Source organism: Pseudomonas reactans (assembly GCF_013385825.1).
GTDB lineage: Bacteria > Pseudomonadota > Gammaproteobacteria > Pseudomonadales > Pseudomonadaceae > Aquipseudomonas > Aquipseudomonas reactans.
The window spans coordinates 114,438-170,186 of the sequence record NZ_JACAPG010000010.1 but is presented as its reverse complement, the minus strand read 5'-3'; the positions used below and the strand labels follow the sequence as shown (position 1 = coordinate 170,186).

Sequence of the window (55,749 nt, the reverse complement as noted above, 5' to 3'; positions counted from 1 at the left end):
AACGCGGTGGGTTTATCCACCCCGGCGGCGACCAGCGTGCGCATGGGCAACACGTTCGGGACGTCGGTGAAACCGCAGCGGCCCTGACTACAGCAATGACAGCGGGTAACTGATGATCAAGCGGTTTTCATCGAACTCATTGGTGCTGAAGTCCCGACGCAAGGTCGAATTGCGCCAGCGCACATTGAGGTTTTTGGCCGGTCCGCTCTGCACCACATAGGCCAACTCTGATTCGCGCCCCCATTCTTCACCGTCGGTACGTGCGCCGACGTGGGCATTGCTGCCGCGGATATAGCGTGTCATCAGCGTCAGGCCAGGCAAGCCTTGGGCGGCGAAGTCATAGTCGTAGCGCAGTTGCCAGGAGCGCTCTTTGGCGGCGTCGTAGCTGGAGTTGTAGCTGTCATTGGCCAGGCTGGTGCCGGCGGTACCATTGACGCGCATCCAGCCGTTGTCGCCGGACATCCGTTGCAGCCCGACATAGACCGTATGAGCGCCGGTTTTGGCCGAAAGCATGGCCGATAAAGCGCGGTTCTCCAGGTTGCCGGCCAATGCCTTGCCGTTCTCTTCACCGGAGAAGAACCCCAGGTTGGCGCCCAACACCCAGCCGCCCACGGGTTGGCTGTGGGTCAAGTTGAAATAGCGTTGCTGGTAGATGTCGGCCAGTTCTGAATACCAGGCGCCGACCTGGGTTTTTTTGTCGTTGAACAGGTACTCGGCACCGCCGAAGTTGAAGCGGTCGGAGGTGACATCCGGGCGACCGGCCATGAACATGTCTTCCATGCTGGCATCGTTACGTGGGCTGTTGGCGCGGAATTGGCCGCCGTAAAGGGTCACGCCGCTGAATTCTTTCGAGGTCAACTGCGCGCCGCGAAAGGTCTGGGTCAGCGAGCGGCCATCGTCAGAACGCAGCACCGGCAAAGTCGGCGCCCATTCACCGGCCTTGAGTTCGGTGTTCGACAGCTTGGCCTTGAACGCCACGCCGAGCCGGCCGAAATCGTCCGCCGGGCGCCCATCGTCATGCACCGGCAGCAATTGGGTATTGGCGGTGCCTTTGCCGCCATCGAGCTTCAGCGAATATAGCCCCAGCACGTCCACACCAAAGCCGACCACGCCTGCTGTGTAGCCGGAGCGCGCGTCAAGGATAAAGCTCTGGGTCCACTCCTCAGCCTTGGCCTGGGGGTAGTTGCCATCGACAAAGTTGCGGTTCAGGTAAAAATTACGCAGGTTCAGCGAGGCTTTGCCGTCTTCCAGGAAGCCATCGGCGTAACTGCTGGCGGCGCTGAAGACAAGGCAAGTGAACACAACAGGGTTGGAGCGCAAAAGGATCTTCATTTTTATTATTCCTTTCTGGGAGGCAAACGCCTCCCGTCGCAGATAACCGGTATCTGCTGGCTAGAGTGTTGAGGCGAGGTGTTGCGGGTTTAGTGGCCGGTCAGCGCGATGATTGCAGGCACCGTCAGGACCGCGGTGTAGTAGCCCATGAATTGCACGCCGATGTTGAACCCCAGGAAGCGCGCCAGGAACCCGCCGAGCAAGCCCACGGTGATGATCACCATTAGCCCGAGCAGCCCGCCTTCCCAGATACCGATCACCAGCACCAGGCCGATAAAGGTCGCAATCACCGCCTCATGACTGATCTTGCGCACCACATAAGCCGCCGCGCCGTGGGCGAAGTTCATGGTGAAGGGGTAAGCCACCAGGATCGCCACGATCACCGCAAGCATGCCGTAGCCGAGGAACTCCCAGGTGTTGAGCAGGTTATGCAGGTTGTTGATTTCACCGGTGGCGTTGTCGACGAAAAACCGTGGTGGCGCGTTGAACAACGGCGCAGCCGGGCCCGCTGCCACCGGGCTCAGGGGCAAACCGAATGCCATCAGCGGGATCAGAGTTTCAGCGATGTAGGTCGACTCGGTCACCCCGTTGCGCGCGGTGATCACCGTGGTCAGGCGGTCATAGGCATGCTTGATCCGCGAACCAATCACTTCGCCCATGATCACCGTCATCGCCACAGGGCTGAACACGAAGGTAGCGCTGGACACGCTGGCGGCCATGGCCGTCACACGCACCTGGCGCGGGTTGATGACCTTGAACGGGTTGGGGAAATAGCCACTCCAGCCCTTCACGTCCGGTGCCAGGGAAAACACCCGGTACTGATCGCGCCGCATGCGCTGGCGCTCGCTGGGAGCCAATAGCGAAAACAGCGAGGCAATCAGCGGCGCCACGGCAATACCCAGGAAGTAGCTCACCGACAGCTTGACCCCGTATTGCCCCGTCAGCGATTGCAGCGCCACGATCACCACCACGAACGGCACCAGAGCCAGCACTGCGGCCCAACGGCCCGCCGAGAAGTAGGCGATGGTAAATGCAGCGCACAGAAACACCCAAGGCGCGAACTGCTTGATCACCCCGCCAAACGGCGCCAGCAACACGGCGAACAGCACCGACAACGGCACCGCAATCAAGGCCGCCACCGCTCCGCCGGAGATCATCTTGCGCAGGGCTATATGCGGCACACCGAGCTTGCGCAGGTAGTTCGCATCGGCAAGCAACGCCGTGGCCGAAGTGTCGCCGGGAATCCCCAGCAACGCGGTGGGCACGGCATGGGTCATGTGCTTGGCGACGGCTCCAGCGAGAAAGAACGTCAGCACCCCGGCTGGAGGCGCACCGAGGAGCACCACCAGCATGGTCAGGGGCGCCAGGGTGGTGGTTTCGTCAGTACCGGAGACCAGGCCGATGGCGGCAAACACTACCGCGCCGAGCAGCCCGAGGGCGAAGGCCATCATGATTTCATGCAACAAGATGTCCATCACCCACGCCCTCCGCTGAGGCTGGCCGTAAGTACGGGCGCCGCCGCGACGGGCACATTTTCTTCGCGAGCCTGGGCTTCGCGGAACAACTCATACAGCTCCAATTCACGCAGTTCCGCGATCACCTCGGCGGACAGGTCTTCCAGGCGTCCCAGGCTGCCGTACTCCTTGAGCAGATCGGCCACCACTTGCTCGCGAAAGCTCTGGTCGGCGACGTTTTCCTGTACATCGCGCTTGGGCGCAAACAGCCTGGCACTGATCGCGCCGCCGGCGAGACAGCCGAGAATGCCGATCAACATGGCGTAGGCACGCGCCATCTGCGCCGACTCCACCACGTAGTGCAACAGGTGTTGCGCCGCAAAATACGCGCCGAGGCTGACCACTGCGCCAATGCCAATGGACAGCGCCAGGTGACGCGCGTCAATGGTGTCGCCCCAGACTTCATACAGGTGTTGCTTGTCCGGCGGTAAAAGGGGTTGCTGCATGGTGCCCTCCGGCCCTTTCGGGCTTGTTGTTTTTATAAGGGGGGTGAAGCTTCAGGTCTTGCGAACCGTGGCGCGACCCACCGTGGTCGCCTGGCCCTGTTGATTGACTAGCTGCAACAGCAACGTGATGCAGTTGCCCTCCACCGCCTGGATTTCACCCTTGGCGGTAAACACATCGCCCACATAGGCGGCGCGACGGTTGCTGTACTCGAACGCCACCAGTTCGTCCGCGTCCTCCATCCAGTCGTAGAGCAACTGCGTCAACCAGTCACCCTGCAACGGGCCGTCCACCAACAGCGCCGGGTGGCCCTCGCTTTCCCGGGCGTAGGCCAGGTCGTAGTGAATGCGGTGTGCGTTCCAGATCGCCGCGTTGTACAGGAACAACTGGACCGTACCCGGTGAGTATTGGCGTTCGGGCAACGCCTGGCCGATTTCGATCGGGGGCATGGTTACCTCGCTATCCGGGTCAGGTGTTCGATCACCAGCGGCTCGCCCGCCTCGCTTTCGAAGCGGTTTTCGAACACCAGGAAAATCAACGGTCCGTCACTGCCTTGTTTTTCATGGATATCCACCACTGTCTGGCGGCAAACCAGCACATCACCCGGATAAATACGCCGGTGCACCTGATAGCGGCTGCCCCCGGCCAGAATACGTTTGAGTGGCAGTTCCGGCAGCAGCGCGTTATCCGGAAAGTGGCCGTCTTCACGCAGTTGATCCAGTGGCAATACCGGCATCAGCACGCTGAACAGAAACATCAGCGGCGCCTCATCTCCTGCCAGGAATCGCGCCTGGCGCTGGCCGGTGGCAGCCGCGTATTTGCGGATGTCCTGGCGACTGACTTCAAAGCGTACCGGCGGCAATGCCAGGCCGATACACGCCTTGATCTCGGCGGTAAGCAGGCTCAAATCACACCTCGCGCGACCAAGTCGTCGTATTGCGCCTGATCCAGGCCCAGCCATTCACGGTAAATCTGTTGGTTGTGCTGGCCGACGCCAGGGGCGCTGGCGCCTTTCTCCAAGGTGCCACCGGAAAGCTTCACCGGGTTGCCGAACACCTCGAAATGCGCGCCCTGGCATTCGACGCTGACGACCATGTCGCGCTCACGCACATGGGGATCGGCCACCACTTCATCCATGCTCTTGATCGGTGACAACGGGAAGCGGTCGCCGGTCAGGGCCTCCAGCTCGGCCTTGGTGTAGGCGGCGCACCAACCTTCGACGATGGGCTTGACCCGCCGCAGGTAGGTGGCGTGGTCAAAACGCTTGGCCATGGTGTCGATTTCCGGGTCACTGGCCAGGGCCGCATCACCAAACGCATGGCAGGCCTCGCGCCAGAATTTGTCGGTGTAGGCACCGAAGAAGACGAAGCCGTCCTTGCACGCATAACGACCGTAAGGCTTGACGAAGGGATGGCCGTTGCCAGTAGGCCCGACCACTTCGCCGGTTTCGGTGTAGGTGACCAGGGCGTTTTCGGTCAGGGAGATGATCGAATCCTGCTGGGACACGTCCACCAATTGGCCCTGACCGCTGCGCTCGGCCTCACGCAGGGCCCCAAGGGTTCCGATAGCGGCATACAGCGCCGCCGACAAATCCCCCAGCACCGTGCCGACACGCATAGGTTCTTCGACAGTGCCATTCATCGACCACAACCCACCAGAGGCCTGGGCGCTGCTGTCAAACGCCGGGCGTGATGAGTTGGGCCCATGCTGGCCGAAGCCACTGATGGCGGTAAACACCAGCGCCGGGTTGACCGCCTTGAGAACCGCGTAGCCCAGGCCCAGCTTGTCCATGGTACCGGGGCGGAAGTTCTCGATAACGATATCGGCCTTGCGCACCATGTCCAGGAAGGTTGCCTTGCCGTGCGGATGCTTGAGGTCCAGGCACACCGCCTGTTTGTTGCGATTGAACTGCGCGAAAAAGCCGCTGACCGGCGCGCTGACGCTGCGGCTCATGGGCGGGAATTCGCGGGTCAGGTCGGGATCGGTGGGGTGCTCGATCTTGATCACGCTGGCGCCCATGTCCGCCAGCAGCATGGCGCAATAAGGCCCTGCCACCACGCGGGTGAGGTCGAGTATGGTCACGCCCTTGAGCGGCCCGAAGCCGGCCAAGGTGGTTGCGAGAGGGTTCATGGGTGCTCCACGTATTGTTATTGGATGCGTGCGCGCAGTGCCTTGGCAACCCGCGACGCGCCGCTGCGGTGCAGCTGGCTATCAATAAAGACGCCTACCTCGATCAATTGTGCAAGGTCGACGCCCGTGGCGATGCCTTGGCCTTCAAACAGGTACACCAGCTCTTCAGTCGCTACGTTGCCAGTGGCGCCCGGTGAGTAAGGGCAACCCCCCAGGCCGGAGACAGAGCTGTCGAACACGCGAACGCCGGCCTGCCAAGCGGCCTGCACATTGGCCACGGCCATGCCATAGGTGTCATGGAAGTGCCCGGCCAATGCGCTGAGCGGCACTGCGTCGGCGCAGGCCTCGATCAATCGCGCGGTTGCCCCTGGCGTGCCGGTGCCAATCGTGTCGCCCAGGCTGATTTCATAGCAGCCCATGGTGTACAGGGCCTTGCTGACGGCGACCACTTGTTCGACGGGGACCGCGCCGGTAAACGGGCAGCCCAGCACACAGGACACGTAGCCGCGCACGGCAACGCCCGCCTCCAGGGCTTTGGCGAGCACCGGCTCGAAGCGCTCCAGGCTCTGGGCGATCGAACAGTTGATGTTCTTCTGCGAAAACGCCTCGGACGCGGCGGCGAACACCGCCACCTCACGGCAACCGGCGGCCAGGGCCATGTCCAGGCCTTGCAGGTTGGGCACCAACGCGGTGTAGGTCACGCCGGTGCGCTGGCCGAGGCCGCGCAGCACGGCATCGGAATTGGCCATTTGCGGCACCCACCGCGGCGACACAAAGGCGCCCGCCTCGAGGGTGCGCAAACCGGCATCGGCCAAGCGCTCCACCAGGGCGATTCGAGTGTCTACCGACAGGCTACGCGCTTCATTCTGCAAGCCGTCGCGCGCGCCCACCTCGACCAGCCGAACGCTGTCCATGCTCACTGCCCGCGCTTGTCGAGCAGCAGTGCACGGGCACTGTCAGCACGCACGTCGTGGGTCGCGACCATGCGCTCGACCAGCCACTGCACTTCGTCGCCCTTGGCTCCGGCGGACAGCGCCACGTTGCGTGCATGCAGCGCCATATGCCCACGCTGGATACCTTCGGTGGCCAGGGCCCGCAAGGCGCCCAAGTTCTGTGCCAGGCCAACGGCGACGGCGATTTCACCGAGTTCCTGGGCAGTTTTCACCCCTAGAATACGCAGCGACACTTGCGCCAGCGGATGAGTCTTGGTGGCGCCGCCGACCAGGCCCAGGGGCATGGGCATTTCCAGGGTACCGACCAGGTGGCCCTGGCTGTCTTTCTCCCAGGTGGTCAGCGAACCGTAGTGACCGCTGCGGCAGGCGTAGGCATGCGCACCGGCTTCCACCGCGCGCCAGTCATTGCCGGTGGCAACCACCAAAGGGTCGATGCCATTCATGATGCCCTTGTTGTGGGTGGCGGCGCGATACGGGTCGATGGCAGCGAAGGTGTAGGCATCGATCACGCCTTCGATCACCTCTTCACCGCTGTACTCGGCGGTGGCCAAGTGTTCCGGGGCGATGCGCAACTGCGCGCGGCACAGGCGCAGGTCAGCCAGGTTGGACAGGATGCGCAGGCGCACTTTGCCGCCGGTGAGGCGCTCCATCAGCGGCGCCACGGCCTCGGCCATGGTGTTGACGGTATTGGCGCCCATGGCGTCGCGCACGTCGACGATCAGGTGCGCCACCAGCATCGGCCCGCGCGGACTGTCGGCGAAGGTGTGCACTTCGATGTCCCGGCAACCCCCTCCCAGCGTGTTCAGTAACTGATCCTTGCTGTTGGCCAGGGCGATGATTTCGTCTTTGTTGCGCAGCAGGCTCAAGCGCGCATTAAACGGGTCGCGTAGGCCGATGATCTGCACCTGCGCGCGCATCAACGGCGCACTGCTGGAGGTCTGGAAACCACCGGCCGGGCGGGTCAACTTGGCCATGAACGATGCGGCGGCGACCACCGACGGCTCCTCTACCACCAGCGGGATCACCACGTCGCGACCGTTGATACGGAAGTTGCTGGCGACGGCGTACGGCAACTCGAATTTGCCGATGACGTTCTCGATCATACCGTCGGCGATTTCCAGCGGCAGCGCACCGGCATCGCGCAGCAACGCCAGGTCTTCGTTGCTCAGGCCGAGCAAGGGTTGCAGGTGCTCAAGGCGCTGACTGGGGGTGAGGCTGCGGAAATTGGGCAAGCGGGAATCGATCGACATGCAGGGCTCCTCAAGGAGTCATTTGTTATTGGATGCCGTCAAATTGCCCCATCTGTAGCCTTGAAAGAAGGTACAGTTTTGCCGGACAGTTCAGACACTGTACCCATAAGAAGCATCCACAAGGAATTGCAGCATGTCGCGCACGACCCTCGCGCAACAGGTGGCCAGCGCCATCGCCCAGCAAATTACCGACGGCGCCCTCAAGGCCGGCGAGAAGCTGCCGTCTCTGCGCGAATACATGCGCCTGCATGGGCATTCGAAGAACACGGTGATCACCGCCTATGAACACCTGGCCGCCGAGGGGCTGGTGGAGGCGCGCCACGGCCAGGGCTTTTTCGTGATCAAGCGCGTGGCCCACACCAGCGAAGAGGAAGACAGCCAACCCTACAACCGGGCCCTGGACACCATCTGGATGATGCGCCAGCAGTTCGTGCGCGACCCTGGCCACTCGCATCTGGGTGAAGGCTTTCCGCCAGTGGAATGGCTGATGGACATGCGCCTGGACAAGTTCCACCGCCAGGTCGTGCGGGCCGGCGTGACCACGCTGTTTCGCTATGGCACACGCCTGGGTAATGCCGGACTGCGCACACGGCTGGTGCAAAAACTGGCGGACTACGCGCTGCCCGTCTCACCGCGCCAACTGGTGACCACCCTGGGCGCCAACCACGCGATGGACCTGATCATCCGTCGTTACCTCAACCCCGGCGACCCGGTCCTGGTGGAAGACCCCGGTTACTACCCGCTGTTCGGCAAGCTGCAATTGCAAGGCGCGCGCATGTTCGGTGTGCCTCGCGAGCCCGACGGGCCGAACCTGCAGGTGCTGGAGCAGTTGATCAAGGCTCATCGCCCGCGCCTGTTCTTCCTGCAGTCCATCGGCCACAACCCCACCGGCTCGGACCTGTCCCCGGCCAAGGCGCACCAACTGCTGCGGATCGCCGAGACCTACGACCTGCTACTGGTGGAAAACGATGCAATGGCCGACTTCAAGCCCAGCTCCGCGATCAAGTTGTCCGCCCTCGACCAGCTCAACCGCACGCTGTACGTCGGCAGTTTTTCCAAATCGGTGTCGGCAGCGTTGCGTGTGGGGTTTATCGCCGGCAGCAAACAACGCGTGGAAGAACTGGCGGACATCAAGATGATCCTGCACAACAGCGGCGCCGAATACAGCGAGCGCACTATCGACGTGATCCTCGGCGAAGGGCAGTTTTTACGGCACCTGTCGCGCCTGCAAGACCGCCTGCGCCACGCCACCGCTCGCGGCCTCGACCTGCTCGACGACCTCGGCGCCGAGGTGTTTTGCCGCCCGGAGCAGAGCCTGTACCTGTGGGCACGCTTCCCGAATATCGAGGATGCGAACGTGCTCACCCGGCACTGCCTGGCACAGGGCGTGATGCTCGCGCCCGGCTCGATCTTCTCGACCCAGCCCAAAGATACCTCGCCCTGGACCCGCCTGAACGTGGCGTACCTGGATGACCCGGTCTTTTGCCGGATCATCCGTGAGCTGCGATAAGCCCTTTTGACAGAAGGGTGCTGGGCACGGTGATGGGCAAGCGTGCGGAGATGGTTGGGGGCGTGGTGTTGATGCTGGTGGGCGCGACAATTCTGTACGAACACCTCTAGGCCTGAAGCCTGACCCACCTGTAGGAGCGAGCTTGCTCGCGAAAAACTCAAGGGCACCGCCTTTATCCTGGATAGCCGCGTTATCGTTGACGTTCTTCGCGAGCAAGCTCGCTCCTACAGACAAGCATGGGCCTGGCGTTTGTCGATGTGAATATCCTGGTCGCGGCGGCGGCGATTGGCCTGGTGACCCTCGGCATGATGCTTGGCCGGTGGTGGGCAAGCGTGCTGAAATGGTTGGGGGCGTGGTGTTGATGCTGGTGGGTGCGACAATTCTGTACGAACACCTTTCGGCCTGAACCCTGCCCCACCTGTAGGAGCGAGCTTGCTCGCGAAAAACTCAAGGGCACCGCGTTTATCCAGGATAGCCGCGTTATCGTTGACGCTCTTCGCGAGCAAGCTCGCTCCTACAGACAAGCAAACGTCACGCCGCGGCGTGGCTTTCCTTTTTCAGGCTGTCCATATCGATCACAAACCGATACTTCACATCGCCCTTGAGCATCCGCTCATACGCCTCGTTAATGCCCTGGATATCGATCATTTCGATGTCCGAGACAATCCCGTGCTTGGCGCAGAAGTCGAGCATGTCCTGGGTTTCCTGGATCCCGCCAATCAGCGAGCCGGCCAGGCTGCGGCGCTTGAAGATCAGGTTGAACACCGTCGGCGACGGGTGCGGGCTGTCGGGCGCGCCGACCAGGGTCATGGTGCCGTCACGCTTGAGCAGGTTGAGGAACGCATCGAGGTTGTGCGGTGCAGCAACGGTGTTGAGGATGAAGTCCAGGCTGTTGGCGACCTTGGCCATCTCATCAGCATTCTTTGATACCACCACTTGATCGGCGCCCAGGCGCAAACCGTCTTCACGCTTGTTGGGTGAGGTGGTAAACAGCGTTACATGGGCGCCCATGGCATGGGCGATCTTCACCGCCATATGGCCCAGGCCGCCCAGGCCCACCACGCCGACCTTCTTGCCAGGGCCGACCTTCCAGTGATGCAACGGCGAATAGGTGGTGATACCCGCGCACAGCAACGGCGCCACGGCGGCCAGGTTGGACGCGTCGTGGGAAATGCGCAGCACGAACTTCTCCTTGACCACGATGCTGTCGGAGTAGCCGCCGAAGGTGTTCTCACCGCCGAATACCGGGCCATTGTAGGTGCCGGTAAAGCCGTTCTCGCAGTATTGTTCCTCGCCCTCGGCGCAGGACGCGCAGTGCTGGCAACTGTCGACCATGCAGCCGACACCGGCCAGGTCACCGACCTTGAACATCTTGACGTTGCCCCCCACTGCAGTCACGCGACCGACAATTTCATGGCCGGGCACGGAAGGATAAAGGGTGTTGTTCCATTCGTTGCGCACGGTGTGCAAGTCGGAGTGGCAGACCCCGCAGTAGAGAATGTCGATCTGCACATCATCCGCCCCCGGCGCACGGCGCTCGAAGGTGTAGGGCTTGAGGGAATCCTTGGCGTTCTGGGCGGCGTAACTGTAAGTCTTGGCCATTTCGTTCACCTGTGTGATCTGACGTTGGAAGTCAATCGACCAGCATAGACGCTCAAGCGTTCAACCGAGCACAGGCGTACAAGCCCTTCGTCCGGTTTAGCGCAATAGTGAGCCAGCGTTCTCTTCCCACCCTCCCAGGAGTTTTCCATGAGCACATTCGTTGCCAAAGACGGTACCCAGATCTACTTCAAGGACTGGGGCAGCGGCAAGCCCGTGTTGTTCAGCCATGGCTGGCCGCTGGATGCCGATATGTGGGAATACCAGATGGAATACCTGAGCAGCCGCGGCTTTCGTACCATCGCATTCGACCGCCGTGGCTTCGGCCGGTCGGACCAGCCGTGGACCGGCAACGACTACGACACCTTCGCCGACGATATCGCCCAGTTGATCGAGCACCTGGACCTCAAGGACGTGACCCTGGTGGGCTTTTCCATGGGTGGCGGCGACGTGGCGCGCTATATCGCACGCCATGGCAGCGCGCGCGTGGCCGGCCTGGTGTTGCTGGGCGCGGTGACGCCGCTGTTTGGTCAGAAGCCAGACTACCCGCAAGGCGTGCCGGCTGAAGTGTTCGACGGCATCAAGGCCGGGCTGCTGAAGGACCGTGCGCAATTCATCAGTGATTTCAACGCGCCGTTCTATGGCACCAACAAAGGCCAGGTGGTCTCCGAAGGTGTGCTGACCCAAACCTTGCAAGTGGCGTTGCTGGCCTCCCTTAAGTCGACCGTCGACTGCGTCACCGTGTTCTCCCAAACCGACTTCCGCCCCGACATGACCAAGATCGACGTGCCGACCCTGGTGATCCATGGCGACGGTGACCAGATCGTGCCGTTCGAAACCACCGGCAAAGTGGCCGCGGCCTCAATCAAGGGCGCTGAATTGAAAGTCTACAAGGATGCGCCCCACGGGTTTGCCGTGACGCATGCCCAGGCCCTGAATGAAGACCTGCTGGCCTTCTTGAACCGCTGATAGACCCGCATCATCCTCTCCTTGTTTTGGCCGGGCTTGCCCGGCCTTTTTTATTCAGGAGAAACGCTGAGTCAGGACCAGGCGACCCGCACCACTGATCAGCAACGTGGTGAAAATGATCAGCAGCAGCCAGCCGAACTGCGCCTCGAACAGCGTCCAGTCCGGATGCACCACCAGCAAGGCGATCAGCAGCACACACAGGATCGGCAAGCACGCCAGGCGCACCAGCACCCCGGCAATGATCAACAGCGGGCACAGCACTTCGGCGAAAATCGCCAGCACCAACGTGACCGTGGCCCCCAGATGAAACGGATCCTCGATCAGCTTCAATTGTTCGCTGTAGTTGAGCAGCTTGGGCACGCCATGCACCCACATCAGGAACAGCGCCCCACTCACCCGCAGAAACAACAGCCCCAGGTCCTGACATTTTGATGCGTTCATAGGTGCTCTCTTTCAGTGGACACAAAACTCGATTGTGTCGACAGAGGCACACGCAAGATTGCAAGCCTGTGCTGACCTCACTCCCCCGTGCCGGCAAACGCCGTGACGATCTCATCCATCACTACCCGCACCCTTGCGGTGTGACGCAGATCGGCGTGGGTCACCAGCCACACGTCGTACGGCAAAGGCCGCGTGCGCTCGGGCCATAAGCGCACCAGCCCATCGCGCTCGCCGGTGTACACCGGAATTTCACCGATGCCGATGCCGGCAGCAATGGAGCGGCGTACCAACAAGCTTGAACTCAAGGCCGCGACAATGCGCCCGCGCCCCAGTGGCTCGGAAACCAGGGCCAGGTCTTTCTGGCTTTGCAGGTAGGGCTGGTACACCACCAGGTCATGGCCCTCGAACAGGCTCCCCGGTTCGGGCACGCCGTGACGGTCGATGTATACCTGGGAGGCAAACAATCCTACCGGCCAACGAGCGATGCGCCGGGCGATCAGGTCGGGGTTGTCCGGGCGGGTGTTGCGCACGGCAATGTCAGCCTCGCGCTTGGCCAAGCTGAGAATCTGGGTGGAGGCGTCCAAATGCACTCGCACGTCAGGGTGCTTGTCGTGCAGGCAAGCGATGGCCGGGATCAGGAAATCGATGGCGAGGGAGTCAGTGGTGCTGACGCGCACGGTACCGGTCAGACGGTCATCCAGGCCTTGGATCTGCCGTTCCAGATCGAGCGCCGAGCGCTCCATTTTCTCCACCGAGTGCAAGGCAGCCTCGCCGACAGCCGTCAGCGCGTAGCCCTCGGAAGTGCGCAGAAACAAGGTGGCGCCCAACGACTTTTCCAGGGCATTGATGCGCCGGCCTACAGTGGCTTGATCCACGCCCAATACCCTGGCGGCGCCGCGTAATGTGGACTCCCGGCACACCGCCAGGAACATCCGCGCATCGTCCCAATTCATAGCGTTCTCCAGTGCTGCAAATATGCATCGCAGCCATGCCAAATCGCAGCATTATTGCATCACCAATCCTGGCTATGCTGGCCCCCGGAGAAAAAAACTTCAGGACAGCCATTATGCTCGACACCCACGCATCACCTCGCGGCTCAGTCTGGCTGCCGATCTTCGCCGGCCTGTGCGCCAGCCTGGTCAGCATCGGCCTGGCGCGGTTCGCCTATACACCGTTGATTCCAACCCTGATCCAGTCCCAGTGGTTTTCGGCGAATGACGTGGTCTACCTCGGCGCCGCCAACCTCGTGGGTTACCTGATCGGTGCGCTGATCGGCCGCCCCATCGCTCAACACACCTCCAATAAAACCGCGCTGCGCATCATGATGGTGGCGGTGACACTGGCATTCTTTGCCTGTGGCTTCCCGCTGTCGGTGGTGTGGTTCTTCGCCTGGCGCCTGCTGTCAGGGATTGCCGGTGGCGCAATCATGGTGCTGGTGGCCGCCACCGTACTGCCCCATGTCCCGGCCGCCCGTCGCGGCCTGGCCAGTGGCGCAATCTTCCTGGGGATCGGTCTGGGCATTGCCGGCTCTGGCACGCTGGTGCCGCCACTGTTGAGCCTGGGCTTGCAGCAGACCTGGTTTGGCCTGGGCCTGTTGGCACTGGTGTTGACGGCTGCCAGTTGGTTCGCCTGGCCCGCCGGCTCGCAACATGAAACATCAGCAGCACCGGACACCCCGGCACACACGCCCTCCGGCGTTTACCTGTTGTTCGCCCAATACGCATTTATGGCGGCGGGCCTGGTGCCGGCAATGGTATTCCTGGTGGATTACGTGGCCCGTGGCCTGGGTGCCGGTGCGCATACCGGCGCGATGATCTGGGTGATGTACGGCCTGGGCGCGATTGTGGGCCCGGTCACCTATGGGTTCCTCGCCGACAAACTCGGCGCGCGCTGGAGTATTCGCGTGGTGCTGGTGGTGCAGGCGATTGCCGTCGGTTTGTTGCCGATTGCGGGTTCGTTTATCGCCCTGGCGGTGCTGGCCGTCATCCTCGGTTCCTTCCCGCCGGGCATTGTGCCCCTGGCATTGGCGCGGGTGCATGAACTGCTGCCCAACCATCACCAGCAACAAGTGGCGTGGAGCCGCGCCACCGTGTCCTTTGCGACGTTCCAGGCACTGTCCGGGTTTGCCTACTCGGCGCTGTTCAACAGCAGCGGCGGCCAGCACGCGCTGCTATTCATGATTGCCACCGGCGCCATCGTGGTCGCACTCGCCCTGGAACTGGGCATGATTATGCTGAACCGTCGACCGCTCACTACGGTCCCAACCCATACGCTCATCGCTGCAGGTACTCTGAAATGACGCTTCCTCAAGAAATGACCCTGATTGAAATCACTACCCCTGGCGGGCCTGAGGTGCTGCAACCACGCCGGGCCGATGTGCCGGTGGCCGGTCCCGGCGAGATTCTGATCCGCGTGCACGCGGCCGGCGTCAACCGCCCGGACGCCTTGCAACGCGCCGGCAAGTACCCGATGAAACCCGGCATGAGCCCGATCCCCGGCCTGGAAGTGGCCGGTGAAGTGGTGGCCATGGGCGATGGCGTGACCGAGTACGCCGTCGGTGACAAAGTTTGCGCCCTCACCAATGGCGGCGGCTACGCCCAATACTGCGCAGTGCCCGCCAGCCAGGCGTTGCCGGTTCCCGAAGGCATGGACTGGATTCAAGCGGCGGCCATCCCGGAAACCTTCTTTACCGTGTGGGCCAACCTGTTCGGTATCGGCGGCGCCCACAACGGCCAGCGGGTGCTGATCCATGGCGGCACCAGTGGTATCGGCACGACCGCGCTGATGCTGTGCCGCGAGTTTGGCATCCAGGCGTTTGCCACCGCCGGCAGCGAAGGAAAATGTGCGGCCATTCGTGCCCTGGGCGCAGAAGCGATCAACTATCGCGAACAGGATTTCGCCCAGGTGATCGGTGATCAAGGCGTGAATGTGATCCTCGACATCATGGGAGCCTCCTACCTCAACAACAACCTCAAAGCGCTGGCGATGGACGGTCGCCTGGTGATGCTGGGGTTCCTCGGCGGTGCCAAGGCCAATGAGGTGGACTTGCTGACCATCCTCGGCAAACGCGCAATCGTCACCGGTTCGCTGCTGCGCGCACGGACCAAGGACGAAAAAGCCGCAATCGCCGACCAACTGCGCCAGCACGTATGGCCAGTGCTGTCAGCCGGACGCTGCCTGCCGATGATCGACCAGGTGTTCGATTACACCCAGGCCGATCAGGCGCATGCGCGGATGGAAGGTGGGGATCATATTGGCAAGATTGTGTTGCGGGTTGCCTGATTATTCGGCGTAAACCGGGTAATCGATATAGCCCTCTGCACCACCGCCGTACATGCCCTCCACCCGCAGCGGATTCAACGGCCACTCGTTGAACAGCCGCTGCGGCAGATCCGGGTTGGCGATGAACGGCCGCCCGAACGCGATCAAGTCCGCCAGCCCCGCCTCTACCCACCGCGCACCGCGTTCAGCGGTGTAGCGGCCGGCGTAGATGATCCGTCCGCTGAACGTCTCGCGCACGGCACGGCGGAAGGTTTCAGGCAGGTCGGGGGCGTTGTCCCAGTCGGCTTCAGCGATGGAGACGTAGGCGATGCCCGACGCTTCCAGCACCTTGATGGCTTCGATGTAGGTGTGGTGAGGGTCGTCTTCCACCAGGCCGATGTACACGCGGTCCTGATCGGTGCCACTGAACAACGGCGAGAAGCGCACGCCCAGGCGTTCCGGCCCGACCACGGCGCTCACCGCTTCAACGATCTCGCGCAGAAAACGCAGGCGGTTTTCCAACGAACCACCGTACTCATCGTCACGTTGATTGGCATGAGCCGAGATGAACTGGTTTACCAAGTAGCCATTGGCCGAATGGATTTCCACCCCATCAAACCCCGCATCCAGCGCATTGCGTGCAGCCTGGGCGTAGTGCCCGACCAGTTCTTTAACCTCCTGTGTTGCCAATGCACGTGGCACAGGCGGCTGTTTCAACTCACCCTCGCCCGGCGCCGTTTCGATAAAGGCTTTGGCTTGCAGGGCCTGAAGGGCAGACGGTGCGACTGGCGCCGCCCCTTCTGGCTGCAAGGCGTTGTGCGACACCCGACCGACATGCCACAACTGGGCAAAGATCACCCCGCCCTCGGCATGCACTGCGTCGGTGACCTTGCGCCAACCGTCAATCTGCGCCGGGGTGTAGATGCCCGGTGTCCAGGCGTAGCCTTGGCCACGCGGCTCGATCTGCGTGCCTTCGCTGACCATGAAACCGGCACTGGCCCGCTGGCCGTAATACTCGGCCATCAAGTCAGTGGCGATATCACCCGGTTGGGCGCTGCGCTGGCGCGTTAATGGCGGCAAGACAACACGGTTGTTCAGCGTATGGTGACCCAGCTTTATCGGGGTACTTAGTACATTGTCAGTCATCTAATCATTTCCAAATTCTGGACGCGCTAAAGCATTGGCGACTTATAAAAGTCGCCAATGAACCAAGCGGTCTAATTAATTAAGCGGTGAGATTCAGCAGGGCTTTAGCGACATCACTGGAACTGCCAGGATTTTGCCCAGTAACCAACAAGCCATCGGTAATGACAAAGGACTGCCAGTCAGCGCCTTTCTCATAAAGGCCGCCCAGCTTCTTGAATTCATCTTCCACCAGAAACGGCACCACATCGGTCAGCTCCACCGCCGCCTCTTCCGAGTTGGAGAACCCAGTGACGCGACGCCCCTTGACCAACGGTTCACCATTCACCGCCTTGACGTGACGCAGCGCGCCCGGTGCGTGGCAGACAAAGCCGATGGGTTTACCAGCACGCTCGAATGACTCGATCAGCGCGATCGACACCGGCGATTCGGCCAGGTCCCACAGCGGGCCGTGGCCGCCTGGGTAGAACACAGTGTCGAAATCGTCGGCGTTGACCGAGTCCAGTTTCACCGTGGTCGCCAGGGCTTGCTGGGCGGCAGGATCGGCGGCAAAGCGCCGAGTCTGTTCGGTCTGGAAGTCCGGTTGGTCACTCACTGGGTCCAGCGGCGGCTGGCCGCCGGCCGGTGAAGCCAGCACGATCTCGGCGCCGGCGTCCTTAAACGCGTAGTAGGGTGCGGCAAACTCTTCGAGCCAGAAGCCGGTCTTGCGCCCGGTATCGCCAAGCTGGTCGTGAGAGGTCAGTACCATTAATACTTTCATTTTCCAGTGCCTCGATAGGTGTGAATGTCAATTTCTTCCGGCTGACCCAACAACTGTCGGGTCAACCCCAACGCCTCATCAAAAGGCGCCGTAGTACGGGTGATCTTGCTCATGACGCTGGTCCCCAACCACAACGCATACAGGCGCCGGGCCAGGCTGTCCGGGTGTTGCGTAATCGCTACCGAGCCGTCTTCGACGCCGCCCTGCAAGGCCTCGGTCAGCAACCCGATGGTGCGTGCGGTGCCGCGTTGCAGGGCCAGGCGCATCGGCTCTGAAAGGTCTGACACTTCGGCGCCGAGTTTGACGGCAAGGCATTTGCCCGCGTCAGTGCAGCCGGTCTGGTTTTCGATCCAGCACTGCCAATAACGCATCAACTTGGCGTACTGGGTTAAGCCCGGCTGATCAAACAGTTGCTGCATGCCGTGCACGTAGTTGTCGAAGTAGTGGTCGAGCAATACAACGCCGAACGCATCTTTGGAGGTGAAGTAGTGATAAAACGAACCTTTGGGTACTTCGGCGGCTTGCAGTATTTCGTTCAGGCCCACCGCAGAAAATCCTTTGCGGCCAACAATCAATTGGGCCGTATCAAGAATGCTCTGGCGTACATTTTTAGTTTCGCTGCTCATGCTTCACCCCGTCCGATTAGACCAGTCGTCTAGTTCGTTGAGGGAATGTTAGGAGCCTGGGCAAACCCGCACAATGTCAGATCCGCAAGGATTCCGGACATGCCAAGAAGGCAGTTGCCGTTTACCCGGCACGCGCCGACAATTCCCCCTCCCGCGCCCCTTGGAGAATGACGATGCACAGCGTTGCGCTGATGGTTTACCCGAACTTCCAGTCCCTGAGCCTCAGCCTGGGTTCGGTGTTCGAGTGCGCGAACCTGCTGCGTGGCGAGCCGGCCTATGAGTTTCACCTGGTGTCGGAAAGCGGCGGCGCGGTGATGACGTCCCAGGGCTTTTCGGTGAACACCACGCCGATTCGGCCGGAGGGCTACGACACGCTGATCGTCAGCGGCTACCTGGAGTTCCGCCTGCCGGAAGCCAACCTGCTGGAACTGGTCAAGGCCGCCTCCGCCCAGTCGCGGCGCGTCGCCTCGTTGTGCATGGGCATCTTCGTGCTGGCCGAAGCAGGCTTGCTGGAAGGCAAGCGCACCACCACCCACTGGATTCACGCACCAGCCTTTCGCAAGCGCTATCCGCACATTCATTTGGAAGAAGACAAGCTGTTCGTGGTGGACGGCCAGGTGTGGACCGGCGCCGGCATGAGTGCCGGGGTGGACCTGGCACTGGCGATGGTGGAAAACGACCTGGGCAGCGATCTGGCACGGCGCATTGCACGAAAACTGGTGATCGCCCAACGCCGGGGCAGTGAACAGTCGCAGTTGTCGGCGCTGTTGGAGCTGGACCCCAAGTCGGACCGCGTGCAACTGGCCCTGGCCTATGCCCGCGAGAACCTGACCCACGACTTGTCGGTAGATGCGCTGGCCGATGTTGCCCGCCTCAGCCCGCGCCAGTTCAGTCGGGTATTCCGGGAAGAGACCGGACAAACACCGGCCAAGGCCATCGAGTCGCTGCGGGTAGAGGCGGCACGGGCGATGATGGAAACCAGTCGCCACCCGGTCGAGGTGGTCGCCCGCGAAACCGGGTTTGGTGATCGCGAGCGCATGCGCCAGGCATTTTTAAGGGCGTTCGGGCAGCCGCCGCAGGTGATGCAGCAGGCGTTTAATGCAGCGCCGCCCGCGTAATCAGGTAACTCACCAACTGCGGGTCATCCTCCAGCTCAATCGTTTGCACCGGACGCGGCAGGTTATCCAGCACCGTGCGCCAGAACGCTTGGGACACTTCATCCTGATCATAGAAGCGCACCAGCCAATCGGCCTCGCCGCTGCACAGCACCTGGCTGGCAATGGCGCGGCCAATGCCTTTGCGGCGATAGCGTTTGAGGACGAACAAGTCAGCCAGCTCCAGGGCCTCGATGCCCGGCAGCTCGCTGCCTTCGATCAATAGGAAGCCCGCGATATAGCCGTCCACCAACAGCAGGTTGGCGCTCCATTGCGGGTCCTGCCAGTAGCGGACCAGGTGTTCGTCATGGATGTAGAAACGCCCATCGGCCTCGACATCTTCCTGTTCCCAGTCAGAGGATTCATAGGCGTAGTACTGGTAAAGATTGCGGATCAGCTCGGCGTGCTCCGGGCCGGTCTGGATCAATTCGACGGTGACTTCGGGCATGAGATTCTCGGTGAAAAAACACAGGGCGCCATTGTTCACAAAACCGGTGGGCAGGCCAAGAGAGCGGCCAACCTTTCTACTTGCTGAACCGATTGCAAATAGGTGTTGCCTCGACCGAAACCTTGAAACATTTCGAATAAACTCCGCGAAATTGCCGCTCTCTTTCAAGGACACGTATTTTGACAAACGCCTGTACCGCCGGCCTGGACGTGGGTTTTGCCTCCCTGGACTACCTGCAGATCTTCATCCTGGGCGTGATCCAGGGCATTACCGAGCTGCTGCCGGTGTCGTCCACCGCCCACATGCGCGTAGTCCCCGCCCTGCTCGGCTGGCAGGACCCCGGCTCAGCATTCTCGGCGGCGATGCAGTTGGCGGCGCTGGCGGCAGTGGTCAGTTACTTCTGGCGGGATGTGCGCCAGGTGACCACCGGCAGCATCGGTGCGGTGCGCCGGGGTGACTACAACGATCGCTGGTTCAAGCTGGCGGTGGCGATTGTGCTGGCGACCCTCCCCATCGGCATCGCCGGCCTGGCGCTGTCTTCGACCCTGAACGCCTGCAACTCGCCGTTGCGCGGGTTGATGGTGATCGGCATCTCCTGCGTGGTCATGGCCGTGCTGCTGGCGGTGGCCGAAGTGCGCGCACGCCACACCCGCGAGGTGAGCGAGATGCGCCTGCGGGATGCGTTGATCGTGGGCATTGCGCAGATTGGTGCGCTGATTCCAGGGGTTTCGCGTTCCGGTTCCACGTTGACCGCCGCACTGTTCCTCAACTTCAAGCGTGAGGAAGCCGCACGGTTCTCCTTCCTGCTCGGCTTGCCCGCCATCGCCCTCGCCGGCTTGAAGGAACTGTGGGTGCTGCTGCACGCCGACATGCCCGCCCATGCCTGGCCGCATTTGCTGTTCGGCCTGGTGGTGGCGAGCATCTCGGCGTTTTTTGCGATCTGGGGCCTGATGAAGTTCCTGGAGCGGTTCTCCACCTGGCCGTTCGTGATCTATCGCGCGTTGCTGGGGATTTTCCTGATCGTAGCCGTCAGCACCGGCTTACTGTAGGAGCGAGCTTGCTCGCGAAGAATGCAAAGGCGCCGCAGCAAACCCGCAAGCCCGCGTTATCATTGACGACCTTCGCGAGCAAGCTCGCGCCTACAGTTTGCGCTCGGCCAGTTCTTCCAGCAGATCGGCCGAAGGCACGAAAAACAGCCCGCCGGTGACCGCCGTGCTGAAATCCAGCAGGCGGTCATAGTTGCCGACCGGACGGCCGACGAACATGTTTTCCAGCATCAATTCCAGAGGCTCCGGCGAACGCGCATAGCCGATAAAGTAGGTGCCGAACTCACCGGCACCGGGGCGGCCGAAAGGCATGTTGTCGCGCAGGATCTTCACTTCATCGCCGTTCTTGTCGGTGATGACTGTCAATGCACTGTGGGAATTGCTCGGTTTGGTCTCTTCGTCCAATTCGATATCCGACAGCTTGGTCCGCCCGATCACCTTCTCCTGGGCCTCCACCGTCAGGCCGTTCCAGGCTGTCATGTTGTGCAGGTACTTCTGCACCAGCACGTAGCTGCCGCCGCGAAATTCGCTGTCCTCATCACCAACAATGGTGAACCCTTCGGCCTTGCGCCCCACCGGGTTCTCGGTGCCGTCGACAAAGCCGATGATGCTGCGCATGTCGAAATAGCGGAAACCCTGGACCTCATCCACCACCTTGACGCTGTCGCCCAGGGCCGCCATCACGTGGGTGGCCAGTTCGAAGCACAGGTCCATCTGTTCGGCGCGGATATGCAGCAGGATATCCCCCGGTGTCGACACCGCTTTGCGCCCTTCAACGCCGAATTCACGAAACGGATGCAGCGCCGCCGGGCGCGGTGCGCCGAACAGCCGGTCCCACGCGTGCGAGCCAAACCCGCAGACGCAGGTCAGATTGCCCGCCGGCACGCGCTTGCCCACCGAACGCACCAAGCCGGCGATGTCCGCACACCAGCCCCGCACCGTATCTTCACTGCCAGGGGCAACGGTGGCAACCATGAAAATCGCGCTGCTGGTGATGGGATGGCAGACGGACTGCGGCTCAAGAGGCGGCTGAACGGAGGATGGTGTCATGGTGAAAGTCCAGGCTAAAGGGCGAAATTCAACCCGCGCAGATTAGCAGATCATGCCTGACAGCTCGCCCACACGTCGCGAATCAGCGCCTGCATCTTTAGCGCTTCGGCCCAGCGATCACTGATTTCGCGGCCATCCGCGTCGGTGATCGCATAGGGCGGCGGGCCCAGTTCGCAGGTGAAGGACAGGCTCTGCGGCGTATTGGGCCGGGACAGCCAGTCTTCGATCCCGTAGCGCCACCACTCGGTAAAACGCTGTACCCAGGCTTGGTGTTGGGGAAAGTCCAGGGAGACTTGCACCTGTTCGCTGCTGGCGACACGGCCGTGGAACCCCCAGCTGTGGCGCAAAATCGTGCGGATATGTTCGTCGTCTTCAGGCGTGCCCGGTTCGGGCAGTTCACGCCCGACCACGTAGTGGGACAGGTCGGCCAACAGCTTCAAATCCGGCATTTGCGCCAGCAGGTCGAGGGTGAACAGCAGATCGTTGGTGAGGCGATAACGGTGGGTTTCCAGCAACACCGGAAAATCCACCTGCTCGGCCAGGCGTTGCCAGCCTTCGATCAACCGGGCCGCCTCGGATTGAGTGCGCGGGCGTACGTCGGCTTGCAGGGTGAGGTGGTGGCAGCCATAGCGGCTGATCACCTCCAGCGCAGAGGCTAGGTCATCCACCGATTGCGGGAACAATTGGCCCTCGATCTGCAAGCCTCTTGAGCTAGCTGCCGCGTGCAAACGGGCGACATCAGCAGGTTGCCAGTAATGATCGGTAATGCCGTCAAAACCGGCGGCCTGGATGCGGTCGAGTTGGGTGTCCAGACAACCGGGTTCGGTCTGCATGGCCCACAGGGATTGGAACACCAGGAATTGGCGCATATCAGCCTCGCAGCAAGAGTTTGAGGGACAGCTCGGGGTTGGCCAGGCTGGCGGTATCAAGAGCAATCCGCGCGCTGATCAGGCGCTCGCAAAGCTTGATGTCCTTGGCCACGCTGTTGCCCGGCGCCCAACCGCAGGCGCCTTGTAAACGATGATCGGCATCGAGGTAGAACAGCAACAGGCCACCGCTCGGCAAGGAGCGGCTGACCGCTATCGGTGTGATCACGCCGACAGTTTGCAAACCCCAGTCGTACTGATCGGACCAGAAACCGGGCAGCGCCTCGAACGGCACTTCGCGCCCCAGCAGATTCAGCGCCGCATGCCGCCCCTGGGCTTCGGCATTGCGCCAGGTTTCCTGGCGCTGATAGAGACCGTCAAGGCGAAACTCACACACATCCCCGGCGGCATAGATGTTCGGCGCGCTGGTACGCAGGCACGCATCAACACGAATGCCCTGCCCCACCTCCAGCCCTGCTGCTGCCGCCAGTTCGATGTTGGGTTGCATGCCGATGCCGACCACAATCAGGTCGCAGGGCAAGCGGTGCCCGTCCACCAACAGCACGGCATCGGCCTGGATGGATTCCAGCGCCACATTCAAACGCACCTGCACACCGTGCTCGCGATGCAGATCCAGCAACGCCTGGGAGATAACCGCTGGCAGCACACGCCCCGCCAGGCGCGGCGCGGCTTCCAACACCGTCACTTCACAGCCCAGGCCACGTGCGGTCGCCGCCACTTCCAGGCCGATAAAACCACCGCCCACCACCACCAGCCGCGTGCCGGGGCGTAAGGCGCTGCGCAACGCCAGCGCTTCATCATGGGTACGCAGGTAAAGCACATTGGCCTGCGCCTGGGGCAATCGCCGCGCCCGGCCGCCGGTGGCCAACAGCAGACCGGCGTAAGGCAACCATTGGCCGTCGGCGAGTTGCAGGCGATGTTGTTGCGGTTCCAGATGAGTCACCGGGTTACCGGCGATGTGCTCTATGCCCAGTTCGGCCAGTCGCGCACTGTCGCACAAGCTGTAGCCGGCCAGCTCCGCCGTGCCCTGCAACAGGCCTTTGGACAACGGCGGCCGCTCATAGGGCAAGTGCACTTCATCACCAATCAGGATCAGGCGGCCCGTATAACCTTCTTCGCGCAGGGTCAGCGCCGCCCGGCCACCGGCATGACCGGCCCCGACGATAATCAACGGAGCGTTCATCATCAGGCCGTGACAGCGAGCAACACCCGCCCCGCTTCGACCCGCACCGGGTAGGTCTTGAGGTTGACGCACACCGGCGCGCCGAGGGCCTTGCCCGTACGATAATCGAAACGCCCGTTGTGCTTGGGGCACTCGATCACGTGGTCCATTACCAGGCCGTCGGCCAGGTGGATTTTCTCGTGGGTGCACAGGCCGGCGGTGGCGAAGAATTCATTCTCGGCCGAGCGGTACAGCGCGTAAGTGTGCGGGCCGTGGTCGAAGCGCAGCACATCTTCTTCGTCGATTTCGCCCACGGCGCAGACGTCGATCCATTGATCGTTCATGGTGTTTGTCTCCAAGTGCGTGACGTACCTTGTGGCGAGGGAGCTTGCTCCCGCTGGGCTGCGAAGCGGCCCCAAGATTAGCTATCAGGATTTGTCTGGAAGAACGGGGAGGTTTTATTGGGGCTGCTGCGCAGCCCAGCGGGAGCAAGCTCCCTCGCCACAATGGGTTGAGCGCTGGACGAAATACGTGGGATCGCTGCGCTGCTTCCAGATCGTCGGCAAGATTTCCTTGTACGCCTCGAACAGGTTGGCGTACGGCGGCGGGCAGTCGCTGCGGATCTCTTCGTGCAGTTGCGCGAGGGCGTGGTACGGCACCATCGGGTACATGTGGTGTTCGAGGTGGTAGTTCATGTCCATGTAGATAAAGCGCAGCACGCGGTTCATGTAGATGGTGCGGCAGTTGCTGCGGTGGTCCAGCACGTCTTCGGCCAGGCCGACGTGCTGGGTGAGGCCGAAGATATAGCCGAGCCAGGCACCGTAGAGGCTCGGCAGACCAATCAGCATCAGCGGCAGCCAGCTGTGCAGGTACAACGCGGTGCCAATCACCAGCGCATAAATACCGACCCAGATCCGTGCCGCGCGAAACACCTTGGGCCATTCGGATTCGGGGATGAAGTCGGCTTCCTGAGTGCTCATCTTGCCAATGGCATGCCGCGCCACACCGCTGAAGGTTTTCCAGGCCAGGGGCAGGTTGAACAGGCTCAAGAACATCATCAAAAAGCTTGGCGGGCGCGGCTCGACGATCTCCGGGTCGCGGCCGACCACGATGGTGTCGGTGTGGTGACGGGCATGGCTCCAGCGCCACACGTGGGGTTCAAAAATGCACATGAAGCTGGCGACCTGATACAGCCCGTCGTTCATCCAGCGGGTCTTGAACGCGGTGCCGTGGCCGGTTTCATGCCAGCGCGGGTTGGACGCGGTGCCGTAGAGCACGCCATAGGCGAGGAAAAACGGCACACAGGCCCAGCTGCCCCAGAACCAGTAGCCACCAAAACCGGTGGCAAACAGCGCGCTCACCCAGATGGCCGTGTCGAGCAAGGCCGGGCCGTCGCGGCGCTGCATCAGTTCTTTCATGCGTTTGCGCGAGATGGGCGACTGGTACCAGCTGGCCGAGACCAGGCCCTTTTCAGCCGCGCGGGCGGCTTCGGGGCCGGTGAGGCTGTAGTCGCGCCGGGCGGTGTGAGCGGTGTGTTCAGGCATTGTTATTGTTCTCCGCAAGCGGGTGGTTTCAGGTGCTGTGTGAAACCCACGATAGAGAACGCCTAAATCACCCTCAAGGCCTTGAATCCATTCCCTATCAAGCTATCATCCAGGCCCAGCGGGGCTTGATAGTTTTCTATCAAGACGCTCAAAGGGGCCTGTCATGAACAACAATAAACGCCCAACTATCGCCACCGTCGCCGCCCAGGCGAGGCTCAGCGTGGCCACCGTCGACCGCGTCTTGAACGCACGTGCGCCGGTCAATCCCGAGACCGCCGAGCAGGTGTTCCAGGCGGCCGAAGCCGTGGGGTATTTCGCGGCGCGGTTGATCGGCCAGCGCATTCGCGAACGCCGGCCGACCTATCGTTTCGGCATCCTGTTGCTGGCCACCGCCCAGGCGTTCTATGCCAGCCTGGCGCAAGCCATCAACTCCGCCGCCGAGCAACATGCCGGTGCCAACCTGACCTGCCAGTTCGAGTACATCGTCGATCGCACGCCCGCCGCCATCGTCGCGCAGATCGAACAACTGGCCGTGCAATGCGATGGCCTTGCGGTGGTCAGCTTTGCCCATCCGCTGATCAACGCCTGCCTCAAGCAAATCCGCGAAGCCGGTGTGCCCGTGGTGGCCCTGCTCTCGGATATCCACGAACAGGCCGAAGAACCCTACGTCGGCCAGGACAACCATGTGGTCGGTCGCACCATGGGCTGGCTGCTCGCCCGCACCTGCGGCGCTCGCAAAGGCGCCGTGGGCATCCTGCTCGGCGGCCACCGTTTCCTCGGCCACCAGGCACGGGTCGAAGGCCTGCACAGCTACCTGGCCGAGCACGCGCCGGGGCTCAAACCGTTGGAACCGCTGATCAACCTGGACAACTGCGACATCACCGAAGAAGCCACCCTCGACCTGATCAGCCGTCACAGCGACCTGCGCGGATTATGCGTGGTGGGCGGCGGTGGCGACGGCATCATCAGCGCCTTGGCGCAGTTGCCCAAGCGGCCGGCGTTGTGTTGCATCCTGCAGGAGTCGACCGCGCTGTCACGCCAGGCGCTGGGCCAGGGGTTGATCGATGTGGTGATGGATTCGCAGCCGGGGCAGACAGCGACGGCGTTGGTGCGGTTGATGGTGGAGTTGCAGAGTGCAGAGGGGTTCGATCCTGTGCGGCAGCGGGTGTATGTGCCGCCGCAGATTGTGACGTCGGAAAATAGGGAAAGCTGACGCACAAATCAACCTGTAGGAGCCGGCTTGCCGGCGATTCGCCCTCAAGGACGCTATCGCCGGCAAGCCGGCTCCTACAGAGATTTGCGGAAATCTGCAGCACTCAAGCCAAACCGACTCATCTTGTTGTACAGCCCACCCCGCGACACGTTGAGCTGCCGCGCGGCCAGGCGGATGTTGCCGCCGGTGCTGTTGAGCGCGGCGACGATGGCGTGCATTTCGTGGCTGCTCAGGTCCTGGGCGGGCGGCGCTTCGTGGGCGCGCAGCGGGGTGCGTTGGCGGCTTTCCAGCGGCAGGTCCACCGATTCGATCAGTTCTCCCATCGCCAGGTTGGTCGCCCGTTCGATGCTGTTTTCCAGCTCGCGCACGTTGCCCGGCCAGCCGTAGGCCGACAGCAGCGCCATCGCCTCCGGCGAAAAGCCCTGCACCGATTTACGCAACGAGCGCGCGCAGCGGACGAGAAAATGCTGCGCCAGCAGCGCAATGTCTTCACGGCGCATGCGCAGCGGTGGCACGGTCAGGTTCAGCACGTTGAGGCGGTAGTAGAGGTCTTCACGAAACGCGCCTTCCGCGACCGCCTGGCTGAGGTTGCGGTGGGTGGCGGCGATGATGCGCACGTTCACTTGCCGCGAGCTTTTCGCGCCCACGCGGGTGATTTCACCCTCCTGCAACACCCGCAGCAGGCTGACCTGGGCATCGAAGGACATGTCGCCAATCTCATCGAGAAAGATGGTGCCGCCATCCGCCAGTTCGAACTTGCCGGCCGAGCCGCCACGGCTGGCGCCGGTGAACGCGCCTTCGACGTGGCCGAACAGCTCGCTTTGCACCAGGTCTCGTGGAATCGCGCCGCAGTTGACCGCCACAAACGGGCCGTTGCAGCGCTCGCTGCCGTTATGGATGGCCTGGGCGAACAGCTCCTTGCCGGTGCCGCTTTCGCCAAGGATCAGGGTGGTGGAATCGCTGCGGCTGGCGATGCGTCCAAGGTGCAGCGCGCCCTGGATCGCTCGCGAGCTGCCCTGGATGGTGTCGAAGGTGTAGCTGGCCTGGGTGCCGATGAGGCGCCGGGTGATTTCGCGAATGCGGCGGTTCTCGCGCAGTGACACGATGACCCCGCCCTGTTCCAGCGGGCACACCGAGACCAGGCAGGCGAGTTGGCTGCGGTCACGCAAGTGGAAGGTGCAGTCGAGGTCGCGCACGGGTTCGCCAAGGGCGTCACTCAGCTCGCTACGGCCCAGTTGCTGGAACGGCTGCCCGATCAGCTCCAGCCCGACGCCAAACAGCTGCCGGGCATAGCGGTTGAGCGCCTTGATGCAGCCGCGTTCGTCCAGCACCACCAGGCCTTCGTTGAGCACTTCGAGGACAGTCTGCTGTTCTTCCAGCAGCCCTTGCAGGGCCATCTGCCGCGATACCGCGTCGGCCGCGGCCTGCACCGTGCCGAGGGTATGGAAGTGAAACCAGCCGGGCTCGGCGGTCAGCGTCAGCATGGCCACGGTCTGGCCCTGGGCATTCTTGATCGGCGCGGCGGCGCAATGCATGCGGCGCTGGCGCAGGCCGATGCCGAAGTTCTCCTCGGCCAGCACGTACACCAGGTGATCCTCGGCGAGCGCCAGGCCGGTGCAGTTGGTGCCTTGCACCGATTCCAGCAGGCGACTGCCCACCGGAGTGATGTCCAGCCCACAGAAATACAGGGTGGTGCCGTCGGCATCGGTGAGGTTGATATGGCCGCGCGGGTTGTAGGCCAGCAAGCCATGCATGACCTGCGCAGCCGCCTCGATCAGCACGCGGTGGGTGGCCTGGGTGGCGGCCAGCGTGTGGGCGCCAACGAAGCGGTACGTATTGTCGGCCGGGTCGATACCGGCCTGGACGCTGCGCCGCCAAGAATCCCAGATCACTTGACGCACGTGCGCCGGGCGTTCGATCTGGCCGGCCAGGCAGTCGCGCCAGGCCTGTTCCAGTGCGGCAACCGGGCCATCATTCAGCGCGGCAGGCCCCAGGGCCGTGAGGTAGTCGAGGTCTTGCACGCTGAACGCCATGCTCATTGGGCGGTATCCATGTTCATGTTTTTGACATGTCAGTATAGGCATGTCATCAAAATGAACACTTTTTGTTTATAGATAATTATTAATCGTTATTTATCAACATGTTGAAAAATGGCACACGCCTTGCTCTGCCCCCTTTGCCTACCAGGACCGTCCTGAGGCCAATAACAACAAGGGGTTATTTCATGAATACACAGAACATCCGCCTGGGCTTGATCGGTGCCGGTCGCATGGGCAGCTTCCACGGCCTGACCGCCGCGCGGCATATCCCCGGTGCCAGCCTGGCAGCGATTGCCGACCCGACGCCAGGCCAGGCCGCCCGCCTCGCCGCTGAACTGGGCGTGAGCAAGGTCTACACCGACCCGCAGCAGTTGCTCGACGACCCGGACATCGACGGCGTGCTGATCGCCGCCCCCGCCCGCAGCCACGCAGAGCTGGTGATCAGCGCCGCCCGCGCCGGCAAGGGCATCTTCTGCGAAAAACCCATGGCCATCACCCTCGATGAAGCCGACCGCGCCATCGCTGCCGCGGCCGATGCGCGAGTGCCGCTGCAAGTCGGGTTCAACCGGCGCTTCGCCAAGAGCTTTCGCACCGCGCACCTCGACGTCGCCGCCGGCCGCATCGGCACCCCGCAGCTGCTGCGCTCGCTGACCCGCGACCCGGCACTGAACAACCCGGCCAAGTCGCCGCAATGGGTGATCTTCCTGGAAACCCTGATCCACGACTTCGACACCCTGCGCTACCTCAACCCTGGCGCCGAGGCGGTGCAGGTCTACGTGATGGCCGACGCTTTGATCGCCCCGGAATACAAAAGCAAAGGCTTCCTCGACACTGCCGTGGTCGCGATCCGCTTCGACAACGGCGCCATTGCCACTGCCGAGGCCAACTTCCAGGCCGTGTACGGCTACGACGTGCGCGGCGAAGTGTTCGGCAGCGCCGGCATGCTGAGCATGGGCAGCCTCAACGATTGCGACCTGGTGCGCTACCTGGCCCAGGGCATCCAGGCCGACACCCAGCGCCTGGACACCGACCTGTTGCGCGACGCCTACATCGCCGAACTCAATCACTTCGTCGACTGCCTGCGCAGCGGCGCCAACCCCCTGGCCAGCGGCGAAGACGCGCGCGCGGCATTGGCGATTGCCCGCGCCTGCATCGAGTCATTCGAAACCGGCAAGGCGGTGGCCGTATGAGCCCCTTCAAGCTGGCCGTCAGCGCGGAGATGGTGTTTCTCGACCTGCCCTTCATCGAACGCGTACAGCGCATTCATGCGCTGGGCTTCAGTGCCGAAATCTGGAACTGGACAGACAAGGACATCGCCGCCCTGGTCGCTACCGGCGCCGACTTCACCTCCATGACCGGCTACATCAGCGGTACCCTCACCGACCCCGGCGGTATCCGCCAACTGCTCGACAGCGCCCGCGAATCCTTAGGGGTCGCCGAACGACTGAATTGCCCCAGCCTCAACCTGCACGGCACCGGCCTGGGTGACGGCGGCCTGCCCGTACAACCGGTGAGCCAGACCACCGGACGCATGTGGCTGAGCGCCTGCAAGACCCTGGAAAAAATCGCCCGCTTGGGGGAAGACGCAGGCCGTGTGTTCCTGCTGGAAAACCTCAACACGGCAGTTGACCACCCTGGCACCCCCTTCGCCCGCGCCGACGATACCCTGGCGCTGATCGAGGCCGTAGGCAGCCCGTACCTGAAGATGAATTTGGATCTGTACCACGCGCAGATCGGCGAAGGAAATTTGATCGAACTGATCCAGCGCGCCGGCAGCGCCATCGGTGAAATCCAAGTGGCCGATGTACCAGGTCGCAAGGAGCCTGGCACCGGTGAAATCCACTACCCGGCCATTGCCAGGGCCTTGCACGCCATGGGCTACAGCGGCGTGGTCGGCCTGGAAGGCTGGGCCAGCGGCGACAGCGAGTTGGCTTTGGCGCGTTTCCGCCAGGCGTTCACCCTATAACAATAAAAGGATCACCCTTATGAATCGCTATTCGTTGTTTGCTGCCACCTTGTTGCTGCTGTTCAGCCAATGGACCTTCGCTGCCTATCGCATCGGTGTGAGCATTGCCCGGGTCGACGACAACTTCATGACCTACGTGCGCACCGGCCTGGAAGCGGCCGCCCAGCAGCAGGATGTGCAGATCCAGTTCGAAGACGCCCAGGGCGACGTGGTGCGCCAGCTTAATCAGGTCGAGGGCTTCCTCATCCAGAAGGTCGACGCAGTGATCGTGCTGCCGGTGGACACCGCCGCCACCGCCAACATGACCCGTGCCGCCGTGGCGGCCAAGACACCGCTGGTGTACGTCAACCGCCACCCGGACGAACGCACCCTGCCCAAGGGCGTAGTCACCGTGGCCTCCAACGACATCGAGGCCGGGCAGTTGCAGATGCGCTACCTGGCGGAAAAACTCGGCGGCAAGGGCAATGTAGCGATCATCATGGGCGACCTTGCACAGAACGCCACCCATGACCGTACCGAGGGCGCGAAACAGGTGCTCAAGGACTTTCCCGGTATCAAGGTGGTCGAGCAGCAAAGCGCCGAATGGCAACGCAGCAAGGGCATGGACCTGACCAGCAACTGGCTGCTGGCGGGCACGCAGTTCGATGCCATCGTGGCCAATAACGATGAAATGGCGATTGGCGCGGCCATGGCCTTGCAGCAGGCGGGGAAAGCCAAGGGTGATGTGGCGATCGTGGGTATCGATGGCTTGCCCGATGGGCTGGCAGCGATCAAGCGGGGGTTGCTGACGGCGTCGGTATTCCAGGACCCGAAAGCCCAGGCGACCCAGGCAGTGCAGGCAGCGGTGCGGATGATCAAGGGCGAGTCGATTGCGCCGGAGGTGTGGGTGCCGTTTGAATTGATCAAGCCGGAGCAGGTGGCGGTGTTTGAGCAGCGCTACAAATAACTTCCGCCACCCACGCAAACTGTAGGAGCCGGCTTGCCGGCGATAGCGTTTATGAGGACGCCATCGCCGGCAAGCCGGCTCCTACAGGTGTTAATCCAGGTCGCTGGCGTCATGCCGCTCGGCCAACTGCTCATGGGGCTCACCGGACACCCGATTCACCCGCCGGCCGCGCTGCACCGCCGGCCGCGCTTCGATCGCGTCTGCCCAGCGCAACACGTGCGTGTACTCATGCACCGACAGGAACTGCGCCGCGCCATACAAACGGCCTTTGACCAACCCGCCATACCACGGCCAGATGGCAATATCGGCGATGGTGTATTCATCACCCGCAATGTATTCGCTCACCGCCAGGCGCTGGTCGAGTACGTCTAGCTGACGTTTGGTTTCCATGGCGAACCGGTTGATCGCGTACTCCATCTTGCTCGGCGCATAGGCATAAAAATGCCCGAAACCACCGCCCAGATACGGCGCGCTGCCCATCTGCCAGAACAACCAAGACAGGCATTCGGCACGGGCCGCAGGCTCGGTGGGGAAGAACGCGCCGAACTTCTCCGCCAGGTATTGCAGGATCGCCCCCGACTCGAATACGCGAATCGGCGTGGCGCCGCTGCGATCCAACAGCGCCGGGATCTTGGAGTTCGGATTCACCCCCACAAAGCCGCTGCCGAACTGGTCGCCGTCGCCGATTTTGATCAGCCAGGCGTCGTATTCCGCAGCGCTGTGACCCAGCGCCAGCAGCTCCTCCAGCAGGATCGTGACCTTCTGGCCATTAGGCGTGGCCAGGGAATACAGCTGCAGCGGGTGCTTGCCTACCGGCAGTTCCTTGTCATGGGTCGCACCGGCAATCGGGCGATTGATGCTGGCGAAGGTGCCGCCACTTTCGGTGTCCCAGGTCCACACTTTCGGGGGTACGTAATCGGTCATGCTGACTGCTCCAGAGGCGTTTGCGATCCCAGACTAAACCAAAGGTTGATGGCTCGTCACACAGTGAATGCCACCGCCCCCCGCTGCAATCGCATCGATATTGAGCGCTACCACCTTGCGGTCCGGATAAAGCCGGGCCAGCAGGTCCAGCGCCTTGCGGTCCGCCACCGGGTCGCCAAATTCGGGGGCGATCACCGCACCGTTTATCACGAAGTAATTGATATAGCCCGCCGCGAAATCCGGATTGCCTTTGCTGAATTTGCTTTTACGCGGGTTGAGCGGCGGCGACACCGTGTGCACCTGCAATGGCCGGCCGTCGGCATCAGTGGCCTTTTTGAGAATCTCCAGGTGCGCCAGGGTGACCTTGTGATCATAGGATTCAGGGTCGGTATCGAGGTTGGCCAGCACCACGCCAGGCGCGACGAAACGCGCGTAGAAATCGACATGGGCGTCGGTGATGTCCTTGCCCTTGATGCCCGGCAGCCAGATGATCTTGCGCAGGCCCAGGCGTTCCTTGAGTTCGGCCTCGACCTCGGCCTTGCTCCAGTCCGGGTTGCGATTGCGGTTGATCCAGCTGCTTTCGGTCATGATGCCGGTGCCCAGGCCGTCAACCTCAATCCCGCCGCCCTCGCCCACAAGTTCGCTGCGGATAGGCCGGGCGCCGGTTTCCTCGGCGATCTGGGCCGCCAGCAGCGCATCATCCTCGTGCTGCTGTTTGTTGCCCCAGCCATTGAAGTTGAAGTCCACCGCGCCCAAGCCGCCGCTGCCGTCGATGACGAAATTGGCGCCGGTGTCACGCATCCAGATGTCATCCAGCGCGGTTTCCACGAAGGTGATGTTGCGGGTGCCACAGTGTTTTTCAGCAAGATGGCGTTCGTCTTCACGGCAGAACACGGTGACCGGCTCGTGATCAGCAATCGCCCTGGCGATACGACCCAAAGCGGCCTGCACGTCGGCGGTAAAGTCTTCCCAGATGACGTCCTGGGCGCCAAAGGCGATGAAGGCCTGGTGGTGTTTTTCGCCTTCGTCGGGCATGTAGAAGCGACCGCTCGCGGCGGCGCGCAGGTGGGGAGCAATCAGGGTCATGGCGCAGACCACACTGGCTTGTTTGATGAAGGTGCGACGGGTTGGCATAGGGTTCTCTTGCCTAAGGTTCGGATTGAATGGAGTTCTTTGTGGCGAGCTGGCTTCTGTGGCGAGGGGGCTTGTCCCCCGTTGGAGTGCGTAGCGCTCCCGCTTTTTTTGGGGCCGCTGCGCAGCCCAACGCGGGGCAAGCCCGCTCGCCACAGAAGCCCCCTAGCCACAAAAACTCGCTCACCCGATTACAAAGCTGTCTTGAATTTAGTCCATACACGCATCCGTGCGCGCATATCGGCCTGGGAGATGTCCTTGCCGGCAATCAACCGTTCGAAGGTGGCCGCGTCCGGGTAGATGTCCGGGTTATCGCGCATGCTCGCCTCCACGTCCGGCCGCGCCTTGGCATTCGCGGTGGGGTAGCCGGTGAGGTTGGTGATAGCCGCCATGTTTTGCGGGCGCATCACGAAGTTGATGAAGGCGTAGGCGTATTCCGGGTGTTGGGCGTCGACCGGGATGGCCATGGTGTCCATCCACACGGTGGTGCCTTCGCGGGGGATGTGATAGCCGAAGGTCACCGCTTTGCCGGCGGCATCGGCGGCGCGCTGGGCCTGGGTCATGTCGCCGCTGTAGCCGAGGGACAGGCACAGGTTGCCATTGACCAGGTCGGTCACTGGTTGCGACTGGAACTTGCGGATGTACGGCCGCACCTTGAGCAGCAGCTCACTGGCCGCCGCCAAGTCTTCACGCTTGGCGCTGCGCGGGTCGCGGCCCAGGTAGTTGAGCACCACGGCGAGGACTTCGTCCGGCGAGTCGATCAGCGAGATGCCGCAGTCGGCGAATCTGGCCGCGTTCTCCGACTTGAACAACAGGTCGAGGCTGTTGACCGGCGCATTCGGCATGCGTTGCTGGATCTGCTGGGTGTTATAGGTCAGGCCGATGGTGCCCCAGGTGTAGGGCACCGTGGCTTTGTTCGAGTTGACGTAGTGGGTGCGCAGTTTCTGCAGGCCCGGCTCGATGTCGCTCATGGCGTCGAGCTTGGCGGGGTCCAGTGCTTGCAGACTGCCAGCGCGCATCAAGCGCTCGGCCACGGTATCGCCGGGGAAGATCAGGTCGTAGCCGCTGCCGCCGGCCATCAACTTGGCTTCCAGGGTTTCGCTGCCATCCATCACGTCGTAGATCACCCGGATACCGGTCTCGGCGGTGAATTTGGACAGGGTGTCGGCGGCGAAATAATCGGCCCAGTTGTAGAGCTTGAGGGTTTTGTCCTCAGCCGAGGCGCAGACACTCGTCATGATCAACGCACAACTCAATAGCCGCTTCATGATGGCCGCCCGTCCAGGGTCAGCAGGCCGCTGTACATCTCTGGGCGACGGTCGCGATAGATGCCCCAGGTCAGGCGGTCTTCGCGCATGGCGGGCAGGTCGAGACGGTGCAGCAGCACGCCGGTGGAATCGCGATCCGCTTCGGCCAGCAGCTTGCCCTTGTGGTCACAGATGAACGATGAGCCGTAGAAGTCCATTTGCAGGCTCGAGTCGGTGGTCGCCACTTCACGTCCGACGCGATTGGCCGCCACCACCGGCAACAGGTTCGCCGCCGCGTGACCGCGCATGGTCATCTGCCAATGGTCCCGTGAGTCGAGCGTGGCGCAGCCGGGTTCCGAGCCGATGGCGGTGGGAAACAGCAGCACTTCGGCGCCTTGCAACGCCAGGCAGCGCGCAGTCTCCGGGAACCACTGGTCCCAGCAGATGCCCACGCCCAGGCGCCCAAAGGCCGTCTCCCACACCCGAAAACCGGTGTCGCCGGGGCTGAAGTATTCCTTCTCCTGGTAGCCGATGGCATTCGGGATATGGGTCTTGCGGTACACGCCCAGCAAGCGCCCGTCGGTATCCGCCACACTGAGGGAATTGAAGAAGGCATTGCCGGCCTTTTCGAACCAACTCAGCGGCAATACCACGCCCAACTCCTTGGCCAGTGCGGCGAAGCGTTTGAGCACGTGGCTGTGGTGGTATTCCTCGGCCAATGCCAGATGCTTATGGTGCTGCTCGATGCAGAAATACGGCGTGGCAAACAGCTCCTGCAACAGGATGACCTGCGCGCCCTGCGCCGCCGCATCTCGCACCAACTGCTCGGCGCGGTCGAGGTTGCCCGGCAGGTCCCAGGTGCAGGGCATCTGGGTAGTGGCAATCGTCAGCATACTCATGGCTTCACCCACGCAGGCTGTTGCTGGGTGATGCAGTGCACGCCGCCGCCGCCATGGGCCAGGTGGTTGATCTGCACCGGTACGATCTCGCGACCAGGGAATGCCTGGGCCAGGACTTCGGCCGCGACCTGATCGGCCGCAATGCCGTAGGCCGGCATGATGATTGCGCCGTTGGCAATGTAGAAGTTGGTGTAGGAGGCACAGAACACTTCGGCTTCGGTGTCGACCGCATCGGTGGCTTCATACAACTCGATCAGCTCGAAACGGCGGCCTTGGGCATCGGTGGCGAGCTCCAGGGCGCGGCGGTTTTCCCGTACGACTTCGGCGTAAACAGAACGTTGATCGTGAGTCGCATCCACCAGCAACACGCCAGGGCGGGCAAATGCGCAGACGCCATCAACATGGCCGTCGGTCATGTCGCCCGTGACGTAATCCGGATCGCCGGGCAACCAAATGGTCTTCTTGATGCCCAGCAGGCGCGTGAAGATGGCTTCCATCTCGGCCTTGCTCACGCCGGGGTTGCGGTTGGGGTTGAGCAGCACCGACTCGGTGGTGATCAGCGTGCCCTCGCCGTCCACATGGATCGCGCCGCCTTCATTGCTCAGGGGCGTGCCGAAGCATTCCAGCCCCAGGTGATTGAGCACGCGACGTGCCAGGCTTTCGTCCAGGTCATGGGCCGACTTGCCGCCCCAGGCATTGAAACGCCAGCTCACCCCAGCCGTGCCCAGTTGTGGGTGGCAGACAAAGGTCGGGCCGGAATCGCGGCACCAGCTGTCGTTGACGGCCTGTTCGATCAGCTCGATGCCGGGCCCACACAAGGCCTTGGCGCCCGCCACGGCGGAAGGATCGACCAGCATCTTCACCGGTTCGAAGCGGGCAATCGCATTGGCCACCCGCGCAAAGTCCTGCTGCACCTGCGCCAAGGTCACCCCCCAGGTGGTTTCCCACAGGGCCCGGTTGTGCGGCCAGACCATCCACGTCGCCGCATGCCGGGCCCACTCCGCAGGCATCCACCAACCGTTGCTTTGCATTGCATTCTGCTGCATGACAAGTACCCTTCAGTTAAGTCATTGTGTTCAGTGAAAACTGCCCACGGAGTCTTGGCATACATGCTATGGCGGCTCGCAAAGCCGGACAAACGATGGATTTTGTAGAAAACTGATTAGAGGAACTTATCAGCATGCTCAATCACTGGCCGCCCCTCGGCACCCTGCGCGGCTTTGAAGCCGCCGCGCGACTGGGCAGTTTCCACAAGGCTGCCGAAGAACTGCACCTGACCCAATCGGCGATCAGCCAGCAGATCCGCAGCCTGGAGGCGTACCTGGAACAGCCGCTGTTTTTCCGCAGCGGACGCAGCGTGAGCCTGACCGACGCCGGCCATGATTTCCTCAGCACCACCCAGGCGCTGCTGCAGCAGCTGGCGGTGGGCGTGCGCCGCCTGGGGCAATACCGCAAGCCCAATCAGTTGGTGCTCAACACCACACCGACCTTTGCCCGGCACTGGCTGTTGCCACGGCTCGCAGATTTTCGCCGGCAACACCCGGAGGTTGACTTGTGGATATTCAGCACCGACGAAGTGCCCGATATGGCCAGCCAAACCATCGACCTGGCGGTGCGCGACGACATCAGCTCCCAGGCCGAATGCAGCTTCAAGGTGCTGCACGCCGACCGGCTGTTTCCCGCCTGCCACCCCCGGCTGTTAGCGCAGCCCAAGGCGCAGCGCACGACACTGCACGGCGAACGGGAAATGGACTGGAGCCATTGGGCGGTGGAAGCCGGAGTCGATGTGGGGCAGCAAGACCAGGGCCTGAATTTTTCCGACCCTGGCCTGTTGCTCGACGCGGTGTGTACGGGTTTGGGGATTGGTTTGGTCAGCCAGTTGCTGAGCCGTCAGGCGCAAAAAGATGGGTTGCTCACGCCGCTGGTCGACGCGACGATTCGCGGGCCGAGCTGGGCGCTGCTGACCCATCGCGACAGCGAGCACGACCCGCTGGCGCGCAGTTTCACGGCGTGGTTGCTGACCCATCTGGAGGCCTAGCTCAAAGGTGCAGCGCCACCCCCACGCCACCCTCAGTGCGTGGCACCTGCACTCGCAGCGCAATCAACAAGGCGGCCAGCAACATCAGCATACCCGCGCCCAGAAACACGCCGTCGATGCCACTGAGACTGAACATTGCGCCTCCACCGGCCGCGCCCGCTGCAATGGCTGATTGCACCGAAGCCACGACCATGCCACCGGCACTTTCAGCCTGGTCCGGCACGGCGCGGGCCACCCAGTTCGACCACGCCACGGGTACCCCGCCAAAGGCCATGCCCCACAGCGCCAGCAGCAATGCCTGGCCTGGCAGCGAGGGCGGCAGCAACACCAGAGCCAGCGCCGCGACGCCCACCAATACCGGCATCAGCACCAAGGTGCCGCGCGGATAACGCACCAGCATCCAACCGGCCAACAGCGTGCCAGTAAAGTTGGCTGCACCGAACCCCAGCAGCATCAACGCCAGCCCTTCTGTTCCCACCCCCGTGGTGCTTTCCAGGAAAGGCCGGATGTAAGTGAACAGCGCGAAGTGCCCGGTGTGGACCAGCACACAGCCAAACATGCCGATGGCGATGCCCGGACGCAGCAGCACATCCAGTACCGTGCGCAAGCGTGCGGTGCCCGAGGGGGCCAGGCGCGGCAGCGTGAACAGCTGGAACGCCAGCGTCACTGCACCGACGGCGGCGGCGGCAACAAACGCACTGCGCCAGCCATACAGACCACCGAGGTAGCTGCCCAGCGGCACGGCGACCACCGTGCCCACCGCAATACCGCTGAAGATGATCGACAGCGCGCGGGGCAGCAGCGCCGCCGGCACCAGGCGCATCGCCACGGCGGCCGCCATGCTCCAGAAGCCCCCCAGGGCGACGCCCAGCAGGATGCGCATCAGCAGCAATACCGCCAGGCTTGAAGATAACGCCACCAACAGGTTTGACGCAATCATCAGCAGGGAGAAACCCAGTAGCACCACGCGTCGGTCGATCCCACGCGTGAGGCCGGGCACCAGCAGCCCGGCAAACAACGCCACCACTGCCGTCACCGTCACGGCCTGGCCGGCCAGCGCCTCGGACACTCCCAAGTCCAGCGCCATTGGCGTCAACAAGCTGGCCGGCAGGTATTCCGCCGTCAACAAGCCGAATACCCCCATGGCCAGGGAAAACACCGCCATCCAGGCGGGCGCATCGGGCGCCACTTGGGCAGGGTGAGCGGTTTGGACTACACAATCATTCATCACACGACATCCTCGGGAAATTAGCGCGACGGCCAGTCTAGGTTCGCCCACCCGGATGATCTATGATTCAGACCCTTGAGTTTTTGACCAAAACCCCGAAGATGACAACAGTGGCCCCGTTCAATCAGTCCTCCGACCTTATCGACGAGCTGCTGCGCGGCATGCGCCTGAGCGGGGTGCAGTACCGACGCATCCAGGCCGGACCGAGCTTCGGCATGGGCTTTGAGGCCAAACCCGGACACGCCTACTTCCACTTCCTGGCCGCAGGGACGGCCACCCTGCGCACCGACGACGGCGGCCTGTTTGAGTTGTCGGCGGGCAATGCGGTGTTCATCTCCCACGGCGGCGCCCATGCGCTGTCCTCCGATGCGGACAGGCCTGTGCAGGACATTGACGGCTTTGGCGCGACCGCGTTAGGCGATACCGTCTGCGCCGTGGATGCGTCCCCCGATACGCCCCCCTGCACCTTGCTGTTCAGCGCCTGCATGGCGTTCGAACTCGGCAGTCTCCAGGGGCTTGGCAGCCTGATGCCGGCGTTGATGCTGATCGATGCCCAGGGCCAGCGTTACCCCGGCCTGATGCCGATCCTGGCGGTGATGGAGCGTGAAGTGTCCGCTGCTCGCATCGGCTACTCCGGCATCCTCGCGCGCCTGGCTGATGTGGTCGCCGCCATGATCGTGCGGGGTTGGGTGGAATGTGCCTGCGGTAATGCATCAGGATTGGTGGCGGCGCTGCGCGACACGCGATTGGCCGGTGCCCTGCTCGTCCTGCACCAGCAACCTGGCCGCGAATGGAGCGTGGCCGAATTGGCTGCGCACTGTCACACCTCCCGCTCGGTGTTCGCCGAGCGCTTCCAGGCCACCCTGGGCATCCCACCCCTGCGCTACGTGACGGAGTTGCGCATGCGCCTGGCCAGCCAATGGCTGACCCTGGAGCGTTTGCCTATCGAGGAAGTGGCGCTGCGCCTGGGCTATACCTCTCAGGCAGCGTTCAGCCGTGCGTTCAAGCGCATTACCGGCCAACCACCGGGGGCCAGCCGTCAGCGCCGGAGCGCTGGCCCGGCATGAGTTCACGGATGCCGCTGCGGCGTTTGAACAGAAGCTCCGACGCTATCAGCAACTACGGCGGGCCATTGCGCAGGTCGATCCTGAGCCCGTACTCTCTTGAGCCCATCACGTGGTAAGCAATGGAGGCTTCATGAAACTGATCGGCATGCTGGACTCGCCTTACGTAAGACGCGTGGCGATTTCCCTGGACCTGTACGGGGTGGATTTTGTGCATGAACCGCTGTCGGTATTCCGCAGCTTCGACGCGTTCGCCCAGATCAACCCGGTGGTGAAGGCTCCGACCCTGGTGCTGGACGATGGCACCGTGCTGATGGACTCCAGCCTGATCCTGGACTACCTGGAAACCCTGGCCCCGGCGGACAAAAAGCTGCTCGCACAGCAACCCGCCGCACGCGCCCGGGACCTGCACATCCTTGGCCTGGCCTTGGCAGCCTGCGAAAAAAGCGTGCAAATTGTCTACGAGCACAACCTGCGCCCGGCTGAAAAGCAGCATGCGCCGTGGCTTGACCGGGTCAGCGGGCAGTTGCTCGCAGCTTATTCGCTGCTAGAAAAACAACTGCCTGACAGTGAGGTGCTGACCCAGGCGTCGATTACAGCGGCGGTGGCCTGGTCGTTCAGCCAATTCACCGTGGCGTCGGTGGTCAAGGCGGATGCGTTTCCCAACCTGAGACGCCACGCCGAGCGGCTGGAACAGCATCCTGCCTTCAAGAAATACCCGATCGAGTAAGCGGACCTACACCCAGCCGCCATCCACAATAAAGTTCTGCGCCGTGCACATCGCAGATGCGTCAGAGGCGAGAAACAACGCCATATTCGCGATGTGTTCCGGCAGCACACTGCCCGGCAGGCACTGGCTGCGGCTGATCAATTCCTTGGCCGCATCGTCGACCCACATCGCCAGTTGTTTTTCCGTCATGACCCAACCCGGCACCAGCGTATTCACGCGGATCTGGCTCGGCCCCAGCTCCCGGGCCAGGGCGCGGGTCATGCCGTGGGCGGCGGCCTTGCTGGCGGCGTACACCGGGTAGCCGGCGGAGGCCATCATCCAGCCAACCGAACCGAGGTTGATGATCGCCCCGCCGCCCGCGCTTTTCATCATCGGCACCACCGCCTTGGCGGCGAAGAAGGCGTGCTTGAGGTTGACGGAGATGAGCCGGTCGAACATTTCCGAATCGACCTCTTCCAAGGTGTGGCGCACGTCATTGGCGGCGTTGTTCACCAGCACAGTGATCGGCCCCAGCGAGTGTTCGAAGCGCGTGATGGCAGCCTTGTAGGCGATTTCATCGGTGATATCGCAATTCACGAATTCCACGGTGTGCCCCCGCGAACTCAGCAGCGCCGCCAGGCGTTCGCCCTGGCTTTGCGCACGGTCGACAAAGCCGACTTTGGCGCCTTGCGCGGCGAAGGCACGCACCATGAATTCGCCAATGCCTGACGCGCCTCCAGAAATCAGGACCGTCTTGCCTTCGAGGTCGGGGTAAACGGCGTGCTGCATAGTCATAAAAGCTTGCCTCGCTTAATTAGTCTTATTTTATTTTGCAAAAATGGCGTTAACGGCTATAAATTCGCTGTTCAATCGACAAAATATCGCACATTAGTAGAACTATTCCACTCAAAACAACAAAAGGAAGTTCGACCATGAAGCACCCTCGATACCTGCTGTCCGGTCTCGCCATGTCCATGTTGATCGCCAGTGGCGGCGCCCAGGCCGCCGGGCTCACCAGCGAACACAAACCCTTCGGTAAAACCAACGACGGCACCGCCGTCGAGCAGTACATCCTGCGCAACAGCCACGGCATGCAAGCCACGGTGATCACCTACGGCGGCGTGTTGCAGTCGCTCAAAGTGCCGGACAAACACGGCAAGGTCGAGGACGTGGTGCTCGGCTTCGACGATGTGCAGGGTTATCAAAGCGGCACCGCATTCTTCGGCGCGACCATCGGGCGCTTCGGCAATCGCCTGGCCGGCGGCGCCTTTGAGCTCGACGGCAAACGCTACCAGGTACCGCTCAACGACGGTCCCAACTCGCTGCACGGCGGCGCCCAGGGCTTTGACAAACACGTGTGGAAAGCCACTTCCGTCAAGGCCAAGGACTCGGTGGGCGTGACCCTCACTTACCTGTCCAAGGACGGTGAAATGGGCTTCCCCGGCAACCTGAAAACCGAGGTCACCTACCGCCTGAACGACAACAATGAATTGCACATCGACTACAAGGCCACCACCGACAAACCCACGGTGCTCAACCTCACCAATCACAGCTACTTCAACCTGGCCGGCGCGGGCAATGGCGACATCCTCAAGCAGGTTGCCACGTTGCACGCCAGCCATTACACACCGGTGAATGCCACCTTGATCCCTACCGGCGAACTGGCACCCGTCAAGGGCACGCCGATGGATTTCCTGAAACCGACACCCATCGGCCAGCACATCAAGGACGATCACCCGCAGCTCAAGTTTGCCGAGCCGAAACAGGGTGGGTTTGACTTCAACTGGGCGCTGGATACCAAAGGTGATGTGAAGCAGCTTGCGGCCGAGGTGCATGATCCTGAGTCGGGGCGGCGCTTGCAGTTGTTTACCACGGAGCCTGGGGTGCAGTTTTATACCAGCAACTTCCTGGATGGGACGGTGAAGGGCAAGGCTGGCAAGACCTATCAGCACTGGAGCGGGTTTACGCTGGAGACCCAGCATTTTCCGGATGCGCCTAATCAGCCGACGTTCGCGTCTACCCGCCTGAATCCAGGGCAGACCTACACCCAGAACACCGTCTTCAAATTCTCCACCGATTAAACTGTAGGAGCGAGCTCGCTCGCGAAGAACTCAAAAGCACCGCGTTAATCCAGAATGCACGCGTTATCGTTGAAGTTTCTTCGCGAGCAAGCTCGCTCCTACAGTGTCAGCGTTGTTTCATGCGGTCGATGACCACGGCCAACAGAAGGATTGAGCCGCGAATAACATATTGATAGAACGTGTCGATGTTCTTCAGGTTCATCGCATTTTCGATGATCGCCAAAATCAGCACCCCGGCGATCACATGGCGGATCATCCCTACCCCGCCACTCAACGACACCCCACCCAGCACGCACGCCGAAATCACCGTCAGCTCAAAGCCCTGGCCAATCATCGGCTGGCCGGAGGTCATGCGCGACGCCAGAATCACTCCAGCCAACGCTCCGATCACCCCATGCACGGCAAAGATCAGGATCTTGGTGCGGTCCACATTCACGCCCGCCAACAACGCTGCTTCCGGGTTGCCGCCGATGGCCATGGTGTTGCGCCCGTAGGTGGTGTAGTTGAGCAGCCAGCCGAAGAACAGGAAGCACAAAATGGTGATCAGGATCGGCACCGGCACGCCAAACAACTGGCCGTTACCGAAGACAAAAAACTGATCCTGGGACACGCCCACCGCCTTGCCGTTGGCAAAGATGTACGCCAGGCCACGCACGATCTGCATGGTCGCCAGCGTGGTAATCAGCGCATTGACCCGCAGCTTGGCGATGACGATGCCGTTGATCAGCCCCACCATCAGGCCCATCAGCAGCGCGGCGCCAATGCCGAGCATGACGCTGTCGGTGTCGCGCATCACAATCGCCGCCACCACACCGGCGCAGGCGATGACCGAGCCCACCGACAGGTCAAAGTGCCCCGACGCCAGGCAGAACAGCATGGTGCAGGCGGCGATGCCCACGGTGGAAATCGCCAGGCCCAGGCCGCGCATGTTCAGCGGCGAGAGGAAGTTGTCGATGAGCAAGGCGCACAGTAAAAAAATACTCACGGCGGCCAGCAGCATCGCCCAGTTGTCCAGCAGCGCGCGCAGATCCAGCGGCTTGCGTGCGTTGGGCAACACGTTGTGTTGAGTGGTCATAGTCGTCTCTCAGTTCGCCAGGCTGCGCGGCAGCGCCAGTTGCAGCAGGTTGGATTCAGTCGCGTGCTCGCGGGCTTGTTCGCCGCGCAGCGCGCCTTCGCACAGCACCAGGATGCGGTCGGCGATGCCCATCACTTCCATGAGGTCGCTGGACACCACGATCACCGCAATGCCCTGAGCAGCGAGGTTATGGATGATCTGGTAGATCTCGGCCTTGGCGCCGATGTCGATGCCACGGGTGGGCTCGTCCAACAGCAACACTTTCATCGGCATCGACAGCCAGCGGCCGAGAATGGCTTTTTGCTGGTTGCCGCCGGAGAGGTACATGATCTTTTGCGCAGCGGTGGGCGTCTTGACCTTCATGGCCTTGATCTGCTGGTCGGCGTTGCCCTTCTCCCAGCCGTCGCGCAACAGCCAGCCAAACCTGGAATGGGCACCACGGGCACTGATATTGATGTTCTCGGCGACGCTGGACAGCGGAATGATGCCCTCCTTCTTGCGGTCTTCCGGGCACAACAACACGCCGGCGGCGATCGCGTCGCGTGGTGACTGCAAGCGCAAAAGCTCACCACAAAGCTGGAGTTGCCCAGCGCTGGCACGCTCCAGGCCACTGAGCAGGCGGAACAGCTCCGTGCGCCCTGCCCCGACCAGCCCGAACAGCCCAAGAATCTCGCCCTTGCGCACGTTGAAGCTGATCGGCTCACGCAGACCGGGCCCCAACAGGCTGTCGACCTTGAGCGCTACCTCGCCGTGCTCACGCGGGCGGTAGTCGTAGATGTCCTGGATATCGCGGCCGACCATGCAGGTCACCAACTGGTCATGGGTCAGCGTGCTCATGTCCTCGAAGGTGCGCACGTAGCGACCGTCCTTGAAGACGGTCACCGCGTTGCAGATGCGGAACACTTCCTCCATGCGGTGCGACACGTAGAGCACCACTTTGCCCTCATCCCGCAGGCGCGTGATGATCGCCATCAAGCGGTCGATTTCCCGCGCCGACAAGCTGCTGGTGGGCTCATCAAACGCAATCACATGCGCGCCACGGGACAGCGCCTTGGCGATTTCCACCAGTTGGCGCTGGCCCAGGGACAAACGGCCGAGTTTCTCGGCGGGATCGATTTCATCCGCCAACCCCTTGAGGCAAGCGAGGGCCTGCTCTCGCAGCAGCCTCCGGTTGACCACGCCGAAGCGCGAGGGCAAATGCCCGAGGAACAGGTTCTCGGCCACGGTCATTTCCGGCACCAGGTGCAGTTCCTGATGGATCACCGCCACGCCGCTGGCAATGCTGTCAGCGGCGTTCTTGAAGGCCATGACCTGCTCGCCGATCTGCAGCGTGCCGCTGTTGGGGATGTAGGCGCCGCCGAGGATCTTCAGCAGCGTCGACTTGCCCGCGCCGTTCTCGCCCATCAACGCGTGCACCTGCCCAGGGTGGGCGCTGAAGCTGATGCCATCCAGCGCCTTGACCCCCGGAAAGGTTTTGCCGATGCCGTCAAATCGCAAGGCGGCAGCGGTCATTGCCACAGCCCGATCTTGGTCAGCTCGGCCTGGAAGTTTTCACGGGTGATCAGGGTCACTTCGTCCATGGCCGTGTACTTCGCAGGTTCAGTGCCTTTAGTGACCCACTCGTACATCATCAGCGCGGTGTTGTAGCCCTCGATGTGCGGGCTTGGCAGCATCGAGCCGAAGAAGCCGCTGCTCGGCTTTTTCAATTCGCCGATGGCGTCGGTGCCATTGATGCCAATGCCGATCACGTTGGCCGCCTTGAAGCCGGCGCTTTCAGTCGCGCGCACGCCGCCGAGCACGGTGTTGTCGTTCATGCCGCCGATGATCAGGTTTTTGGCGCCGCTGGGCAGTTTCACCAGGGCCGAATTGGTGGCGTCCATGCTGCCCGGAACATCCAGGGTCTTGGCCGCCGTAAACAAGATGTGATCCTTGGGAATGCCGGCTTCTTCCAGGGATTTGACCGAGCCGTCGGTGCGCTTCTTACCGGTGTCGAGCTCGTTGAAGGTGTTGATCACCGCGTAGGTGTCCTTCCAGTCCCAGCCGCGTTTTTTCGCTTCGGCGGCCATGGCGGCGCCTTGCTTCTGGCCGACTTCAAAGGCTGCCATGCCCAGGTACGGCACGTCTTCCATGAAGTTGCCTTTGGCATCGACGAAACGGTCATCCACCGCGATGACTTTCAAGCCATTGGCCTTGGCCTTGGCGACGATGGCCGGGCCGAGGGACACGTCCGGCGGGCAGATCACAAAGCCCTTGGCGCCGTTCGCAGCGAGGCTGTCGATGGCCGACAAGGTTTTTTCGCCGTCGGGCACGGCGATCTTGATCACGGTAAAGCCATGTTCCTTGCCGGCTTTTTCGGCAAACGCCCACTCGGTCTGGAACCACGGTTCCTCGGCCTGCTTGACTAGGAAACCGATCTTCACTTCCTCAGCGGCCAGCAACAGCCCGCTCAAGCTCATGGCCGAGACCGCCACAGCGGCGCAGCACAGGGAACGCAAACCACGACGACGATTCATACGGGTGACTCCTTGTTGTTGTTTTTAGACAAACGTAAAAAACGCTTCCTGTAGGAGCGAGCTGGCTCGCGAGAAGCCTGAGAGCGTCGCGTTCATCCAGGATGCCCGCGTTATCGTTGGCGTTTTTCGCGAGCAAGCTCGCTCCTACAAGGGTTATCCGGCGAAACGAGTACAAGATTTTCCGGGTACATCCACTTCCATCGCCAACACGGCACCGTCCAACGGATGATCCAAGGGGCTGGCAGCACTGGTGATATACAGCGTGGTGAGGTTGGGCCCGCCAAATACGCAACTGGTAGGTCGGCTGACGGGCAATTCGATAATGCGATCCACCTGGCCATCTGGGGCTATCCGCAGCAGGCAACTGCCGTCCCAACGGGCATTCCAGATGTAACCTTCTGCGTCCATCGCCGAACCGTCCGGCCCGCCGCGCTCATGGGGGCCGAACCATGTGTGGGCGGGGTCGAGTTCGCCGCTTGGCTGGATCGAATGGCGATACAGCGTGCCGTCCAGGCTGTCGCCAAAGTGCACGTGACGGCCGTCGTCGCTCCACAGCAAGGTATTGGGAATGCCCAGGCCACTGAGCAACGGCGTGACATGCGCATCGGCATCGATACGGAACAGGCCGCCGGAACGCCGGGTGATGGGCAGGTCTTCACCCTGCTCGCCGATGTTGTTCTGCATGGTGCCCAGCCATAGACGACCCTGGGCATCGCAGCGCGCTTCATTGCCACGGTTGCCCGGTTGCGGGTCCGCGACGCACAGCAGGGTCAGGGCTTCGGTGGCCAGGTCAATGCGATACACGCCGCTGCTCAGGGTCACCAAGGCATCGCCGCTTTCACACGGGATGAAGGCCGAGACATGCTCGGGCAACTGCCACACCTGCAACTGCCCACCCATCAGGCGCAGCGCCTGTTTACCGGCGATATTCACCCAGTACAGCGCCTGGGTGGGCGCGTCCCAGAACGGACCTTCGCCCAACTGCGCACGGTGCGGGGTAACGGCGATACACGACATGATGCCTCCTGGATTATTGTTCTCAGGTCTGCGTTACAGCGGGTCGCGAGATGGCGTGCCATCCACCAGCCGCTGGATACGCAACGGGTTGGCGTTTTTCAACGCGTCGGGCAGCAGGCTATCAGGGTAATTCTGGAAGCACACGGGGCGCAGGAAACGGTCGATGGCCAAGGTGCCGACCGAGGTGCCACGGGCATCCGACGTCGCCGGGTACGGCCCGCCGTGCACCATCGAATCGCAGACCTCCACGCCGGTCGGGTATCCGTTGAGCAGGATGCGACCGACCTTCTGCTCCAGCAGCGGCGTGAGTTCGGCGAACTGTTGCAGGTCAGCCGGCTCGCCAATGATCGTGGCGGTGAGTTGACCATGCAGGCCGCGCAAAGCGGCGCTGAACTGGGCCTGGTCGGCCACTTCGACAAACACCGTGGTGGGGCCGAAGACTTCTTCCTGCAGCACTGCATCGCCGTCGATCAACAGGCTCGCATCAGCCTTGAACACCTGCGGTTGCGCTTGGTTGCCGGCCTGTTGGCGGCCCGCCAGGTGCTGGATGCCCGGATGTGCAAGAAGTTTTTCCAGGCCCTTGCCATAGCTGCCCAGGGTGCCGGCGTTGAGCATGGTCTGTGCCGGTTGGTCGCCGATCAGTTGTGCGACTTGTTGGGTGAACGCGGTGAATTCGGGCGAGGCGATGCCAATCACCAGGCCGGGGTTGGTGCAGAACTGGCCGCAGCCTTGGACTACCGAGGCAGTCAGGTCGCGAGCCACGCTTTCGACCCGTGCAGTTAATGCCTGAGGCAGCACGATCACCGGGTTGATGCTCGACATCTCGGCAAACACCGGGATCGGCTGCGGGCGCGCTGCCGCCATGTCGCACAACGCACGGCCGCCTTTGAGCGAACCGGTAAAGCCCACCGCCTGGATCGCCGGGTGCTTGACCAGCGCTTCGCCGACGCCGCCACCGAAGATCATATTGAACACACCGGCGGGCATCTCGGTGGTTTCGGCCGCGCGAATGATTGCATCGGCAACACACTCGGCGGTTGCCATATGCCCGCTGTGGGCCTTGAATACCACCGGGCAACCTGCCGCCAGCGCGGCGGCGGTGTCGCCGCCCGCAGTTGAAAACGCCAGGGGGAAGTTGCTTGCACCAAACACGGCGACAGGCCCCAGGCCGATGCGGTATTGACGCAAATCCGGACGCGGCAAGGGCTGGCGATCAGGCAGTGCCTTGTCGATGCGCGCGCCGTAAAAATCCCCGCGACGCAGCACTGTAGCAAACAGGCGCATCTGCCCGCTGGTACGCCCACGCTCGCCCTTGATGCGCACGGCGGGCAAAGCGGTTTCGCGGCAGACCAACTCGACAAAATCATCGCCCAAGGCGTCCAGCTCATCGGCAATTGCATCGAGGAACTGCGCACGCCGCGCCGCACTCAATGCGCGGTAAGCCGGGTATGCCGCGGCGGCAGCCTTGGCGGCGGCGTCGACTTCCTGCGGCGTGGCCTGGTAGAAGTCTTGAGGCAACGCGTCGCCGGTGCTCGCGTCGACACTTTGCAAGGTGACGCTGCCGCTGGCGCTGCGCTGGCCGCCGATGTAGTTGTGGCCGAGGAACTGGGTCATGAAACTCTCCTTTAAAGGGTGATGACGTTGCCGGGCTCGAATGCCGCGTCGCTGCTGCCGACACGGTTGACCAGCGGCGCACCGAACTCGGCCTGGCTGATCTCGAACACATCGCCGGCCTGGGTACGTAGACCGTCGGCGAATGACAGCGTGGCGGTGCCGAAAAAGTGGATGTGCACGTCGCCGGGCTTGAGGAACTGGCGATATTTGAAGTGGTGGTATTCGAGGTTTTCCAGGCTGTGGCACATATTGGCCTCGCCGCTGAGGAATTCGTTCCGCCAGATTTCCTCGCCGTTACGCAGGATGCGGCTGGTGCCCGCCAGGTGCTGAGGCAACTCGCCCACGCGCAACTCCGGGCCATAGCTGCAACTGCGCAGTTTGGAATGGGCCAGGTACAGGTAGTTTTTGCGTTCCATCACGTGATCAGAGAACTCGTTGCCCACCGCGAAACCGACGCGATAGGGCTTGCTGTCCGGGCCGATCACGTACAGGCCACCGATCTCCGGCTCCTCTCCTGCATCTTCGGCAAACGGCGGCACGGGGAACGCCGCGCCTGGGCGGACGACGATGCTGCCGTCGCCTTTGTAGAACCACTCCGGTTGCACGCCCGCCTCGCCGGACTCTGGCTTGCCGCCCTCCACGCCCCATTTGAAAATGCGCATGGTGTCGGTCAATGCGGTGTCGTCACCGGCCTGGTGCATCTTGTCCCGCGCCGAGGCGCTGCCCAGGTGGGTCAGGCCGGTGCCGCTGATCAGCATATGGGCCGGGTCCGGATGGTCCAGCGGCGGCAGGATTTTCAGGTCAGCCAGCAAGGTGGCGTAGTCGTAGCTGTCGCCCAGGCCCAGGCTGTCCACCTGTTGCGCCAGGCCGACACCGGCTTCGATAGCGGCCAGGGCCAGCTCGCGCACAGTGCGGGCATTATTGACCTCACGCACTTTGCCGCCTTCCACCACGCCGACGCGGCGCTCACCGTTACGCAACTCGAACTGAACTAAACGCATGCCTTTTCTCCTGAATTAAGTACGTGTTGCGCCACGGGCACTGGCGGCGAATTGGTCGGCAGGCAGCACATGCTTGCGTTCCAGCAGGCGGTAGACCACCCCCGTCAGCAGCAAGCCAAACACCATCACGGCGGACAAAAAGTACAAGCCCGAGGCCAGGTTGCCGGTGTATTCCTTGAGCGCGCCGATCACGAATGGGCCGATATAGCCGCCGAGGTTGCCCACCGAATTGATCAGGGCAATGCCCGCCGCTGCACTGGCTCCGGCAAAGAAGCGCCCCGGCAAGGTCCAGAACACCGCCGTGCAGGAAAACATCGCAAAAGCTGCCAGGCACAGCGCCGCCATTTGCAGCACCGGCACGCTGAGCCAGGCGCTGAAGAATAAGCCGATGGCGCCCAGTACGTAGAGCACGGCGAGGTGGCCGTAACGATCATTCAAACGGTCGGAGCTGCGCGGGATGATCAACAGGCCGATGATCCCGAAAATGTACGGCACGGCAGAGATGAAACCGGTGGTGAGGTCGCTGCCACCGAACTGTTTGATCAGGGTCGGCAGCCACAGGCCCAAGCCATAGATGCTCAGGGTAACCGGCAGGTAGAACAGCGCCAGCAGCAATACGCGCTTGTCTTTGAGAGCATGCAGCGGGTTGCCGTGGCGGGTCTGGCCGTAGGCTTGCAGGTCTTTGGCGAGTTCGCCGGTGAGCCAGGTTTTCTCGTCCTCGCTCATCCAATTGACCTGCTTGGGGCCATCCGGCAGGTAGCGCAGCACCGGCCAGGTCAGCAGGATCGCCGGGGTGCCGATGACGATGAACAGCCACTGCCAGCCATGCAGGCCAAGAATGCCGTCCATGCCCAGCAAACCACCGGACACCGGCCCGGTGATCATCATCGCGATGGGCTGGGACAGAATGAACAGCCCGAGGATCTTGCCGCGATGGCGCACCGGGAACCATTGGGTGATGTAGTACAGAACGCCCGGAAAGAACCCCGCCTCCGCCGCGCCGAGTAGAAAGCGCATCACATAGAAGCTGTGCGGCCCCTGCACGAAGGCCATGCCGATGGTGATGGCGCCCCAGGTGATCATGATCCGCGCAAACCAGCGCCGTGCGCCGAAGCGGTCAAGCATCAGGTTGCTGGGGATCTCGAAGAGGAAGTAGCCAATAAAGAACAGCCCCGCGCCCAAGCCATAGGCGGCATCGCCGATGCCGACGTCGGCGCCCATGTGCAATTTGGCAAAGCCCACGGCGGAACGGTCCACGTAGGCGATCAGGTACAGCAGGATCAGGAAGGGAATCAGTTTCAGCGTGATGCGCCGAATAAGCCGCAGTTCCTGGCTCATGGGGTCGATCTCCGATTGTTGTTTTTATAGAAGCTCGGGGGACGCCTCTCGCGAAAATCCGCCAGGGCAATACCTCAGTTGAGACCGACTATATAGTATGACTATTTGCAAAACAACTCTTCCAAAGCAGCGTTTTTGCGCTTATGTTTAGGCACGCATAGAATATATAGTCATACAATAAGAGAATCGATCATGTCTGATAAAAAGCCCGGCCTACGCTCCGCCCAGTGGTTTGGTACTGCCGACAAGAACGGCTTCATGTACCGCAGCTGGATGAAGAATCAGGGCATTGCCGACCATCAGTTCCATGGCAAGCCGATCATCGGCATCTGCAATACCTGGTCGGAGCTGACGCCGTGCAACGCGCATTTCCGCCAGATCGCCGAACACGTCAAACGCGGTGTGATCGAGGCCGGTGGCTTCCCAGTGGAATTCCCGGTGTTCTCCAACGGCGAATCGAACCTGCGCCCAACCGCAATGCTCACGCGCAACCTGGCGAGCATGGACGTCGAAGAGGCGATTCGCGGCAACCCGATTGACGGCGTGGTGCTGCTGACCGGCTGCGACAAAACCACCCCGGCCCTGCTGATGGGCGCCGCCAGCTGCGACGTGCCCGCCATCGTGGTCACCGGCGGGCCGATGCTCAACGGCAAGCACAAGGGCCAAGACATCGGCTCGGGTACCGTGGTCTGGCAGCTCAGCGAACAGGTCAAGGCCGGCACGATCACGCTGGATGATTTCCTTGCGGCCGAGGGCGGCATGTCGCGTTCGGCGGGCACCTGCAACACCATGGGCACAGCGTCGACGATGGCCTGTATGGCCGAGGCACTGGGCACCTCGCTGCCGCACAACGCGGCGATTCCGGCGGTGGACGCACGGCGTTATGTGCTGGCGCATATGTCGGGCATGCGCGCGGTGGAGATGGTGCGCGAAGACTTGAAGCTGTCGAAGATCCTCACCAAAGAGGCGTTTGAAAACGCGATCCGCGTGAATGCGGCCATCGGCGGTTCGACCAACGCAGTGATCCACTTGAAGGCCATCGCCGGACGCATCGGCGTCGAACTCGATCTGGACGATTGGACCCGCATGGGCCGTGGCATGCCGACCATCGTGGACTTGCAGCCGTCGGGGCGCTTCCTGATGGAAGAGTTCTACTACGCCGGCGGCCTGCCTGCCGTACTGCGTCGCCTCGGCGAAGCCAACCTGATTCCCCATCCGAATGCTTTGACCGTGAATGGCAAATCCCTCGGCGAGAACACCCAGGACTCGCCGATCTACGGCCAGGACGAGGTGATCCGCACCCTCGACAACCCGATCCGCGCCGACGGCGGTATCTGCGTGCTGCGCGGCAACCTGGCGCCGCTCGGTGCAGTCCTCAAGCCGTCCGCCGCCAGCCCTGAACTGATGCAGCACCGAGGCCGCGCGGTGGTGTTCGAGAACTTCGACATGTACAAGGCGCGCATCAACGACCCGGAACTGGACGTCGACGCGAACTCGATCCTGGTCATGAAAAACTGCGGGCCCAAGGGTTACCCAGGCATGGCCGAAGTCGGCAACATGGGCTTGCCCGCCAAGCTGCTGGCCCAGGGCGTAACGGATATGGTGCGGATTTCCGACGCACGCATGAGCGGCACCGCGTACGGCACCGTGGTATTGCACGTGGCACCGGAGGCTGCGGCCGGCGGTCCGTTGGCCACAGTGAAGGAAGGTGACTGGATCGAACTGGACTGCGCCAACGGTCGCCTGCACCTGGACATCCCCGACGCAGAGCTGGCGGCACGTATGGCCGACCTGGCGCCACCCGAGAAGCTGATCGTCGGCGGCTATCGCCAGCTCTACATCGACCATGTGCTGCAGGCCGACCAAGGCTGCGACTTTGACTTCCTGGTGGGTTGCCGTGGGGCGGAAGTCCCAAGGCATTCCCACTAATTGGGATGCTATGATGCGGCGAATTCAAGCCAGAGCCGCCCTGTAGTCATGGATCACCAGCCGTCCAAGCCGCGCAAGAGCCAGCATGCCCAGATCGTTCAGGATCTGGGCATGCACATCGTTTCCGGTCGCTTCAAGCCTGAAGAACGGTTGCCCATGGAGGCCACGCTCTGCGAGGAGTACAAGGTCAGCCGCTCGGTGTTGCGTGAAGCTACGCGGGTGCTCAGCGCCAAGGGCCTGGTGTATTCCAAGCCACGGGTGGGCGCGGTGGTGCGGCCTCGGCTGAAATGGCACCTGCTCGATCCGGACGTGCTGTCCTGGTTGATGCAGTCCACGCCCCACAGCGAATTTTTCAACACCCTGGCCGGCGTGCGACGCATCCTCGAACCGGAAATCGCCGCCATGGCCGCGACCACTGCTACCGACGAAGACATCGCGACCATCGAACACGCCTACCAGGGCATGGAAACCGCGCAGACCCACGAAGACCTGTTGCAGGCCGACCTGGACTTCCACCGCGCGATTGCCGATGCCACCCGCAACGACCTGCTGGCCTACATGTGCAACATGCTGTCATTGCCGTTGCGCGAGTCGATCAACATCACCAACCGCCGCCCGGACATCCAGGGCCTGAGCCTGCCTCGGCACAAGGCGATCCTCACCGCGATCCAGAACCGCGATGCACTGGGGGCGCGGCATGCGTCGCTGGTGCAGCTGGATGACACGCGGGTGGCGTTGGATACGGTGATGAATGTGTTGACGCCGCTGTAATGGGCAAGTCATCAACCACGCTCTATCAGGTTTAAATCAATCCAAATGTGGGAGCGGGCTTGCCCGCTCCCACAGGGATATGCGGTGTGCCAGGCCATCGTGTGATTGATTCACAGGGTGTAGGCGATGCCCACCTGCACTGTGCGTGGCGCGCCTGGGTAGGCGTAGAAGTTGCCGAACGCGCCCTCTTCAAAGTCACGATTGAACAGGTTCTTCACATCCAGGTTGAGCCGCACGTTGTCGTTGACCTTGTAGTAGCCAAGCAGGTCGACCACGGTGTAGGCGTCCATCGTAAACGGGGTGTTGGAGGTCTGGCCGACACGCTCATCAACATATTTCGCCCCCGCGCCCAGCCCAAGCCCTTTAAGGCTGCCGTCCTGGAATTCGTAGACGTTCAGCAGACTGAAGCTGTTGCGCGGGATGTTGGCCAGGTGCGTACCGACACGGAGTGTGTTGTCCTTGGTCACTTCGGCGTCCACGTAGGCGTATCCACCGATCACGCGCCACTCTGGCGTAAGGCTGCCGGCGACGTTCAAGTCAAAACCACGGCTGCGCACCTGGCCCGCTGCGACCTTGAAGGTGGCGGTGGGGTCCGCAGGATCAGTGGTCAGCACGTTCTTTTTGTCGATCTGATAAATCGCAGCGTCGACACTCAACTGGTGATCCAGCGCTTCCCACTTGATGCCCATTTCATAAGACTTGCCTTTCTCCGGTTCAAAGCCTTCACCCGTGCGGGCGGCGCCCGTATTGGGCTTGAATGAACGCGCAGCATCGGCGTACACGGCCAGTGAGTCGGTCAGGTCGTAGATCACGCCCACCCGTGGTGTTACAGCGTTATCGCTGGCTTCCCAGTTTTTTGTGCCCGGCACGTAGCTCTCGTACTGGTGCTCAAAACGCTCGAAACGAGCGCCAGCCAGGACTTTTAGACGTTCAGTCAGGGCAACCTGATCCTGAACGAAGGCTGCGTAGGTCTTGAGGTTTTCCTTGTCATGAGTAGGCGTGCTGGTGAGTGCAGGCCGTGGCTTGCCGTAGACCGGGTTGAAAATATCACTGGTGTAGGCAGCGGACGAACGCTGGATAATTGACTTGTAGTCGTAATCCTCAAACTCGACGCCTGTGAGCAAGGTGTGATCGAACCCACCCGTGGAAAAATGCCCGGTGAGGTTGAGTTGGGTGTTCTTGTCGGTCCACTCCAGCTTGCGGTAGTTGAAGTTGCGGTTGAGCGTGTGCCCGTCGGCAGCCAGGCTGTTGGCTTCAATCGCGTTGCCCTGCAACGTACCGTCGAGCCATTGGAAACCGCCGCCCAGGGTCCAGTTGTCACTGAGCAGATGCTCGAAACGCAGCTGAGCCATGCTGTTGTCGTTGTGCAATTTGCCAACGTCTTTATCACCCCAGAAGGTATCGCGGGACGCCGTGCCTTTCTGCGTGGCGAAGCGCGTCAAGCCACGGTCCAACGGGTGATTGTTGCGCATGAAGTCACCTTCGAAAATCACCTTGGTGTCGTCGGTGGCCTGCCAGGTGATTACCGGGGTCACGCCGTAGCGTTCGGTTTCCACATGATCACGGAAGGTCTCGCCGCCCTCGCCTACCACGTTCAAGCGGTAGGCCAGACGGCCTTCTTCATCCAACGGGCCGGAAGCATCCAGCGTGCCGCGCTTCATACCTTGGTCGTTCAACTGGCTGCCAAGAGTCACGGTGCGTTCGGCCAGCGGCTGCTTGGTCACCACGTTGAAAGTGCCGCCCGGATCACCCCGGCCGTAGAGCATGGTCGCCGGGCCGCGCA

The 55,749-nt window shown here is 62.3% G+C and carries 53 protein-coding genes and 2 pseudogenes (2 of these 55 running past the window's edge); 19 read left to right on the top strand and 36 right to left on the bottom strand.

Annotated elements, in window-relative coordinates; translation table 11 throughout:
- Positions 1 to 87, top strand: the 3' end of a protein-coding gene (locus HX868_RS11435) for a hypothetical protein (protein ID WP_177002932.1). It extends 225 nt beyond the left edge of the window; only the last 87 of its 312 coding nucleotides appear in the window; its start codon lies off the left edge, out of view; its stop codon occupies positions 85 to 87.
- Here the strand turns inward: HX868_RS11435 and HX868_RS11430 are convergent, their stop codons facing one another.
- The 8 genes from HX868_RS11430 to HX868_RS11395 form a co-directional block, all read right to left on the bottom strand.
- Positions 88 to 1,332 (bottom strand): OprD family porin, encoded by a 1,245-nt coding sequence (locus tag HX868_RS11430; RefSeq protein WP_177002931.1) that lies wholly within the window; start codon positions 1,330 to 1,332, stop codon positions 88 to 90.
- 89 nt (positions 1,333 to 1,421) lie between these two features.
- A complete protein-coding gene (locus HX868_RS11425; RefSeq protein ID WP_177002930.1) occupies positions 1,422 to 2,807 on the bottom strand; it encodes a tripartite tricarboxylate transporter permease in 1,386 nt (461 codons plus the stop codon).
- Complete coding sequence (locus HX868_RS11420) at positions 2,807 to 3,292, bottom strand: hypothetical protein (protein WP_177002929.1); 486 nt, start codon at positions 3,290 to 3,292, stop codon at positions 2,807 to 2,809. The genes HX868_RS11425 and HX868_RS11420 overlap by 1 nt, the downstream gene beginning before the upstream one ends.
- Positions 3,293 to 3,343: 51 nt before the next feature.
- Positions 3,344 to 3,739, bottom strand: a complete 396-nt coding sequence (locus HX868_RS11415; RefSeq protein ID WP_177002928.1) for a hotdog family protein — start codon at positions 3,737 to 3,739, stop codon at positions 3,344 to 3,346.
- 2 nt (positions 3,740 to 3,741) lie between these two features.
- Complete coding sequence (locus HX868_RS11410; protein WP_177002927.1) at positions 3,742 to 4,197, bottom strand: FAS1-like dehydratase domain-containing protein; 456 nt, start codon at positions 4,195 to 4,197, stop codon at positions 3,742 to 3,744.
- Positions 4,194 to 5,420 (bottom strand): CaiB/BaiF CoA transferase family protein, encoded by a 1,227-nt coding sequence (locus tag HX868_RS11405; protein ID WP_177002926.1) that lies wholly within the window; start codon positions 5,418 to 5,420, stop codon positions 4,194 to 4,196. The genes HX868_RS11410 and HX868_RS11405 overlap by 4 nt, the downstream gene beginning before the upstream one ends.
- Positions 5,421 to 5,437: 17 nt before the next feature.
- Entirely contained in the window at positions 5,438 to 6,334 is an 897-nt protein-coding gene (locus tag HX868_RS11400) for a hydroxymethylglutaryl-CoA lyase (protein WP_123474086.1), read from the bottom strand.
- A 2-nt stretch (positions 6,335 to 6,336) separates the two neighbouring features.
- The gene (locus HX868_RS11395; protein WP_177002925.1) at positions 6,337 to 7,623 is read right to left on the bottom strand and encodes a hydroxymethylglutaryl-CoA reductase, degradative; all 1,287 of its coding nucleotides are present in this window, start codon (positions 7,621 to 7,623) and stop codon (positions 6,337 to 6,339) included.
- Positions 7,624 to 7,756: 133 nt separating this feature from the next.
- On the opposite strand from HX868_RS11395, the gene HX868_RS11390 reads away from it, so the two are divergent.
- From HX868_RS11390 to HX868_RS11385, 3 genes and pseudogenes are all read left to right on the top strand, one after another.
- Complete coding sequence (locus HX868_RS11390) at positions 7,757 to 9,133, top strand: aminotransferase-like domain-containing protein (RefSeq protein WP_095016656.1); 1,377 nt, start codon at positions 7,757 to 7,759, stop codon at positions 9,131 to 9,133.
- A 14-nt stretch (positions 9,134 to 9,147) separates the two neighbouring features.
- Positions 9,148 to 9,243 (top strand): annotated as a pseudogene (locus HX868_RS30720) (hypothetical protein); the annotation flags it as partial.
- 114 nt (positions 9,244 to 9,357) lie between these two features.
- Positions 9,358 to 9,539: pseudogene (locus HX868_RS11385) on the top strand (manganese efflux pump); the annotation flags it as partial.
- 125 nt (positions 9,540 to 9,664) lie between these two features.
- Here the strand turns inward: HX868_RS11385 and HX868_RS11380 are convergent.
- Positions 9,665 to 10,735, bottom strand: a complete 1,071-nt coding sequence (locus HX868_RS11380) for an NAD(P)-dependent alcohol dehydrogenase (protein WP_177002924.1) — start codon at positions 10,733 to 10,735, stop codon at positions 9,665 to 9,667.
- A 147-nt stretch (positions 10,736 to 10,882) separates the two neighbouring features.
- Between HX868_RS11380 and HX868_RS11375 the strand changes: the two genes are divergently transcribed.
- Positions 10,883 to 11,701 carry an alpha/beta fold hydrolase gene (locus tag HX868_RS11375; protein WP_177002923.1) on the top strand — a complete coding sequence of 273 codons (819 nt, stop codon included), beginning with the start codon at positions 10,883 to 10,885 and terminating at the stop codon, positions 11,699 to 11,701.
- 54 nt (positions 11,702 to 11,755) lie between these two features.
- Here the strand turns inward: HX868_RS11375 and HX868_RS11370 are convergent, their stop codons facing one another.
- Both HX868_RS11370 and HX868_RS11365 read right to left on the bottom strand, forming a co-directional pair.
- Positions 11,756 to 12,142: a DoxX family protein gene (locus HX868_RS11370; protein ID WP_177002922.1), complete on the bottom strand. Its 387-nt coding sequence runs from the start codon at positions 12,140 to 12,142 to the stop codon at positions 11,756 to 11,758.
- Positions 12,143 to 12,219: 77 nt separating this feature from the next.
- Positions 12,220 to 13,095, bottom strand: a complete 876-nt coding sequence (locus HX868_RS11365) for a LysR family transcriptional regulator (RefSeq protein WP_177002921.1) — start codon at positions 13,093 to 13,095, stop codon at positions 12,220 to 12,222.
- Between the two features lie 113 nt (positions 13,096 to 13,208).
- Between HX868_RS11365 and HX868_RS11360 the strand changes: the two genes are divergently transcribed.
- A complete protein-coding gene (locus tag HX868_RS11360) occupies positions 13,209 to 14,441 on the top strand; it encodes a YbfB/YjiJ family MFS transporter (protein WP_177002920.1) in 1,233 nt (410 codons plus the stop codon).
- Positions 14,438 to 15,424, top strand: a complete 987-nt coding sequence (locus HX868_RS11355; RefSeq protein ID WP_177002919.1) for an NAD(P)H-quinone oxidoreductase — start codon at positions 14,438 to 14,440, stop codon at positions 15,422 to 15,424. The genes HX868_RS11360 and HX868_RS11355 overlap by 4 nt, the downstream gene beginning before the upstream one ends.
- On the opposite strand, the gene HX868_RS11350 is transcribed toward HX868_RS11355, so the two are convergent.
- From HX868_RS11350 to HX868_RS11340, 3 genes are all read right to left on the bottom strand, one after another.
- Complete coding sequence (locus tag HX868_RS11350; protein WP_177002918.1) at positions 15,425 to 16,549, bottom strand: alkene reductase; 1,125 nt, start codon at positions 16,547 to 16,549, stop codon at positions 15,425 to 15,427.
- Between the two features lie 79 nt (positions 16,550 to 16,628).
- The gene (locus tag HX868_RS11345; RefSeq protein WP_177002917.1) at positions 16,629 to 17,306 is read right to left on the bottom strand and encodes a type 1 glutamine amidotransferase domain-containing protein; all 678 of its coding nucleotides are present in this window, start codon (positions 17,304 to 17,306) and stop codon (positions 16,629 to 16,631) included.
- Positions 17,303 to 17,932: a TetR/AcrR family transcriptional regulator gene (locus HX868_RS11340; RefSeq protein ID WP_177002916.1), complete on the bottom strand. Its 630-nt coding sequence runs from the start codon at positions 17,930 to 17,932 to the stop codon at positions 17,303 to 17,305. The genes HX868_RS11345 and HX868_RS11340 overlap by 4 nt, the downstream gene beginning before the upstream one ends.
- A gap of 173 nt (positions 17,933 to 18,105) precedes the next feature.
- Between HX868_RS11340 and HX868_RS11335 the strand changes: the two genes are divergently transcribed.
- A complete protein-coding gene (locus HX868_RS11335; RefSeq protein ID WP_016980127.1) occupies positions 18,106 to 19,050 on the top strand; it encodes a GlxA family transcriptional regulator in 945 nt (314 codons plus the stop codon).
- Here HX868_RS11335 and HX868_RS11330 read toward each other — a convergent pair.
- Positions 19,028 to 19,534 carry a GNAT family N-acetyltransferase gene (locus HX868_RS11330; protein WP_095016664.1) on the bottom strand — a complete coding sequence of 169 codons (507 nt, stop codon included), beginning with the start codon at positions 19,532 to 19,534 and terminating at the stop codon, positions 19,028 to 19,030. The genes HX868_RS11335 and HX868_RS11330 overlap by 23 nt on opposite strands.
- 179 nt (positions 19,535 to 19,713) lie before the next feature.
- Here HX868_RS11330 and HX868_RS11325 point away from each other — a divergent pair, with 179 nt between their 5' ends.
- Positions 19,714 to 20,583, top strand: coding sequence for an undecaprenyl-diphosphate phosphatase (locus HX868_RS11325; protein ID WP_177002915.1), 870 nt, complete (start codon positions 19,714 to 19,716; stop codon positions 20,581 to 20,583).
- 90 nt (positions 20,584 to 20,673) lie between these two features.
- Here the strand turns inward: HX868_RS11325 and HX868_RS11320 are convergent, their stop codons facing one another.
- The 5 genes from HX868_RS11320 to HX868_RS11300 all read right to left on the bottom strand — a co-directional run bounded on the left by HX868_RS11320 (position 20,674) and on the right by HX868_RS11300 (position 25,223).
- Complete coding sequence (locus HX868_RS11320) at positions 20,674 to 21,630, bottom strand: Dyp-type peroxidase (protein WP_095016666.1); 957 nt, start codon at positions 21,628 to 21,630, stop codon at positions 20,674 to 20,676.
- Between the two features lie 50 nt (positions 21,631 to 21,680).
- A complete protein-coding gene (locus HX868_RS11315) occupies positions 21,681 to 22,499 on the bottom strand; it encodes a sugar phosphate isomerase/epimerase family protein (protein WP_177002914.1) in 819 nt (272 codons plus the stop codon).
- A gap of 1 nt (position 22,500) precedes the next feature.
- Positions 22,501 to 23,700, bottom strand: a complete 1,200-nt coding sequence (locus HX868_RS11310) for an NAD(P)/FAD-dependent oxidoreductase (protein WP_177002913.1) — start codon at positions 23,698 to 23,700, stop codon at positions 22,501 to 22,503.
- Positions 23,701 to 23,702: 2 nt separating this feature from the next.
- Positions 23,703 to 24,023, bottom strand: a complete 321-nt coding sequence (locus HX868_RS11305; protein WP_028619741.1) for a MocE family 2Fe-2S type ferredoxin — start codon at positions 24,021 to 24,023, stop codon at positions 23,703 to 23,705.
- A 114-nt stretch (positions 24,024 to 24,137) separates the two neighbouring features.
- On the bottom strand, positions 24,138 to 25,223 hold the full coding sequence (locus tag HX868_RS11300) for a fatty acid desaturase family protein (RefSeq protein ID WP_177002912.1): 1,086 nt from the start codon (positions 25,221 to 25,223) through the stop codon (positions 24,138 to 24,140).
- A 163-nt stretch (positions 25,224 to 25,386) separates the two neighbouring features.
- On the opposite strand from HX868_RS11300, the gene HX868_RS11295 reads away from it, so the two are divergent.
- The gene (locus HX868_RS11295) at positions 25,387 to 26,436 is read left to right on the top strand and encodes a LacI family DNA-binding transcriptional regulator (protein WP_177002911.1); all 1,050 of its coding nucleotides are present in this window, start codon (positions 25,387 to 25,389) and stop codon (positions 26,434 to 26,436) included.
- Between the two features lie 74 nt (positions 26,437 to 26,510).
- Here HX868_RS11295 and HX868_RS11290 read toward each other — a convergent pair whose 3' ends face one another.
- Complete coding sequence (locus tag HX868_RS11290; protein WP_177002910.1) at positions 26,511 to 28,475, bottom strand: sigma-54 interaction domain-containing protein; 1,965 nt, start codon at positions 28,473 to 28,475, stop codon at positions 26,511 to 26,513.
- Between the two features lie 185 nt (positions 28,476 to 28,660).
- On the opposite strand from HX868_RS11290, the gene HX868_RS11285 reads away from it, so the two are divergent.
- Genes HX868_RS11285 through HX868_RS11275 form a run of 3 tightly spaced genes read left to right on the top strand, consistent with a single transcriptional unit; the run spans position 28,661 to position 31,387 of the window.
- On the top strand, positions 28,661 to 29,665 hold the full coding sequence (locus tag HX868_RS11285; RefSeq protein ID WP_177002909.1) for a Gfo/Idh/MocA family oxidoreductase: 1,005 nt from the start codon (positions 28,661 to 28,663) through the stop codon (positions 29,663 to 29,665).
- Positions 29,662 to 30,441, top strand: coding sequence for a TIM barrel protein (locus HX868_RS11280; protein WP_177002908.1), 780 nt, complete (start codon positions 29,662 to 29,664; stop codon positions 30,439 to 30,441). Before HX868_RS11285 ends, HX868_RS11280 begins: the two co-directional genes overlap by 4 nt.
- A gap of 19 nt (positions 30,442 to 30,460) precedes the next feature.
- Positions 30,461 to 31,387 carry a sugar ABC transporter substrate-binding protein gene (locus tag HX868_RS11275; RefSeq protein ID WP_177002907.1) on the top strand — a complete coding sequence of 309 codons (927 nt, stop codon included), beginning with the start codon at positions 30,461 to 30,463 and terminating at the stop codon, positions 31,385 to 31,387.
- Between the two features lie 90 nt (positions 31,388 to 31,477).
- On the opposite strand, the gene yghU is transcribed toward HX868_RS11275, so the two are convergent.
- The 5 genes from yghU to HX868_RS11250 form a co-directional block, all read right to left on the bottom strand.
- Positions 31,478 to 32,311, bottom strand: a complete 834-nt coding sequence (yghU, locus tag HX868_RS11270) for a glutathione-dependent disulfide-bond oxidoreductase (protein ID WP_177002906.1) — start codon at positions 32,309 to 32,311, stop codon at positions 31,478 to 31,480.
- Positions 32,312 to 32,344: 33 nt separating this feature from the next.
- Positions 32,345 to 33,445: an agmatine deiminase family protein gene (locus HX868_RS11265; RefSeq protein ID WP_177002905.1), complete on the bottom strand. Its 1,101-nt coding sequence runs from the start codon at positions 33,443 to 33,445 to the stop codon at positions 32,345 to 32,347.
- 188 nt (positions 33,446 to 33,633) lie between these two features.
- On the bottom strand, positions 33,634 to 34,710 hold the full coding sequence (locus HX868_RS11260; protein WP_177002904.1) for an extracellular solute-binding protein: 1,077 nt from the start codon (positions 34,708 to 34,710) through the stop codon (positions 33,634 to 33,636).
- The gene (gene aguB, locus HX868_RS11255; protein ID WP_177002903.1) at positions 34,707 to 35,588 is read right to left on the bottom strand and encodes an N-carbamoylputrescine amidase; all 882 of its coding nucleotides are present in this window, start codon (positions 35,586 to 35,588) and stop codon (positions 34,707 to 34,709) included. Before aguB ends, HX868_RS11260 begins: the two co-directional genes overlap by 4 nt.
- Positions 35,585 to 36,634 carry an agmatine deiminase family protein gene (locus HX868_RS11250; RefSeq protein ID WP_177002902.1) on the bottom strand — a complete coding sequence of 350 codons (1,050 nt, stop codon included), beginning with the start codon at positions 36,632 to 36,634 and terminating at the stop codon, positions 35,585 to 35,587. The genes aguB and HX868_RS11250 overlap by 4 nt, the downstream gene beginning before the upstream one ends.
- Positions 36,635 to 36,768: 134 nt before the next feature.
- Here HX868_RS11250 and HX868_RS11245 point away from each other — a divergent pair, with 134 nt between their 5' ends.
- Entirely contained in the window at positions 36,769 to 37,626 is an 858-nt protein-coding gene (locus tag HX868_RS11245) for a LysR substrate-binding domain-containing protein (RefSeq protein ID WP_177002901.1), read from the top strand.
- A gap of 1 nt (position 37,627) precedes the next feature.
- Here the strand turns inward: HX868_RS11245 and HX868_RS11240 are convergent, their stop codons facing one another.
- A complete protein-coding gene (locus HX868_RS11240; protein ID WP_177002900.1) occupies positions 37,628 to 38,854 on the bottom strand; it encodes an MFS transporter in 1,227 nt (408 codons plus the stop codon).
- A gap of 62 nt (positions 38,855 to 38,916) precedes the next feature.
- On the opposite strand from HX868_RS11240, the gene HX868_RS11235 reads away from it, so the two are divergent.
- A complete protein-coding gene (locus HX868_RS11235) occupies positions 38,917 to 39,921 on the top strand; it encodes a cupin domain-containing protein (protein WP_425504221.1) in 1,005 nt (334 codons plus the stop codon).
- Between the two features lie 130 nt (positions 39,922 to 40,051).
- Positions 40,052 to 40,648, top strand: a complete 597-nt coding sequence (locus HX868_RS11230) for a glutathione S-transferase (RefSeq protein ID WP_177002899.1) — start codon at positions 40,052 to 40,054, stop codon at positions 40,646 to 40,648.
- A gap of 6 nt (positions 40,649 to 40,654) precedes the next feature.
- Here HX868_RS11230 and HX868_RS11225 read toward each other — a convergent pair whose 3' ends face one another.
- Positions 40,655 to 41,422: an SDR family NAD(P)-dependent oxidoreductase gene (locus HX868_RS11225; protein ID WP_177002898.1), complete on the bottom strand. Its 768-nt coding sequence runs from the start codon at positions 41,420 to 41,422 to the stop codon at positions 40,655 to 40,657.
- 137 nt (positions 41,423 to 41,559) lie between these two features.
- Between HX868_RS11225 and HX868_RS11220 the strand changes: the two genes are divergently transcribed.
- Positions 41,560 to 42,708, top strand: a complete 1,149-nt coding sequence (locus HX868_RS11220) for an aldose epimerase family protein (protein ID WP_177002897.1) — start codon at positions 41,560 to 41,562, stop codon at positions 42,706 to 42,708.
- A gap of 106 nt (positions 42,709 to 42,814) precedes the next feature.
- On the opposite strand, the gene araH is transcribed toward HX868_RS11220, so the two are convergent.
- The 7 genes from araH to HX868_RS11185 all read right to left on the bottom strand — a co-directional run bounded on the left by araH (position 42,815) and on the right by HX868_RS11185 (position 51,266).
- A complete protein-coding gene (gene araH, locus HX868_RS11215) occupies positions 42,815 to 43,783 on the bottom strand; it encodes an L-arabinose ABC transporter permease AraH (protein WP_177002896.1) in 969 nt (322 codons plus the stop codon).
- A gap of 9 nt (positions 43,784 to 43,792) precedes the next feature.
- Positions 43,793 to 45,295 (bottom strand): L-arabinose ABC transporter ATP-binding protein AraG, encoded by a 1,503-nt coding sequence (araG, locus tag HX868_RS11210; protein WP_177002895.1) that lies wholly within the window; start codon positions 45,293 to 45,295, stop codon positions 43,793 to 43,795.
- Positions 45,292 to 46,296: a substrate-binding domain-containing protein gene (locus HX868_RS11205; protein ID WP_010211214.1), complete on the bottom strand. Its 1,005-nt coding sequence runs from the start codon at positions 46,294 to 46,296 to the stop codon at positions 45,292 to 45,294. The genes araG and HX868_RS11205 overlap by 4 nt, the downstream gene beginning before the upstream one ends.
- Before the next feature lie 153 nt (positions 46,297 to 46,449).
- Positions 46,450 to 47,313, bottom strand: coding sequence for an SMP-30/gluconolactonase/LRE family protein (locus HX868_RS11200; RefSeq protein ID WP_177002894.1), 864 nt, complete (start codon positions 47,311 to 47,313; stop codon positions 46,450 to 46,452).
- A 33-nt stretch (positions 47,314 to 47,346) separates the two neighbouring features.
- A complete protein-coding gene (locus HX868_RS11195) occupies positions 47,347 to 48,927 on the bottom strand; it encodes an aldehyde dehydrogenase (NADP(+)) (protein WP_177002893.1) in 1,581 nt (526 codons plus the stop codon).
- Between the two features lie 11 nt (positions 48,928 to 48,938).
- Positions 48,939 to 49,928 (bottom strand): AraD1 family protein, encoded by a 990-nt coding sequence (gene araD1 / locus HX868_RS11190; RefSeq protein WP_177002892.1) that lies wholly within the window; start codon positions 49,926 to 49,928, stop codon positions 48,939 to 48,941.
- A gap of 15 nt (positions 49,929 to 49,943) precedes the next feature.
- Positions 49,944 to 51,266, bottom strand: a complete 1,323-nt coding sequence (locus HX868_RS11185) for an MFS transporter (RefSeq protein ID WP_177002891.1) — start codon at positions 51,264 to 51,266, stop codon at positions 49,944 to 49,946.
- Between the two features lie 192 nt (positions 51,267 to 51,458).
- Here HX868_RS11185 and HX868_RS11180 point away from each other — a divergent pair, with 192 nt between their 5' ends.
- Complete coding sequence (locus HX868_RS11180) at positions 51,459 to 53,195, top strand: IlvD/Edd family dehydratase (RefSeq protein ID WP_033903150.1); 1,737 nt, start codon at positions 51,459 to 51,461, stop codon at positions 53,193 to 53,195.
- Positions 53,196 to 53,243: 48 nt separating this feature from the next.
- Positions 53,244 to 53,966 (top strand): FadR/GntR family transcriptional regulator, encoded by a 723-nt coding sequence (locus HX868_RS11175; RefSeq protein WP_177002890.1) that lies wholly within the window; start codon positions 53,244 to 53,246, stop codon positions 53,964 to 53,966.
- Between the two features lie 110 nt (positions 53,967 to 54,076).
- Here the strand turns inward: HX868_RS11175 and HX868_RS11170 are convergent, their stop codons facing one another.
- Positions 54,077 to 55,749 carry the 3' portion of a TonB-dependent siderophore receptor gene (locus tag HX868_RS11170; RefSeq protein ID WP_177002889.1) on the bottom strand. It continues 451 nt past the right edge of the window, so only the last 1,673 of its 2,124 coding nucleotides appear in the window; the start codon falls outside the window, past its right edge; its stop codon occupies positions 54,077 to 54,079.

Bases quoted from the DNA above. Each gene is read 5' to 3' on its own strand.
- HX868_RS11405 (WP_177002926.1), bottom strand. From the start codon at position 5,420: ATGAACCCTCTCGCAACCACCTTGGCCGGCTTCGGGCCGCTCAAGGGC.
- HX868_RS11415 (WP_177002928.1), bottom strand. From the start codon at position 3,739: ATGCCCCCGATCGAAATCGGCCAGGCGTTGCCCGAACGCCAATACTCA.
- HX868_RS11340 (WP_177002916.1), bottom strand. From the start codon at position 17,932: ATGAGCAGCGAAACTAAAAATGTACGCCAGAGCATTCTTGATACGGCC.
- yghU (WP_177002906.1), bottom strand. From the start codon at position 32,311: ATGACCGATTACGTACCCCCGAAAGTGTGGACCTGGGACACCGAAAGT.
- HX868_RS11195 (WP_177002893.1), bottom strand. From the start codon at position 48,927: ATGACCCAGTTCCTCGGCCACAACTACATCGGCGGCCAGCGCAGCGCC.
- HX868_RS11335 (WP_016980127.1), top strand. From the start codon at position 18,106: ATGCACAGCGTTGCGCTGATGGTTTACCCGAACTTCCAGTCCCTGAGC.
- HX868_RS11240 (WP_177002900.1), bottom strand. From the start codon at position 38,854: ATGAATGATTGTGTAGTCCAAACCGCTCACCCTGCCCAAGTGGCGCCC.
- HX868_RS11280 (WP_177002908.1), top strand. From the start codon at position 29,662: ATGAGCCCCTTCAAGCTGGCCGTCAGCGCGGAGATGGTGTTTCTCGAC.
- HX868_RS11395 (WP_177002925.1), bottom strand. From the start codon at position 7,623: ATGTCGATCGATTCCCGCTTGCCCAATTTCCGCAGCCTCACCCCCAGT.
- aguB (WP_177002903.1), bottom strand. From the start codon at position 35,588: ATGAGTATGCTGACGATTGCCACTACCCAGATGCCCTGCACCTGGGAC.
- HX868_RS11295 (WP_177002911.1), top strand. From the start codon at position 25,387: ATGAACAACAATAAACGCCCAACTATCGCCACCGTCGCCGCCCAGGCG.
- HX868_RS11310 (WP_177002913.1), bottom strand. From the start codon at position 23,700: ATGAACGCTCCGTTGATTATCGTCGGGGCCGGTCATGCCGGTGGCCGG.
- HX868_RS11225 (WP_177002898.1), bottom strand. From the start codon at position 41,422: ATGACTATGCAGCACGCCGTTTACCCCGACCTCGAAGGCAAGACGGTC.
- HX868_RS11420 (WP_177002929.1), bottom strand. From the start codon at position 3,292: ATGCAGCAACCCCTTTTACCGCCGGACAAGCAACACCTGTATGAAGTC.
- HX868_RS11175 (WP_177002890.1), top strand. From the start codon at position 53,244: ATGGATCACCAGCCGTCCAAGCCGCGCAAGAGCCAGCATGCCCAGATC.
- HX868_RS11200 (WP_177002894.1), bottom strand. From the start codon at position 47,313: ATGTCGTGTATCGCCGTTACCCCGCACCGTGCGCAGTTGGGCGAAGGT.
- HX868_RS11260 (WP_177002904.1), bottom strand. From the start codon at position 34,710: ATGAAGCGGCTATTGAGTTGTGCGTTGATCATGACGAGTGTCTGCGCC.
- HX868_RS11390 (WP_095016656.1), top strand. From the start codon at position 7,757: ATGTCGCGCACGACCCTCGCGCAACAGGTGGCCAGCGCCATCGCCCAG.
- HX868_RS11330 (WP_095016664.1), bottom strand. From the start codon at position 19,534: ATGCCCGAAGTCACCGTCGAATTGATCCAGACCGGCCCGGAGCACGCC.
- araG (WP_177002895.1), bottom strand. From the start codon at position 45,295: ATGACCGCTGCCGCCTTGCGATTTGACGGCATCGGCAAAACCTTTCCG.
- HX868_RS11375 (WP_177002923.1), top strand. From the start codon at position 10,883: ATGAGCACATTCGTTGCCAAAGACGGTACCCAGATCTACTTCAAGGAC.
- HX868_RS11290 (WP_177002910.1), bottom strand. From the start codon at position 28,475: ATGAGCATGGCGTTCAGCGTGCAAGACCTCGACTACCTCACGGCCCTG.
- HX868_RS11380 (WP_177002924.1), bottom strand. From the start codon at position 10,735: ATGGCCAAGACTTACAGTTACGCCGCCCAGAACGCCAAGGATTCCCTC.
- HX868_RS11185 (WP_177002891.1), bottom strand. From the start codon at position 51,266: ATGAGCCAGGAACTGCGGCTTATTCGGCGCATCACGCTGAAACTGATT.
- araH (WP_177002896.1), bottom strand. From the start codon at position 43,783: ATGACCACTCAACACAACGTGTTGCCCAACGCACGCAAGCCGCTGGAT.
- HX868_RS11370 (WP_177002922.1), bottom strand. From the start codon at position 12,142: ATGAACGCATCAAAATGTCAGGACCTGGGGCTGTTGTTTCTGCGGGTG.
- HX868_RS11355 (WP_177002919.1), top strand. From the start codon at position 14,438: ATGACGCTTCCTCAAGAAATGACCCTGATTGAAATCACTACCCCTGGC.
- HX868_RS11180 (WP_033903150.1), top strand. From the start codon at position 51,459: ATGTCTGATAAAAAGCCCGGCCTACGCTCCGCCCAGTGGTTTGGTACT.
- HX868_RS11265 (WP_177002905.1), bottom strand. From the start codon at position 33,445: ATGCCAACCCGTCGCACCTTCATCAAACAAGCCAGTGTGGTCTGCGCC.
- HX868_RS11250 (WP_177002902.1), bottom strand. From the start codon at position 36,634: ATGCAGCAGAATGCAATGCAAAGCAACGGTTGGTGGATGCCTGCGGAG.
- HX868_RS11400 (WP_123474086.1), bottom strand. From the start codon at position 6,334: ATGGACAGCGTTCGGCTGGTCGAGGTGGGCGCGCGCGACGGCTTGCAG.
- HX868_RS11300 (WP_177002912.1), bottom strand. From the start codon at position 25,223: ATGCCTGAACACACCGCTCACACCGCCCGGCGCGACTACAGCCTCACC.
- HX868_RS11430 (WP_177002931.1), bottom strand. From the start codon at position 1,332: ATGAAGATCCTTTTGCGCTCCAACCCTGTTGTGTTCACTTGCCTTGTC.
- HX868_RS11365 (WP_177002921.1), bottom strand. From the start codon at position 13,095: ATGAATTGGGACGATGCGCGGATGTTCCTGGCGGTGTGCCGGGAGTCC.
- HX868_RS11315 (WP_177002914.1), bottom strand. From the start codon at position 22,499: ATGCGCCAATTCCTGGTGTTCCAATCCCTGTGGGCCATGCAGACCGAA.
- HX868_RS11305 (WP_028619741.1), bottom strand. From the start codon at position 24,023: ATGAACGATCAATGGATCGACGTCTGCGCCGTGGGCGAAATCGACGAA.
- HX868_RS11320 (WP_095016666.1), bottom strand. From the start codon at position 21,630: ATGACACCATCCTCCGTTCAGCCGCCTCTTGAGCCGCAGTCCGTCTGC.
- HX868_RS11275 (WP_177002907.1), top strand. From the start codon at position 30,461: ATGAATCGCTATTCGTTGTTTGCTGCCACCTTGTTGCTGCTGTTCAGC.
- HX868_RS11345 (WP_177002917.1), bottom strand. From the start codon at position 17,306: ATGAAAGTATTAATGGTACTGACCTCTCACGACCAGCTTGGCGATACC.
- HX868_RS11205 (WP_010211214.1), bottom strand. From the start codon at position 46,296: ATGAATCGTCGTCGTGGTTTGCGTTCCCTGTGCTGCGCCGCTGTGGCG.
- HX868_RS11425 (WP_177002930.1), bottom strand. From the start codon at position 2,807: ATGGACATCTTGTTGCATGAAATCATGATGGCCTTCGCCCTCGGGCTG.
- HX868_RS11220 (WP_177002897.1), top strand. From the start codon at position 41,560: ATGAAGCACCCTCGATACCTGCTGTCCGGTCTCGCCATGTCCATGTTG.
- HX868_RS11360 (WP_177002920.1), top strand. From the start codon at position 13,209: ATGCTCGACACCCACGCATCACCTCGCGGCTCAGTCTGGCTGCCGATC.
- HX868_RS11230 (WP_177002899.1), top strand. From the start codon at position 40,052: ATGAAACTGATCGGCATGCTGGACTCGCCTTACGTAAGACGCGTGGCG.
- HX868_RS11350 (WP_177002918.1), bottom strand. From the start codon at position 16,549: ATGACTGACAATGTACTAAGTACCCCGATAAAGCTGGGTCACCATACG.
- HX868_RS11285 (WP_177002909.1), top strand. From the start codon at position 28,661: ATGAATACACAGAACATCCGCCTGGGCTTGATCGGTGCCGGTCGCATG.
- araD1 (WP_177002892.1), bottom strand. From the start codon at position 49,928: ATGCGTTTAGTTCAGTTCGAGTTGCGTAACGGTGAGCGCCGCGTCGGC.
- HX868_RS11235 (WP_425504221.1), top strand. From the start codon at position 38,917: ATGATTCAGACCCTTGAGTTTTTGACCAAAACCCCGAAGATGACAACA.
- HX868_RS11245 (WP_177002901.1), top strand. From the start codon at position 36,769: ATGCTCAATCACTGGCCGCCCCTCGGCACCCTGCGCGGCTTTGAAGCC.